Source organism: Pannonibacter sp. XCT-53 (assembly GCF_009915765.1).
GTDB classification, from domain to species: domain Bacteria; phylum Pseudomonadota; class Alphaproteobacteria; order Rhizobiales; family Stappiaceae; genus Pannonibacter; species Pannonibacter tanglangensis.
The window spans coordinates 1,757,341-1,815,011 of the sequence record NZ_JAABLQ010000001.1 but is presented as its reverse complement, the minus strand read 5'-3'; the positions used below and the strand labels follow the sequence as shown (position 1 = coordinate 1,815,011).

The 57,671-nt window shown below is 67.2% G+C and carries 47 protein-coding genes and 1 pseudogene (1 of these 48 running past the window's edge); 30 read left to right on the top strand and 18 right to left on the bottom strand.

The annotated features are described in order from the left end of the window. Positions 1–868 carry the 3' portion of an AMP-binding protein gene (locus GWI72_RS08120; protein WP_161708316.1) on the top strand. Its footprint begins 767 nt before the window's first position, so only the last 868 of its 1,635 coding nucleotides appear in the window; its start codon lies off the left edge, out of view; its stop codon occupies positions 866–868. A 253-nt stretch (positions 869–1,121) separates the two neighbouring features. On the opposite strand, the gene GWI72_RS08115 is transcribed toward GWI72_RS08120, so the two are convergent. Beyond that, entirely contained in the window at positions 1,122–2,024 is a 903-nt protein-coding gene (locus GWI72_RS08115; RefSeq protein ID WP_161708315.1) for a LysR family transcriptional regulator, read from the bottom strand. A gap of 165 nt (positions 2,025–2,189) precedes the next feature. Here GWI72_RS08115 and GWI72_RS08110 point away from each other — a divergent pair, with 165 nt between their 5' ends. From GWI72_RS08110 to GWI72_RS08020, 19 genes are all read left to right on the top strand, one after another. Continuing rightward, entirely contained in the window at positions 2,190–3,623 is a 1,434-nt protein-coding gene (locus GWI72_RS08110; RefSeq protein ID WP_161673630.1) for an NAD-dependent succinate-semialdehyde dehydrogenase, read from the top strand. Between the two features lie 62 nt (positions 3,624–3,685). After that, positions 3,686–4,642 (top strand): dihydrodipicolinate synthase family protein, encoded by a 957-nt coding sequence (locus tag GWI72_RS08105; protein WP_161708314.1) that lies wholly within the window; start codon positions 3,686–3,688, stop codon positions 4,640–4,642. Positions 4,643–4,667: 25 nt separating this feature from the next. Beyond that, entirely contained in the window at positions 4,668–5,210 is a 543-nt protein-coding gene (locus GWI72_RS08100; protein ID WP_161708313.1) for a 3-hydroxyanthranilate 3,4-dioxygenase, read from the top strand. A 129-nt stretch (positions 5,211–5,339) separates the two neighbouring features. Then, the gene (locus GWI72_RS08095) at positions 5,340–6,506 is read left to right on the top strand and encodes an ABC transporter substrate-binding protein (RefSeq protein ID WP_161708312.1); all 1,167 of its coding nucleotides are present in this window, start codon (positions 5,340–5,342) and stop codon (positions 6,504–6,506) included. A gap of 166 nt (positions 6,507–6,672) precedes the next feature. After that, positions 6,673–7,587: a branched-chain amino acid ABC transporter permease gene (locus GWI72_RS08090; protein ID WP_161673623.1), complete on the top strand. Its 915-nt coding sequence runs from the start codon at positions 6,673–6,675 to the stop codon at positions 7,585–7,587. Next, positions 7,587–8,570, top strand: a complete 984-nt coding sequence (locus GWI72_RS08085; protein WP_161673621.1) for a branched-chain amino acid ABC transporter permease — start codon at positions 7,587–7,589, stop codon at positions 8,568–8,570. The genes GWI72_RS08090 and GWI72_RS08085 overlap by 1 nt, the downstream gene beginning before the upstream one ends. Beyond that, entirely contained in the window at positions 8,567–9,322 is a 756-nt protein-coding gene (locus tag GWI72_RS08080) for an ABC transporter ATP-binding protein (protein ID WP_161708311.1), read from the top strand. The genes GWI72_RS08085 and GWI72_RS08080 overlap by 4 nt, the downstream gene beginning before the upstream one ends. Continuing rightward, positions 9,316–10,017 (top strand): ATP-binding cassette domain-containing protein, encoded by a 702-nt coding sequence (locus GWI72_RS08075; protein WP_161708310.1) that lies wholly within the window; start codon positions 9,316–9,318, stop codon positions 10,015–10,017. The genes GWI72_RS08080 and GWI72_RS08075 overlap by 7 nt, the downstream gene beginning before the upstream one ends. Next, complete coding sequence (locus GWI72_RS08070) at positions 10,004–10,822, top strand: aspartate dehydrogenase (protein WP_161708309.1); 819 nt, start codon at positions 10,004–10,006, stop codon at positions 10,820–10,822. The genes GWI72_RS08075 and GWI72_RS08070 overlap by 14 nt, the downstream gene beginning before the upstream one ends. A gap of 72 nt (positions 10,823–10,894) precedes the next feature. Then, the gene (locus tag GWI72_RS08065; RefSeq protein WP_161708308.1) at positions 10,895–11,773 is read left to right on the top strand and encodes an alpha/beta hydrolase; all 879 of its coding nucleotides are present in this window, start codon (positions 10,895–10,897) and stop codon (positions 11,771–11,773) included. A gap of 653 nt (positions 11,774–12,426) precedes the next feature. Next, complete coding sequence (gene phnC / locus GWI72_RS08060; protein ID WP_161673610.1) at positions 12,427–13,272, top strand: phosphonate ABC transporter ATP-binding protein; 846 nt, start codon at positions 12,427–12,429, stop codon at positions 13,270–13,272. Positions 13,273–13,324: 52 nt separating this feature from the next. After that, positions 13,325–14,239 (top strand): phosphonate ABC transporter substrate-binding protein, encoded by a 915-nt coding sequence (phnD, locus tag GWI72_RS08055; protein ID WP_161673609.1) that lies wholly within the window; start codon positions 13,325–13,327, stop codon positions 14,237–14,239. A 124-nt stretch (positions 14,240–14,363) separates the two neighbouring features. After that, the gene (gene phnE / locus GWI72_RS08050; protein ID WP_161708307.1) at positions 14,364–15,236 is read left to right on the top strand and encodes a phosphonate ABC transporter, permease protein PhnE; all 873 of its coding nucleotides are present in this window, start codon (positions 14,364–14,366) and stop codon (positions 15,234–15,236) included. A 10-nt stretch (positions 15,237–15,246) separates the two neighbouring features. Further along, positions 15,247–16,590: a phosphonate ABC transporter, permease protein PhnE gene (gene phnE / locus GWI72_RS08045; protein WP_161673605.1), complete on the top strand. Its 1,344-nt coding sequence runs from the start codon at positions 15,247–15,249 to the stop codon at positions 16,588–16,590. 418 nt (positions 16,591–17,008) lie between these two features. Continuing rightward, a complete protein-coding gene (locus tag GWI72_RS08040; protein WP_161673603.1) occupies positions 17,009–18,217 on the top strand; it encodes a lytic murein transglycosylase in 1,209 nt (402 codons plus the stop codon). Positions 18,218–18,289: 72 nt separating this feature from the next. Next, positions 18,290–18,943 (top strand): ParA family partition ATPase, encoded by a 654-nt coding sequence (gene parA, locus GWI72_RS08035; RefSeq protein ID WP_161673601.1) that lies wholly within the window; start codon positions 18,290–18,292, stop codon positions 18,941–18,943. A 239-nt stretch (positions 18,944–19,182) separates the two neighbouring features. Continuing rightward, positions 19,183–24,660 (top strand): alpha-2-macroglobulin family protein, encoded by a 5,478-nt coding sequence (locus GWI72_RS08030; RefSeq protein WP_161708306.1) that lies wholly within the window; start codon positions 19,183–19,185, stop codon positions 24,658–24,660. Further along, complete coding sequence (gene pbpC, locus GWI72_RS08025) at positions 24,657–26,816, top strand: penicillin-binding protein 1C (RefSeq protein ID WP_348272652.1); 2,160 nt, start codon at positions 24,657–24,659, stop codon at positions 26,814–26,816. Before GWI72_RS08030 ends, pbpC begins: the two co-directional genes overlap by 4 nt. Before the next feature lie 451 nt (positions 26,817–27,267). Then, positions 27,268–28,422, top strand: a complete 1,155-nt coding sequence (locus GWI72_RS08020; protein ID WP_161708305.1) for a porin — start codon at positions 27,268–27,270, stop codon at positions 28,420–28,422. Positions 28,423–28,676: 254 nt separating this feature from the next. Here GWI72_RS08020 and GWI72_RS08015 read toward each other — a convergent pair whose 3' ends face one another. After that, on the bottom strand, positions 28,677–29,597 hold the full coding sequence (locus GWI72_RS08015; RefSeq protein WP_161708304.1) for an alpha/beta fold hydrolase: 921 nt from the start codon (positions 29,595–29,597) through the stop codon (positions 28,677–28,679). Positions 29,598–29,844: 247 nt separating this feature from the next. On the opposite strand from GWI72_RS08015, the gene dapA reads away from it, so the two are divergent. Continuing rightward, positions 29,845–30,723 (top strand): 4-hydroxy-tetrahydrodipicolinate synthase, encoded by an 879-nt coding sequence (gene dapA, locus GWI72_RS08010; protein WP_161673593.1) that lies wholly within the window; start codon positions 29,845–29,847, stop codon positions 30,721–30,723. A gap of 59 nt (positions 30,724–30,782) precedes the next feature. After that, positions 30,783–31,259 carry an SsrA-binding protein SmpB gene (gene smpB / locus GWI72_RS08005; RefSeq protein WP_161708303.1) on the top strand — a complete coding sequence of 159 codons (477 nt, stop codon included), beginning with the start codon at positions 30,783–30,785 and terminating at the stop codon, positions 31,257–31,259. 220 nt (positions 31,260–31,479) lie between these two features. On the opposite strand, the gene GWI72_RS08000 is transcribed toward smpB, so the two are convergent. The 3 genes from GWI72_RS08000 to recO all read right to left on the bottom strand — a co-directional run bounded on the left by GWI72_RS08000 (position 31,480) and on the right by recO (position 35,141). Further along, positions 31,480–31,956 carry an acyl-CoA thioesterase gene (locus tag GWI72_RS08000; protein ID WP_161708302.1) on the bottom strand — a complete coding sequence of 159 codons (477 nt, stop codon included), beginning with the start codon at positions 31,954–31,956 and terminating at the stop codon, positions 31,480–31,482. 67 nt (positions 31,957–32,023) lie between these two features. Beyond that, complete coding sequence (gene parC, locus GWI72_RS07995; protein ID WP_161673587.1) at positions 32,024–34,273, bottom strand: DNA topoisomerase IV subunit A; 2,250 nt, start codon at positions 34,271–34,273, stop codon at positions 32,024–32,026. Positions 34,274–34,361: 88 nt separating this feature from the next. After that, a complete protein-coding gene (recO, locus tag GWI72_RS07990; RefSeq protein ID WP_161708301.1) occupies positions 34,362–35,141 on the bottom strand; it encodes a DNA repair protein RecO in 780 nt (259 codons plus the stop codon). 446 nt (positions 35,142–35,587) lie between these two features. On the opposite strand from recO, the gene GWI72_RS07985 reads away from it, so the two are divergent. Continuing rightward, entirely contained in the window at positions 35,588–37,834 is a 2,247-nt protein-coding gene (locus GWI72_RS07985; protein WP_161708300.1) for a spermidine synthase, read from the top strand. 67 nt (positions 37,835–37,901) lie between these two features. Here the strand turns inward: GWI72_RS07985 and era are convergent, their stop codons facing one another. The 8 genes from era to rpoZ all read right to left on the bottom strand — a co-directional run bounded on the left by era (position 37,902) and on the right by rpoZ (position 44,999). Next, positions 37,902–38,843, bottom strand: coding sequence for a GTPase Era (gene era, locus GWI72_RS07980; RefSeq protein WP_161674658.1), 942 nt, complete (start codon positions 38,841–38,843; stop codon positions 37,902–37,904). Between the two features lie 116 nt (positions 38,844–38,959). Beyond that, complete coding sequence (rnc, locus tag GWI72_RS07975) at positions 38,960–39,667, bottom strand: ribonuclease III (RefSeq protein ID WP_161673582.1); 708 nt, start codon at positions 39,665–39,667, stop codon at positions 38,960–38,962. 12 nt (positions 39,668–39,679) lie between these two features. Beyond that, positions 39,680–40,432, bottom strand: a complete 753-nt coding sequence (lepB, locus tag GWI72_RS07970; RefSeq protein ID WP_161673581.1) for a signal peptidase I — start codon at positions 40,430–40,432, stop codon at positions 39,680–39,682. Between the two features lie 153 nt (positions 40,433–40,585). Then, a complete protein-coding gene (gene acpS / locus GWI72_RS07965) occupies positions 40,586–41,035 on the bottom strand; it encodes a holo-ACP synthase (protein ID WP_161673579.1) in 450 nt (149 codons plus the stop codon). Positions 41,036–41,057: 22 nt separating this feature from the next. Then, positions 41,058–41,642: a DUF2062 domain-containing protein gene (locus tag GWI72_RS07960; RefSeq protein ID WP_161708299.1), complete on the bottom strand. Its 585-nt coding sequence runs from the start codon at positions 41,640–41,642 to the stop codon at positions 41,058–41,060. Between the two features lie 61 nt (positions 41,643–41,703). Beyond that, positions 41,704–42,285, bottom strand: coding sequence for an orotate phosphoribosyltransferase (gene pyrE / locus GWI72_RS07955; protein WP_161673576.1), 582 nt, complete (start codon positions 42,283–42,285; stop codon positions 41,704–41,706). 29 nt (positions 42,286–42,314) lie between these two features. Continuing rightward, on the bottom strand, positions 42,315–44,522 hold the full coding sequence (locus GWI72_RS07950) for a RelA/SpoT family protein (RefSeq protein ID WP_161673574.1): 2,208 nt from the start codon (positions 44,520–44,522) through the stop codon (positions 42,315–42,317). Positions 44,523–44,600: 78 nt separating this feature from the next. Further along, a complete protein-coding gene (rpoZ, locus tag GWI72_RS07945; protein ID WP_161673572.1) occupies positions 44,601–44,999 on the bottom strand; it encodes a DNA-directed RNA polymerase subunit omega in 399 nt (132 codons plus the stop codon). Positions 45,000–45,364: 365 nt separating this feature from the next. Here rpoZ and GWI72_RS07940 point away from each other — a divergent pair, with 365 nt between their 5' ends. Both GWI72_RS07940 and GWI72_RS07935 read left to right on the top strand, forming a co-directional pair. Further along, positions 45,365–45,952, top strand: a complete 588-nt coding sequence (locus GWI72_RS07940) for a LabA-like NYN domain-containing protein (RefSeq protein ID WP_161673570.1) — start codon at positions 45,365–45,367, stop codon at positions 45,950–45,952. After that, complete coding sequence (locus GWI72_RS07935) at positions 45,952–46,623, top strand: uracil-DNA glycosylase (RefSeq protein ID WP_209000072.1); 672 nt, start codon at positions 45,952–45,954, stop codon at positions 46,621–46,623. Before GWI72_RS07940 ends, GWI72_RS07935 begins: the two co-directional genes overlap by 1 nt. A gap of 6 nt (positions 46,624–46,629) precedes the next feature. Here GWI72_RS07935 and GWI72_RS07930 read toward each other — a convergent pair whose 3' ends face one another. The 5 genes from GWI72_RS07930 to hemB all read right to left on the bottom strand — a co-directional run bounded on the left by GWI72_RS07930 (position 46,630) and on the right by hemB (position 52,084). Continuing rightward, complete coding sequence (locus tag GWI72_RS07930; RefSeq protein ID WP_161708298.1) at positions 46,630–47,397, bottom strand: arginyltransferase; 768 nt, start codon at positions 47,395–47,397, stop codon at positions 46,630–46,632. 245 nt (positions 47,398–47,642) lie between these two features. After that, positions 47,643–48,134 carry an RDD family protein gene (locus GWI72_RS07925; RefSeq protein WP_161708297.1) on the bottom strand — a complete coding sequence of 164 codons (492 nt, stop codon included), beginning with the start codon at positions 48,132–48,134 and terminating at the stop codon, positions 47,643–47,645. Positions 48,135–48,403: 269 nt separating this feature from the next. Continuing rightward, positions 48,404–49,696, bottom strand: coding sequence for a DUF4214 domain-containing protein (locus GWI72_RS07920; RefSeq protein ID WP_161708296.1), 1,293 nt, complete (start codon positions 49,694–49,696; stop codon positions 48,404–48,406). Between the two features lie 94 nt (positions 49,697–49,790). After that, positions 49,791–51,020: a threonine ammonia-lyase gene (locus GWI72_RS07915; RefSeq protein ID WP_161708295.1), complete on the bottom strand. Its 1,230-nt coding sequence runs from the start codon at positions 51,018–51,020 to the stop codon at positions 49,791–49,793. 32 nt (positions 51,021–51,052) lie between these two features. Next, complete coding sequence (gene hemB, locus GWI72_RS07910) at positions 51,053–52,084, bottom strand: porphobilinogen synthase (RefSeq protein WP_161673561.1); 1,032 nt, start codon at positions 52,082–52,084, stop codon at positions 51,053–51,055. A 401-nt stretch (positions 52,085–52,485) separates the two neighbouring features. Between hemB and GWI72_RS07905 the strand changes: the two genes are divergently transcribed. The 5 genes and pseudogenes from GWI72_RS07905 (at position 52,486) to ldtR (ending at position 57,221) form a co-directional block, all read left to right on the top strand. After that, complete coding sequence (locus GWI72_RS07905; RefSeq protein WP_161708294.1) at positions 52,486–53,625, top strand: isobutyryl-CoA dehydrogenase; 1,140 nt, start codon at positions 52,486–52,488, stop codon at positions 53,623–53,625. A gap of 17 nt (positions 53,626–53,642) precedes the next feature. Beyond that, on the top strand, positions 53,643–54,689 hold the full coding sequence (locus GWI72_RS07900; RefSeq protein WP_161708293.1) for an enoyl-CoA hydratase/isomerase family protein: 1,047 nt from the start codon (positions 53,643–53,645) through the stop codon (positions 54,687–54,689). Positions 54,690–54,742: 53 nt separating this feature from the next. After that, positions 54,743–55,156 (top strand): DUF6163 family protein, encoded by a 414-nt coding sequence (locus GWI72_RS07895; RefSeq protein WP_161673555.1) that lies wholly within the window; start codon positions 54,743–54,745, stop codon positions 55,154–55,156. 61 nt (positions 55,157–55,217) lie between these two features. Next, positions 55,218–56,126, top strand: a pseudogene (gene mmsB, locus GWI72_RS07890) (3-hydroxyisobutyrate dehydrogenase); the annotation flags it as partial. A 582-nt stretch (positions 56,127–56,708) separates the two neighbouring features. Beyond that, on the top strand, positions 56,709–57,221 hold the full coding sequence (gene ldtR / locus GWI72_RS07885; RefSeq protein WP_161673551.1) for a transcriptional regulator LdtR: 513 nt from the start codon (positions 56,709–56,711) through the stop codon (positions 57,219–57,221). Positions 57,222–57,671 lie beyond the last annotated feature (450 nt).

Below are 57,671 nucleotides of genomic sequence, written 5' to 3'. Positions count from 1 at the left end.
CCTCGGCGGGCTTGCCGTCTTCCCGCTGCGCTTCGGCGCGGCTGCCGCGCTGCTGGAGACCGCCTCGCCGCCGAACCTGATCGAGATCATCCAGAAGTACCGCGCCACCGTCTGCTTCACCGCGCCGACCGCCTACCGCGTGATGCTAAAGGCGATGGAGGAGGGCGCGGACCTCTCCAGCCTCCGCGCTGCGGTGTCTGCCGGCGAGACGCTGCCCGCGCCCGTCTATGAGGAATGGATGGCCAAGACCGGCAAGCCGATGCTCGACGGCATCGGCGCGACGGAGATGCTGCACATCTTCATCTCCAACCGCTTCGGCGACAGCCATCCGGCCTGCACCGGCAAGCCGGTCACCGGCTACGAGGCCCGCATCGTCGACGAGAGCGGCACCGAGCTGAAGCGCGGCGAGGTCGGGCGCCTTGCGGTGCGCGGGCCGACCGGCTGCCGCTACCTCGCCGACCACCGCCAGGCCGGCTATGTCCAGAACGGCTGGAACATCACCGGCGATGCCTTCTGGCAGGACGAGGACGGCTATTTCCACTTCGCCGCCCGCAACGACGACATGATCGTCTCCGCCGGCTACAACATCGCCGGGCCGGAAGTGGAGGCCGCGCTGCTGTCGCATGACGATGTGCTTGAATGCGCGGTGATCGGCGCTGCCGACGAGGAGCGTGGCCAGATCGTCGAGGCGCATGTGGTGCTCGCCGCCGGGGTCGAGCCGGATGCGGCGACGGTCAAGCGGCTGCAGGATCACGTCAAGGCGGTGATCGCACCCTACAAGTACCCGCGCCGGATCCTCTTCACCGACGCCCTGCCCAAGACCCAGACCGGCAAGATCCAGCGTTTCCGCCTGCGCGAGACGAGCTGATCCGGTTGCCAGTCTGGCTGGCTCGCCTCTCCCCCCTCGAGGGGGAGAGGCCCCCGTCAGGAGGCAGCGGGGGGTAATCGGCGCAACAGGTCCCGTCTGGGCCGGTGGATGCTGATCCGCCGCACACCCCCCTCTCTCTGCTGGCGCAGACATCTCCCCCTCAAGGGGGAGAGGGCGCTGCGGTTGGCCGGATCGAAGCAGCACAAGGGTAGACGCACTGACGCAGCCCGCCCCAAGTCGTCCCAGGGGCCCCTTACTCCGCAGCCAGCCGGCGCAAGGCGCGGCTGAGATGTTCGATGAAGGCATTGGCGGCCGGCCCGGGTGGCCGGTCGCGGGATTTCAGCAGCATGACCTCGCGCGCGATCACCGGTTCGTCCAGCGGCACTGCGGCGAGGCTGTCCTGCCGGATTGCCGCCCTTGCGTAGGTCGGCAGCACCGCCACGCCCAGCCCGGCCTCGACCAGGGCCAGCGCGGTGGTCACCTGTGTCACCTCGAAGGCGATGCGCGGTGGTGTCTGCGCCGTCTCAAACCCCACCTCGACCAGCAGCCGGATCCCTGATTCGCGCGTCAGCGTGATCAGCGGCAGGTCCGCCAGCTCGCGCCACGCGACCCGGTCGCGGCCGGCCAGCGCACTCTGCGCCGGGCAAAACAGCATCAGGCTGTCACGGATCAGCGGCTGGCGTTCGATGTCATCATCGGCCGGCGGAAACGTGCCGATGCCGCAATCGGCCTTGGCCGTCCGGATGGCATCGAGGATCTGCTCCGTGCCCACATCCGAGAGCTGGACGACGATCCCCGGATAGGCGGCCTGAAACTCCGCGATCACCTTCGGCAGAACGTAGCTGGCCAGGAGGGGAGGGGCCGCGACCCTGAGCCTGCCACGCCGCCGTTCGGCCAGCATGTGCACCCCTTCCACCGCATGCTCCAGATCGTCCATGATCTTGGCGCCGGCAATATGGAACTCGCGTCCGGCATCCGTCAGTTCGACCCGGCGCGTCGTGCGGTCAAACAGGCGCACGCCCAGCTCGGCCTCCAGGTCCTTGATCGCCTGCGACAGGGCCGGCTGCGCCGTGTTGAGCCGCTTGGCGGCCATCGAAAAGCTGCCGGCCTCCGCAACGGCGAGGAACCCCTGGATCTGTTTCAGTGTCAGTTTCATCGCCGCCGCTCCGCTGCCGGCAAATTCATACGGAAAACGATATTAATTTATCCGATAAATCTGCCTTGTCGATAATTCATCTTTGACCGATCCTTTCCTCAACACAGCCCCCACGGCGCGGATCCGAAGGGCGGCGGACAGGTTTTGAGGAACAGAGGCCCGGACATGCACGATTACCCCGATCTCCAGCTCTACATCGGCGGCGCCTGGCGCAAGACGGCCGAGAGCCTGCCCGTGATCAATCCGGCCGATGAGACCGTGATCGGCAAGCTGCCCGTGGCCGCCACGTCCGATCTCGACGATGCGCTTGAAGCCGCCGCGCGCGGCTTCGAGATCTGGCGCCGGACCGCACCGATGCGCCGGGCCGAGATCATCCGCACGGCCGCCGGCCTGCTGCGCGCCCGCATCGACGAGATTGCCGCCGACATCACCCGCGAGCACGGCAAGCCCTTCCAGCAGGCCCGGCTCGAGGTCATCCGCGGCGCCGAGTTCTTTGAATGGGACGCGGGCGAGGCCGAGCGCATCTATGGTCGCGTGATCCCGAGCGAGCCCGGCATCCGCTACATCGTGCATCACCAGCCGATCGGCACGGTGGCGGCCTTCTCGCCCTGGAACTTCCCGCTCAGCCAGCCGGCCCGCAAGGTCGCCGGCGCGCTCGGGGCCGGATGCTCGATCATCCTGAAGGCGGCCGAGGAAACCCCCGCCGGCGCCTGGCACATCGCCCGCGCCTTCCATGACGCCGGCCTGCCGGCGGGCGTCCTGAACCTCGTCTTTGGCGTGCCGGCAACGATCTCGGATTACCTGATCCCGCAGCCGCAGGTCCGCCTCATCGCCTTCACCGGTTCGACCGTGGTCGGCAAGCACCTGACGGGTCTGGCCGCCCGCTATGCCAAGCCGGTGCTGATGGAACTCGGCGGCCACGCCCCGGTCATCGTCTGCGACGACGCCGACCCGGTGAAGGCCGGCGTCGCCTCCGCCATCCGCAAGGCGCGCAATGCCGGCCAGGTCTGCACCTCGCCGACCCGTTTCTTCGCGCATGAAAAGATCTTTGCCGCATACCGCGACGCCTTCGTCGAGCGTGCAAAGGCCGTGAAGATGGGCAACGGGCTTGATCCGGAGACCGAGATGGGCCCGACCGCCAACCACCGCCGCGTCGAGGCGATGGAGATGCTGGTGGCCGACGCGGTGGCCAAGGGCGCCAGGCTGCTGACTGGCGGTCAGCGCCCCAACACGCCCGGCTACTTCTATCCGGTCACCGTCCTGTCGGAAGTGCCGGACGATGCCCGGGTGATGCAGGAGGAGCCCTTCGGTCCGCTCGCCATCATCAATCCGGTGACGTCGCTGGACGAGGCGATCAGGCGCGCCAACAGCGTCCCCTATGGTCTGGCCGCCTACGCCTTCACCAATTCCGCCGCCAATGTCGACCGCATCACCGACGAGGTCGAGGCCGGCAACGTCTCGATCAACACGCTGGAAGCCTCGGTTGCCGCGACGCCCTTCGGCGGCGTCAAGGAAAGCGGCTTTGGCCGCGAAGGCGGGGCGGAAGGCATCCTGCATTACACGGTCGTCAAGACCGTCTCGCATCGCATGGAAATCTGACCGGCCGCGCTGGCTGCCCCGACCCCTTTCGACCGGCACCGGTCCCGCATGAGGTTGCTGACATGAAATACACCCGCAAGGACGCCAAGGCGCACGCATTCGCCACCATGCGCGGCATCTGGGCTGCGGCCCTGATGCCCTTCCGCGATGACCTCTCGATAGACGAGGAGGGCTTCCGCGCCAACATGAACCACTGGATCGACGATCTCGGCATCGACGGCTTCTTCATCGCCGGCAAGCAGGGCGAGTTCTTCTCCATGTCGCTCGACGAGCGCAAGCGCTGCTTTGACCTCGCCGTCGAGGCGGCCGGCGGCCGCGCCCAGACCATCATGTCCTGTTCCGACCAGAACATGGACGTGGTGATCGATCTTGCCCGCCATGCGCAGGCCTGCGGCGCCGACTACATCGTCGTGCATGCGCCGATCCTGCATTTCTTCAAGGCCCAGGACGAGACGCTGATCCGATACTACGAGACGATTGCCTCGAAGGTCGACATCGGCATCGCGCTGTGGTCGCATCCCGACAGCGGCTACCTGATGAGCCCGGAGCTGTGCAACCGCCTGGCCGACATCGAGAACGTCGTCGCGATCAAGTATTCCGTCCCGCGCGACATGTACAAGCGGCTGAGCGCGCTTGCCGGCGACCGCATCCTCGTCTCGACCGCCTCGGAAGAGGAGTGGCTGGACAACATCCTGGAGCTGAACTGGCAGCTGTATCTCTGCTCGTCGCCCCCGTATCTGATCCAGACCGCCGCCGACAAGCGCATGCGCGCCTATACGGATCTTGCCTTTGCCGGCAAGGCCGACGAGGCGCGCGCCATCAGTGCCTCGCTCGAGCCCGTCCGCCACGCGCTCAAGAGCACCCGCCCTGCCGAAAAGCCCCATTCGCACCAGAAGTACTGGCAGGACCTCCTGGGCCAGACCGGTGGCCGGGTCCGCCCGCCGCTGCTCGAGCTCACCGAAGAAGAAAAAGCCCGCACACGGGCCGCATTTGACGCTTGCGGGCTCAAGCTCGCGTGACCTTGCCTCGAAGAGGAGATCAGTGATGGCAAGACTTCAGGCCTTCAATTTCCAGAAGTGGATCGACGAGCACAAGCACCTGCTGAAGCCGCCCGTCGGCAACCAGATGGTGTTCAAGGATTCCGACCTGATGGTCACCGTTGTCGGCGGGCCGAACAAGCGGACCGACTACCACGACGATCCGGTGGAGGAGTTCTTCTACCAGCTCAAGGGCGACATGCTGCTGAAGCTCTACGACGGCAAGGAGTTCTACGACGTGCCGATCCGCGAGGGCGATGTGTTCCTGCTGCCGCCGCACGTGCGTCACTCGCCGCAGCGCCCGCAGGAAGGCTCCATCGGCCTTGTCATCGAGCCGGCGCGCCCGGACGGCGCCCTGGATGCGGTCGAATGGTACTGTTTCGAGTGCCAGGCTCTGGTGCACCGCGCCGAGGTCGACCTTGAGTCGATCGTCGATGACCTGCCGCCGATCTACAAGGCGTTCTACGCCGACGAAGCCAAGCGCACCTGCCCGAATTGCGGCACGATCCATCCGGGCAAGGAGCCGCCGGAGGGCTGGGTGAAGCTCTAATTGTTTTAGGCTTGAAATATTCAGCGACACTGTGCAAGCTGATGGCCGACAACAAGATCAAGACCGGGGCCGGCGCCAGACGCCGGTATCCGGCTGAATGCCGCAAGGCAAAAAACAGAGGGTGAAGACATGAGGAAGACACTGTTTCTGGCCGCAGCAGGCATTGCTGCGCTGATGAGCGGAACTGCCCTGGCGCAGGACCCGCTGAAGATCGGCATGATCACGACCCTGTCCGGCCCGGCCGGCTATCTCGGTCAGGACATCCGCGACGGCATGCTGCTTGCCATCGAGATGGAAGGCGGCAAGCTGGGCGGCGTGCCCGTCGAGCTGGTTGTCGAGGACGACGGCCTGAAGCCGGGCAACGGCCGCCAGATCGCCGAGAAGTTCATGAACGACGAGGGCATGAAGCTGCTGACCGGCATCGTGTTCTCCAACGTGGCCGGCGCGACCGTTCCCGACATCGTCAACAACGGCGGCATCTACATCTCGCCGAACGCCGGGCCGTCCAACCTGGCCGGTGCGGAGTGCCACGAGAACTATTTCGTCGTCTCCTGGCAGAACGACGCGCTGCATGAGGCCGCCGGTGCCGCTGCCAAGAAGCTCGGCTTCAAGAAGGCCTTCGTGCTGGCCCCGAACTACCAGGCCGGCAAGGACGCCATCAACGGCTTCAAGCGCACCTTCGGCGGCGAGATCGTCGGCGAGATCTACACCCAGCTCGACCAGACCGACTTTGCCTCGGAAATGGCCCAGATCCGCGCGGCCGATCCGGAAGTCGTGTTCCAGTTCCATCCGGGCGGCCTCGGCATCGCCTTCCTGAAGCAGTATGCCCAGGCCGGTCTCAACGGCCAGATCCCGATGGTCCTGTCCGAGCCCTCGACCGACGCGGTGGTGCTCAATGCCGTCGGCGATGCCGCCATCGGCATCTTCGCGACCGCCCACTGGAACCGCGACTTCGAGAACGACGCCAACCTCGAGTTCGTGCAGGCCTGGGACAAGAAGTACGGCCGTCCGATCACCTATTACGCCTCCCAGGGCTACGACACGGCCAAGCTGATCGCCTCGGCCCTCGCCAAGACCGGCGGCGTCGAGGACATCGACAAGTTCCGCGAGGCCGTCCGTGCGGCCGACTTCAAGAGCGTCCGCGGCGACTTCAAGTTCGGCAAGAACCAGCATCCGGTGCATGACTGGTATCTGCTCGACATCGTCGCCGGTGCGGATGGCAAGCCGACCGCAGTCACCAAGGACAAGCTCCTGGACGACTACGGCGACGCTTACGCCGACCAGTGCAAGATGTAAGCTGACAGACGCGGCGCGGCAGCCTCCTGCCGCGCCGCCGATGTCTCCGCAGCGCGCAAGCGTTTGCCGGAGGACGCATCCTGCGGCCGCCGGCGACCCTTGCCGTCCGGTTCATCATGGCCGGACGGTCCGCGCAGGCTTGGGCAGCTAGTCATCGGGCGGGCGAATGATCCTCGTTCTCGAACAAATCCTGAATGGCCTCCAGTACGGCGTGATGCTGTTCCTGCTGGCGGCCGGCTTGACCCTGATCTTCGGCATCATGGGTGTCATCAACCTGGCGCACGGGTCGCTCTACATGGTCGGCGCCTATGCCGGCACCTATGTCGCTGCCCAGACCGGCAGCTTCTGGCTGGGCTTGCCGGCCGCGCTCGCCGCCGCCGCCGTCACCGGCCTCGCGATCGAGGCGCTGGTGATCCGGAAACTCTACAATCGCGATCATCTGGACCAGGTTTTGGCGACCTTCGCCCTCATCCTGATGTTCAACCAGCTCATCGTGATGCTGTTCGGTCGCTCGCCGGTGTTCACCATGCTCCCGGCCGCCTTCGAGGGCTCGGTCGAGATCCTGCCCGGGCTGTTCTATCCGCCCTACCGCCTGCTGATCATCGGCTCCGGCCTGCTGGTCGCGGTCGGGCTCTATTTCCTGATCAACCGCACGCGGATCGGGATGCTGGTGCGCGCCGGCTCGACCAACCGCGACATGGTCCGGGCCCTCGGCGTCGACATCCGGCTGCTCTACACCGTGGTCTTCGGGCTCGGAGCGCTGCTGGCAGGGCTCGCCGGCTACATGGCCGGGCCGATCCTGGCCGTGCAGGTCGGCATGGGCGAGCAGATCCTGCTGGCCACCTTCGTCGTCGTCGTCATCGGCGGGGTCGGGTCGATCCGCGGTGCCTTCGTCGCCGGCATCGGGCTCGGTGTCATCGACACCTGCCTGCGCGCTTTCCTTCCGGGGCTCCTGCGCAATGTCATGGCAGGGCCGGAGGCTGACGCGCTCGGCGTGGGCATCTCGTCGATGGGCATCTATCTGCTGATGGCCATTGTCCTTCTCATCCGGCCCAAGGGCCTGTTTGCTGCGGGGTCGTGATGCGCAACAGGCTTCTTGCCCTTCTCCTGATCGTCGGCCTCGCTGCCCTGCCGACGCTGACTGCCGAATTCGGCCACGCCTCGCTGCTGGCGCTCGCCACCCGCATCCTGATCTACGGCATGGCGGCGGCAAGCCTCAACTTCGTGCTGGGCTACGGCGGCATGGTGAGCTTCGGCCACGCGGCCTTCTTCGGCATCGGCGCCTATGTGGTCGGCATCCTGGCCACGCACCATGCCAGCGGCGAGCCGCTGTTCGGCATCATCCCCGGCACCGACCAGATGCTGGTGACGCTGCCGCTCGCCGTGCTGGTGGCCGGCGCCTTCGCGGCCGCGATCGGTGCCCTGTCCCTGCGCACCGGCGGCGTCCAGTTCATCATGATCACGCTGGCCTTCGCCCAGATGCTGTTCTTCCTCTTCGTCTCGCTGAAGGCCTATGGCGGAGAGGACGGCATCATCATCAACCGCACCAATGCGCTGCCCGGCCTGAACATGCGCGACAAGGCGACCTTCTATTATGTCGTCCTCGTCATCACCGTGCTGTTCTTCTTCGGCCTGCGCCGGCTCACCCGGTCAAGCTTCGGCACGGTGATCTCCGGCATCCGGCAGAACGAGCGCCGCATGGCCGCGCTCGGCATCCCGGCCTATCGCTACAAGCTCTATGCCTTCATCCTGTCGGGCATGGGCGCGGGGCTGGCCGGCGCGCTGATGGCGAACTTCCTGCGCTTCGCCTCGCCGGACATGATGCACTGGACCAAGTCCGGCGAGCTGATGATCATGGTCATCCTCGGTGGCGTCGGCACGCTGTTCGGACCGTTCCTCGGGGCAGGGGCCTTCCTCATCCTCGAGACGTTCCTCGCCGAATGGTCCGAGCACTGGCCCTTTGCCCTCGGCCTGATCCTGCTCATCGTGGTGCTTGGCACCCGCGGCGGGCTGCAGGCCGCCATCCAGCGTGTCACCACACTTGTCCGGGGAGGGGCCAAATGAGCGTCATCCTGTCCATCGAGGGGCTGGTGAAGACCTTCGGCGGCCTCATCGCCACCGATCACGTCAGCCTCGAGGTGCGCGAGGGCGAGATCCACGCCCTGATCGGACCGAACGGGGCCGGCAAGTCGACCCTGATCAACCAGCTCTGCGGCGAGCTTGTCTCCGACGCCGGCACGATCCATCTGGCCGGCAAGGAGATCACCGGCCTGAAGGTGCCGGACCGGGTTGCCCTCGGCCTGGGCCGCACCTTCCAGATCACCAGCCTGCTCGACGAGATGACGGTGCTGGAGAATGTCGGCATGGCCATCCAGGTGCGCGAAGGTCACAACTTCCGCATCCTGGACCTGGTCAGCCGCCGCCGGACGATCTGGCAGGAGGCCGAGCAGCGGATCGCCGACAGCGGCCTGTCGACCCGCGCCGGCATCCGGGTGGCCGACCTCTCCCACGGCGAGAAGAAACAGCTGGAACTGCTTGTGGCGCTTGCCATGAAGCCGCGCCTCCTTCTCCTCGACGAGCCGATGGCCGGCCTCGGCCATGTCGAGAGCCAGGCCATGATCGGCATGCTGCGCGAGACCCGCAAGACCGCCGCCATGCTGCTGGTCGAGCATGACATGGAGGCCGTGTTCGCGCTCGCCGACCGCATCTCCGTGCTCGTCTACGGCCGTGTCATCGCAAGCGGCACCGTCGACGAGATCCGCAACAATCCGGCCGTGCGCGAGGCCTATCTCGGAGCGGAGGACGAACTGTGCTGAGCGTCTCCAACCTTCAGGCGGCCTATGGCAAGAGCCAGGTGCTGTTCGACGTCAATCTCGAGATCCGCGACGGCGAGGTCGTGACCCTCATGGGCCGCAACGGCATGGGCAAGACCACGACCGTGCGCTGCATCATGGGGCTGCTGGCCCCGCGGGGCGGGGCCATCCAGTTCGAGGGCGTGGCCACGGCCGGCCTTGCCCCCGAGCGGATCGCCCGCCTCGGGGCGGGGCTCGTGCCGGAGGGGCGGCAGATCTTCCCGACCCTCAAGGTGCGCGAGAACCTCATTGCCACGGCCGCCAACCGCCTCAAGCGCCCGGATCCCTGGACGCTGGAGCGGGTCTACACCCTGTTTCCGCGCCTCAAGGAACGCGCCGAGCAGGTGGCCGGCACCCTGTCGGGCGGCGAGCAGCAGATGCTGGCGGTCGGTCGCGCGCTGATGACCAATCCGCGCCTCCTCATCCTCGACGAGGCGACCGAAGGCCTTGCGCCGGTGATCCGCACGGAGATCTGGCACTGCATCGAGCATCTCAAGCAGCAGGGCCAGTCGATCCTCCTGATCGACAAGAACCTTTCCGTTCTCAAGCGGCTCGCCGACCGGCACTACATCGTGGAGAAGGGCAAGACCGTGTGGAGTGGAACCGGGGCCGACATGGAGCGGGACGCGGAGCGGGTGCAGACCTATGTCGGGCTCTGACCTCACCGTCGCGCTGGTCGGCTGGGGGGCGATTGCCCGCCGGGTCGGCGCCTTGCTGGCGGCACGCCGGGCACCCGTGCGTCTGGTGGCGGTGGCCACCCGCGAGGCGGCCGCGGAGCTTGACGGGCTGCCCGAGGGCTGCCGGCACATCTCGACGCCCGACGACCTGACGCGCGGGGCCGGGCTTCTGCCCCGCCTCGTGGTCGAGGCGGCCGGTCGCGAGAGCGTCGCGCCCTGGGGCGAGGCCGCGTTGCGGGCCGGCATGGATTTCGCCGTGTCCTCCACCTCGGCCTTTGCCAGCGGGCCGCTGCTCGATGCGTTTCTCGACCTTGCCCGCCAGCATGGCGGCCAGATCCTGATCCCGCCCGGCGCGCTCGGTGGGATTGACGCGCTCTCTGCGGCCTCCCGGCTCGGGCTTGCCCGGGTCCGGCACGAGATCATCAAGCCGCCGGCGGCCTGGCGCGGCACGCCGGCCGAGACGGCCTGCGACCTCGACGCGCTTGCGTCTGCCTTCGTCTTCTTCGCCGGAACCGCGCGGCAGGCCGCCGCTGCCTACCCGCAGAACGCCAACGTGGCCGTCATCTCCGCGCTGGCCGGGCTCGGTCTCGATCGCACCGAGGTCGCCCTCGTTGCCGATCCTGCGGCCACCGGCAACAGCCATCGCATCCTGGCCGAGGGCGACTTCGGCGAGATGGAGCTGAAGCTCACCAACCGCCCGCTCGCCACCAACCCGAAGTCGTCGGAGATGACCGCGCTGTCGCTGGTCCGGCTGATCGAGAACCGCGCCGGGCATCTGGTGCTGTGAGCCGGCCACGCGCGTCCGCCCACTCATCTGTCACCCCTCCGCCCGCCCCTCCGGCTGAAAGGAACCCTCTTCATGTCCGATGTGCCTGCCTCTGCCGCCTCCCTGATTGCCGAAGGGGCCTGGCCGCGCGACCGGCTGGACGTCGACTACACCGCCCGCAACTGTGTCGCGCCGGAGCGCTTCACCGAGATCATCGCCGCCTACCTGGCGCGCTCCGCCCCGGCGCGGGCAATGGCCGGCGCCCGGCTCGATCTGGTCTATGACGCAAGGAGCGGGGAGAAGCTCGACCTCTACGGCACGCGGGCAGGGGAGCTGCGCCCGCTGGTCCTGTTCATCCATGGCGGCTACTGGCGTGCCCTGTCCAAGGACCACTCGGCCTTCATGGCGCCCATGCTCGCCGACCTCGGCATTGCCTCGGCCGCGCCGGACTACACCCTCGCCCCTGGCGCAAGCCTCACGGAAATCACCCGGCAGATGCGGTCCGCGCTCGCCTTTCTCTGGCGCGAGGCCGACAGCCTCGGCATCGACCGCCGGCGGATCGTCGTTACCGGCAGCTCGGCCGGCGGACATCTTGCCGGCACGCTGATGATGACGGGCTGGCAGCAGGAGTTCGGCCTGCCCGGCCAGGTGCTGAAGGGCGCGCTGCCGCTCAGCGGCCTGTTCGAGCTTGCCCCCGTCGCCGGCAGCCATGTGCAGGACTGGATGCAGCTGACCCCGGCCGAGATCGAGAGCCTCAGCCCGCTGCGCCGCACGGCCGGGGCCCCGCAGGCGGTGATCGCGGTCGCCGAACACGAGACGGCGGGATTTCACCGTCAGACCCGGGCCTATGCCGAGGCGCTCGGCAGACCTGAGCTCCTCGTCCGGAACCGCAACCATTTCGACATTGTCTTCGATCTCTGCGACCCGGCGACGGATGTCGGTCGCGCCCTGCTGGCGCTGGTCAGCGCCTGAGGCCAAGGCCATGGGATGCCGACACATCGCGCCCTCGACTGGCTGATGCGCGGCAGCGCCTGACCACCGCGCAAGGCGTGAGCGGCATCTGCAGCCGGTACCGGGGCCGCGTCACGTGGCCCGGAATCACCTCCCCATCGCGAGCGCTCCGGGTCCGCCAGGATCCGGGGCGCTCGGCGTTTCAAGGTGCCGCGTCGCCGGCCGCGCCCGCCGTTCGCCCGTCTTTCGCCCGCCTTTCGCCCGCCCTTCGTCCGCCCTTGGTCCTTTTGGCACGCACTTCGCCCGCATCTGGCCCCCGTCGGACAGCCGCCGCGCGCTGCCGGGTGCCCCCGAGAACTGCACTGCGCGAAAAAAGTCAGGCGGCTCACATCCGGCATCCATAGACAGTGCCTCTGGATGCCATAGCTGCCGTGAATATGTCAGTTACATGACATCGTTTGGCTAGGTGCCGGCATCATCTCATGTTTTTCGGCGACAGACTGTAATCATTCTGTAACATTCGACGTCCTGGAAAAAGGTCCTTCCGCAGGATGCACTTGCACTGTCATCAAAACTTCATTTCAAATTTTCAACCGGCCAGTAACTCGTCATCCGATTGTTACAAAACCATGGCTCTTGTCGCCCCATAACGAGATCAACAAACGGGGCGTCCGGTGATCACCTTTGAAGGCGTAACCAAGCAGTTCGGCTCGCGCACGGCCGTCAACAACGTCACCTTTTCGATCGACAAGCCGCAGATGGTCGGCATCATCGGCCGCTCCGGCGCCGGGAAGTCGACGCTCCTGCGCATGATCAACCGGCTCACGCCGGCCACCTCGGGCCGCATCGTCATCGAGGGCCGCGACGTGCTTGCGCTGTCCGGTACGGCGCAGCGCCGCTGGCAGCGCGACTGCGCCATGATCTTCCAGCAGTTCAACCTGGTGCCGCGTCTTGATGTGCTCACCAACGTGCTGCTCGGCCGCCTCAACATGCACGGCACGCTGCCGTCCATGTTCAAGCTCTTCACCCGTGAGGAGCGGGCTCAGGCCCTCGTGAACCTTGACCGTCTGGGCATTGCCGAGACGGCGCTGCAGCGTGCGGAAAACCTGTCCGGTGGCCAGCAGCAGCGCGTGGCGATTGCCCGCGCCCTGACGCAGCAGCCGCGCATGCTGCTTGCCGACGAGCCGATTGCCTCGCTCGACCCGATGAACGCCCAGGTCGTCATGGATGCCCTGAAGCGCATCAATGTCGAGGACGGCCTCACCGTCATCTGCAACCTGCACACGCTCGACACCGCCCGCAACTACTGCGACCGCGTCATCGGCATGCGCGATGGCCGCATCGTGTTCGACGGCGGTCCGAACGAGCTGACCACGGCCGCTGCCCGCGAGATCTACGGGGCGGGCGAGAACTTCGACGAGGCCTCGACCTCGACCTCCCTGGCTGGCGGCCGCGTGGCTGCGCCGGAGATTGCCGCTTCCGCCGGTGCGATGACGCCGGTGGCGACGGCAGCGGTGTGATCCCGCTGCCCTTCAATTGTCATCCATCGTCTGCATCCTCGGAGTACAGGACATGACCTTTCTGTCGAAAATCGCTTCCGCTGCCGCGGTGAGCCTCGTTGCCCTGACCGCCACCCAGGCCGTCGCGGCCGAGCCGATCAAGGAATTCCGCATCGGCCTGCTCGGCGGCGAAAACGAAGCCGACCGCCTGCGCTCGAACGAGTGCCTCGTCAAGCGCTTTGAAAAGCTGCTCGGCGTGCCGGTCAAGCTGTTCCCGGCTGCTGACTACGCCGGCACCATGGAAGGCCTGAAGGGCGGCAACCTCGACTACGCCGAACTGGGCGCCTCCGCCTATGCCGGCATCCAGATCGACGCCCCGGGCACCGTCGAGCCGGTCGTGACGACCGAGCAGATCGACGGTTCCACCGGCTATGTCTCCGTCATGCTGGTCAAGGCCGACAGCCCCTACGAGAAGGTCGCCGACCTGAAGGGCAAGAAGCTCGGCTACGCTGACCCGAACTCGACCTCTGGCTACCTGGTTCCGGTCGTCGCCCTTGCCAAGGAAGGCTTCAAGGACACCGAGTTCTTCGGGTCCACCACCTTCGCTGGCGGCCATGAGCAGTCCGTTCTCGCCGTCGTCAACGGCGACGTCGACGCTGGCGTGACCTGGGCTTCGGGCGTTGGCAAGTGGGAAGAAGGCTACTCCAACGGCAACCTGCGCAAGATGGTCGACAAGGGCATGCTCGACATGTCGACCGTGCGTCAGGTCTGGCAGTCGCCGATCATCCCGAACGGCCCGATCGTGATGCGCTCGACCCTGCCGCAGGACGTGAAGGACAAGGTCAAGGCCTCGCTGCTGTCGTTCCACCAGGACGACAAGGACTGCCTCTACAAGGTGGCTGCTGGCGAGATCAACCGCTACGTCCCGGTCGAGCCGGCCTTCTATGACACCATCATCGAAGCCCGCAAGGCGACCATCAAGAAGTAATCCCTGAAAACGGGAAGGGCGCGGGCATGCTCGCGCCCTTCTTGTGTCTGCATGCCGGCGCCGGGCCGGCCCCGCACGGGGCCCCGACCGCCCCGCGCCCGTCCCCAGCCTTGGAGCCCTCGCCTTGTCCGCGCAAGCAACCCTGTCGCAAAATCCGCGCCTCCGGGAGATCGGCGACGCCTATGCCCGTCTGTCCCGCAACCGGAGCCTCTACACGCTGCTTCTGATCGTCGTCTGTGCGGTCATCATCGTCGGCGGGTTCATGGTGGCCGACGAGGCGAATTCCGGCAGCTTCTGGGGCGGCCTGTCGAACTTCTTCGACTATCCGGCCGACATCATCACCGGCACCTATGCCGCCGGCTGGGGCTGGTTCGCGATCGTCTGGGGCTACATGCCCTTCCTGGTCGAGACCATCAACATCGCCATCCTCTCGACGATCCTCGGCTTCGCCCTCGGCGCGCTGCTCAGCTTCGTTGCCAGCCGCAACCTGGTCCGCAACAGGGTGCTGGTCTTCTGCATGCGCCGGATCATGGACATCTGCCGCGCCTTTCCGGAGCTGGTGATCGCGCTGGTGCTGGTGCTGTCGCTCGGCCCGACCCCGCTGGCGGCCGTGATCGCCGTGGCCTTCCACACCATCGGGGCGCTGGCCAAGCTGTTTTCGGAAGTGAACGAGAACGCCGACATGAAGCCGGTCGACGGCCTCAAGTCGGTGGGGGCGACCTGGGGCCAGCAGATGCGCTTCGGTGTCCTGCCGCAGGTGCTGCCGAACTTCCTGTCCTACGGGCTGCTGCGCCTGGAGATCAATGTCCGCGCCTCCGCGATCCTCGGCTTCGTCGGTGCCGGCGGCCTCGGCGCAGAGCTGAAGAAGGTCGTCGACTGGAACTACGCCGCCGACATCTCCGCCATCATCGTCCTGCTCGTCGCCGCCGTCATCGGCATCGACTATCTGTCCGGCTGGGCGCGCCGTGCCCTCATCGGCAAGACCGGCACCATCTGAGGCCCGCGCCATGACCAAGATCCCGTCTTCCGACATCGACGCCCTTGCGGCCCGCCATCCCGGCGTCATCGACCGCCCGTTGCGCCAGCGCTTCGTGCCGATTGCCGTCGCCCTCGTGGTGCTGGCCTATGTGATCGGCAGCCTCGCGTCCTTTGACGTGCTGCGCGTTCTGGCCGGCACCCGCACCGATCTCGTCAACCTGTTCTTCCTCGACAGCTATGCCCACAAGATCCATGTGGTGCGCCAGCTCGACAAGCCGGACTTCGTGTTCTCGCTCGAAGGCAGCCGCTTCGCCATCTATGACGAGCAGCCTTCCTGGTTCGCCGTGACCGGCGAGGAGACCGACATCGACCTCGGGTCGGCCGGTCGCGTCCACATCAAGGGCGATGTGCTGGAGTATTACCCGCTGCACGAGGAGGCGGCCTACCGCATCAAGTTCGGCCCCGGCCTGGTGCCGCAGCTGATCGAGGGACAGGCGCCGGAGTGGATGCGGGCCAGCGACATCCAGATCGACATGCGCCCGAGCCTGTTTGCCCGCATCTGGATCACCAAGTCCAAGATCGAGATCCACCGCTACTTCATCGGCTGGGAGAACTTCTGGTTCGACTTCGAATCCCCGCTGAACGGCAAGACCTTCAGCGAGATCAGCGCGCTCGCCGTCTCCGCAGACCGCCTGGATCCCTCGATGGCAAACTGGCAGCTGATCCTGTCGGAGTTCTGGAACAATCAGGAATGGCAGCACGGCGAGGTCTATTACGCCCTGCTTCAGACCATCATCATGGCGCTGGTGGGCACGCTGGTTGCCGGCATCCTGGCCCTGCCGCTGGCCTTTGCCGCCGCCGCCAACATCAACCCGGTCGCGGCCGCCCGGTTCGGCATCCGCCGCATCTTCGACGTCCTGCGCGGCCTCGACACGCTGATCTGGTCGCTGATCTTCATCCGGGCCTTCGGGCTTGGGCCGCTCTCGGGCATCTTCGCGATCTTCACCACGGACACCGGCGCGCTCGGCAAGCTGTTCTCCGAGGCGATCGAGAACGCCGACCGCAAGCAGGCCGAGGGCATCCAGGCCACCGGAGCCTCGCCGGTGCAGAAGTACCGCTTCGGCGTGTTCCCGCAGATCCTGCCCGTGTTCATCTCGCAGTTGCTCTACTTCATGGAATCGAACACCCGCTCGGCCACCGTCATCGGTGCGCTCGGCGCCGGCGGCATCGGCCTGAAGCTGCTGGAGACCATGCGCACCCGTCAGGACTGGGAAAACACCGCCTACATCATCGCCCTGATCATCCTCGTGGTGATCGCCATGGACAACATGTCCGGCTGGCTGCGCCGCAAGCTGATCGAGGGCGCGAACTGACCCTGTCACTTGCGGATCGTCGTTCCAGAAGGCGCTGCCGGTTCCGGCAGCGCTGAGGTTGATGACAAACCCTCTGTCGTCATCCCGGCCCAGCTGAGCGTCAGCGAAGCGCCGAGCCGGGATCCAGACACCAGCCGCGCGAAGCGCGACATACCTGTCGGTCGCAAGTCGTATCGAGTTGACCTGGTTTTGCGCTCGCTTGCGCTCGCACAGACATGCTGGATTCCGGATCTGCGGTTCGCGAAACGCTCACCTTGTCCGGAATGACGGGAAACTCACGAAACTCCTAAGTTTGTCAGCAGTCTGGGCGCTGCCGGTTCCGGCAGCGCCTTTTTGCTTCAGTCCGGCAGGACGCTGATGCCGTTGGCCTCCCGGTGCCGTTTCGGCATAGTGGGCACGACACAGCGGAGGACAGGTGATGACGATTCGGTTCAGGTCAGGGCTGCAATACGCCGGATGGTGCGTCACCCTGGCGACCGTATTTCTCACAGGGACCAACGCTCCGGCCCTCGCCATCGAGGCCTGTGTGGCGCGATTGTCTCGCGAAGCGGAAGCGCAGGGCATCCGTCCGGACATTGTCGCCCGCATGCTGGCAACGGCAAAGGCCGACGAACGCGTGATCCGCTTCGCCACCAGCCAGCCTGAATACGAGACCCCGATCTGGGACTACATGGCCTTTCTCGTCGACGAGGCACGCATCCGGGACGGCGAGGCGCTGCTGAAGCAGCACGCCCGGACCCTGGCCGCCGTCGAGACCGCCTATGGCGTCGAGCGGCAGGTGGTTGTCGCCGTCTGGGGCATCGAAAGCGATTTCGGCAAGGCACGGGGCGACTTCTACACGCCGCATGCGCTCGCCAATCTCGCCTGCGCCGGCGGCCGCCGGGCCGACTATTTCCGCGACGAGCTGATGAAGACGCTGCTCATCGCCAGCCGCGGCGATGTGCCGGCCGACAAGTTCCAGGGGTCCTGGGCCGGCGCCTTCGGCCAGACCCAGTTCATGCCCACCACCTACCTCCGGCTGGCCGTCGACTTCGACCGCGACGGCCGCAAGGATCTGGTCGACACGACCGCCGACGCGCTCGCCTCGACCGCCAATTTCCTCAAGGACGCCGGCTGGGAGAAGGGCCGTCCGTGGGGCTACGAGGTGCGGCTGCCGAAGGGCTACAACGGGCCGGTCGGCCGCCGCGAGCGCGCGGCGCTCTCCACATGGGCAAAGCGCGGCCTTGTCCGGCTCGACGGCAAGCCGCTGTCGGGCGGGCTTGAGGCCGGCCTGATCCTGCCGGCCGGCGAGACCGGGCCGGCCTTCCTGGTGACGCGCAACTTCGATGCCCTGTTCTCCTACAATGCGTCCCAGTCCTATGGCCTCGCCATCGCGCTCCTGTCGCAGCTGATCTCGGGCGGCGAGCCCTTCAAGGCCGCCTGGCCGACCGAGGATCCGGGCCTGTCGCGCGCCCAGCGGCTCGATCTGCAGAAGCGCCTTGCCGACAAGGGCTTCTACGACGGCGAGGTCGACGGCCGTGTCGGGCCTGCAACCCGTGAGGCAATCCGGCGCGCCGAGGAAAACTATGGCTTGCAGCCGACGGGCCGTCCGGGCTACCGGATCTATCAGGCCCTTGGCGGCGGCTGAGACCAGCCTGCTCCGGGGAGGTTCACCCGGGCGTGGCGGGAGGGGGGGCCACGCCGCGCGCAGAGGCAGCACATGACCGGAACGATCCTCACGATTGCCCAGCAGAAGGGGGGCTCTGGCAAGACCACGGTCACGGCCCACATCGCTCTCGGTCTGTGCCACGCGACGCCGGGGTTGCGCATCGCGCTGCTGGATGTCGATCCGCAGGGCTCGCTCGGCACCTGGGTCGAGATGCGCGAGGCCCGGCTGGGCGAGAACGCCACCGGCCTGACCCTGCGCACGGCCAGCGGCTGGGGGGCCCGCCGGGAGGCACGCGCGCTGGCGCGCGACCATGACATCGTCCTCATCGACACCCCGCCCAAGACCGACATCGACGCCAGGCCCGCCATCGACGCCTCCAACCTGGTCATCGTTCCCGTCCAGCCGACGCTGGTCGACCTCTGGGCGACCGGCCAGACCTTCGAGATGGCCCGGCGCGAGGACAAGCCCGCCGTCCTGGTGCTGAACCGCGTCCCGCCGCGCGCCGCGCTGACCGGCGATGTCGGCGAGGCGATTGCAGCCTCCGGCTTTGCCCGGCTTCAGCCGGTGCTCGGCAACCGCACCGTCTTTGCCGCCTCGATGGGGCAGGGACTGACGGCGCTGGAAACCGAGCCGCGTGGCAAGGCGGCCGGCGAGGTTCTTGCCCTCGTTGCGGCCTTGCGCGCGCGCCTGTCCGCCCCGGCCTGACCTTGCGGCGGGCGGCAGGGCTCCGCCATCGCGCTTGACGGCGGCGCTGCCGCCCCGGCCTGACCTTGTGGCGGGCGGCAGGGCTCCGCCATCGCGCTTGACGGCGGCGCTGCCGCCCGCAATGCTCTCGTCATACTGTCATCGGCATTTGCCACAATTTCCCGTGGCGCACAGTCGCATTTCGTTTCTTGCCCGAGCAACTGGCGGCCCGCCCTGACGGCCGCCACCGGAGGTCGATCATGTTGCGGTTTCTCGCCCGCGCTGCCCGCGCGCCCCTTGCCATGGCCTTCCTCTCGCTCGCGCTGGCCGGACCGCTGGCTGCGGCCGACCGCAAGATCGTCACCATCCCGGACGCGGACTATTTCGGCGGCGACTACAGGACCGTCAAGGACGTGGACCTTCCCGCCTGCGAGGCGGCCTGCATCGGCGACAGCCAGTGCCAGGCCTTCACCTACAACACCTCCGCCCGCTGGTGCTTCCTGAAGAACACCCAGGGCGAGGTGCAGGCATTCCGCGGGGCAATCGCCGGCCGCATCGTCGCCGGCCAGACCCGGACCGTGAACGTGACGGCCGAGCGCAAGGCCGATCTCGCCTTCGTGCCGAAGTACATCCTCGACGAGGCGCAGCGCTATGCGCTTGCCCTGCCGCGCCTGACCGAAGCCCCGGCTGACAGCGCCGCCGTCCTGCGCAAGCGGGCCGGCGAGGCACTCGCCGCCGGGCTCGCCGAGGAGGCGGAACGCGATTACGCCGGCCTCGTCACCCTCGACGGCGCGGAATCCGCCGCCTGGGCGGGTCTGGCGGCGGCACAGCTGCAGCAGAACCCCGACGACTGGAACCGGCGCACGGAACTGCGCCAGAACGCGGTGTCCGCCGCGGTCAATGCCTATCTGACCTCGCAGAGCGAGGGGGGGCGGCTCAAGGCGCTCGAACTGCTTGCCGACGCGATGGCGGCCAACGAGAACTGGAAGCCGGTGATCAAGGCGCTCCGCCTCGCGCTCACGCTGAACGCGAGCCCGGCCCTGAAGGAGCGCTATGACCAGGTGATGGCCGAGCACGGCTTCCGGATCGTCAACCACCAGGTTGATGCCGATGCGGCCGAGCCGCGCATCTGCGTGGTCTTCTCCGAGGAGCTGCCGCGTGGCGAGGACCTGTCGCCGTTCGTCCGGGTGACCGGCGAGCCGGGCACGGCCGTTTCCTCCGACGGGTCTCAGCTCTGTGTCACCGGCGTGCGCCACGGGGCACGCTACGACGTGACCGTCCGCGCCGGCGTTCCGTCTGCCGAGGGGGAAAAGCTGGAGGCCTCCGCCGACCTCACCCTCTACGTCCGCGACCGCTCGCCCTCGGTGAACTTCCTCGGCCGGGCCTATGTCCTGCCGCGCGGCAAGGACGCCACGATCCCGATCGTCTCCGTCAACACGACCGAGGTTGCTGCCGAGATCTTCCGCGTCGGTGATCGCGGGCTGGTCGACGTGGTGCGCGACGAGCGCTTCCTGCGTCAGCTTGCACCCTACGAGAGCGACCAGCTCGCCGACGAGCTTGGCGAGAAGATCTGGTCGGGCGTGGTCACCACGGCAAGCCCGCTCAACACCGACGTCACCACCGCGATCCCGCTGGAGGACATCGGCCTCGACCTGAAGCCCGGCGTCTATGCCATGACCGCCCGCTCGAAACTTGACCGGCAGAACGAGTGGGGCGCCCGGGCGACCCAGTGGTTCATCGTCTCCGACATCGGCCTTGCCGCCTATTCGGGACCGGATGGTGTCGTCGCCTCGCTGCGCTCCCTGTCCACCGCCACCGCTCTTGAGGGCGTGCCCGTGCGGCTCGTGGCCGTGAACAACGAGATCCTGGGCGAGGCCGTTTCGGATGCCGGTGGTCTGGCAACCTTTGCCCCCGGCCTGACACGCGGGCGCGGCGGGCGCGCACCCGCGCTGGTGATTGCCGAGACCTCGGACGGGGATTATTCCTTCCTCGACCTGCGCAAGCCTGCCTTCGACCTTTCCGACCGGGGCGTCGAGGGCCGCGCGGCGCCCGGCCCGCTCGATGTCTTCGCCTGGACGGAAAAGGGGATCTACAAGTCCGGCGAGACGGTGCACGCGCAGGCCCTTCTGCGCAACGGCCGCGCCGACGCGCAGAGCGACCTGCCTCTCACCCTTGTCTACGAGCGTCCCGATGGCGTCGAACATCTGCGCCAGCTGGTCACCGATGCGGGTCTGGGCGGCTATGCCCATGATCTCGACCTGGCGCCGGGCGTGCAGCAGGGCGTCTGGACCCTGAAGGTCTATCTGGATCCCAAGGGCGAGCCTCTGGCCCAGAAGACCTTCCTCGTCGAGGACTACCAGCCGGAACGCGTCGATTACACGCTTGTCACCACCGACAAGGCGTTCCGGTTCGGGGCGCCGGCCGAGGTGTCGCTGGAAGGCCGCTTCCTGTATGGCGCGCCCGCATCGGGCCAGGTGCTCGAAGGTGACATCGCCGTCTCTCCGACCCGCTCGATGGAACCCTATCCCGGCTTCCGCTTCGGCTTGTCCGACGAAGCGCTCTATCCGACGCGTGACGCGCTGCCGGAGGGGCTGCGGACCGATGAGGAGGGCCGGCTGCGCTTTGCCGTCACCTTGCCGCAGGTCTCCGAAACGTCGGGCCTCTACACGGCCGAACTGGTGACCCGGCTTGTCGAGGCTGGCGGACGGTATGTCGAACGGCGGCTCGAGATGCCCGTTCTGCCCGGCAGTCCGCGCGTCGGCGTCAGGCCGCTGTTCAGCGATGGTGTCGACGAGGGCGGCCCTGCCGACTTCGAGATCATCGTCATTGATGGCACTGGTGCACGCCAGGCAGCCACCGGGCTTGCCTGGACCCTGTCGCGCATCGAGACCCGCTATCAGTGGTATCGCAGTGACGGCAACTGGGCCTACGAGCCGGTGACCACCTCGGAACGGGTCGCCACCGGCAAGCTGGACGTGACGGCTGATGCGGCCGCGCGTCTCTCCGTCCCCGTGAAGTGGGGTGAATACCGCCTCGAGGTCACGCTTGCCGGCCCGCAGCCTGCAGCCACCAGCGAGACCTTCACCGCCGGCTGGTATGTGGCCGATGCAGCCTCCGAAACGCCGGACGTGCTCGATGTCGGTCTCGACAAGACAAGCTACCGTCCGGGGGAAACCGCAATCCTGCGCCTGAAGCCGCAGTTCGACGGCATCGCCGTCGTCAATGTCTTCTCCGATCGCCTGCTGTCGAGCGCGGCCGTTCCGGTCAAGGCCGGCGAGGCCAGCGTCGATGTGGCCGTGTCGGAAGAGTGGGGGGCAGGGGCCTATATCACCGCGACGCTCTACCGGCCCATGGATCTCGAGGCGAAGCGGATGCCGGCACGGGCGCTCGGCCTGTCCTGGGCACAGGTGGAACCCGGCGACCGCAAGCTTGCGGTCGAGATCGAGGCGCCGGCCAGCATGCGGCCGCGCAGCACGCTCGAGACCACTGTCCGCATCGCCAATCTCCAGCCCGGCGACAAGGCCTATCTGACCCTTGCGGCCGTTGACGTCGGCATTCTCAACCTGACGGGATTCAAGACGCCGGATCCGGCGGCCTGGTACTTCGGCCAGCGGCGTCTTGGCGTCGAACTGCGCGATCTCTACGGCCAGCTGATCGACCGCACCGCCGGGACCCGTGGTCAGGTCCGCTCGGGTGGTGACGGCGGGTCGCTGCTGCAGGCTCCGCCGCCCGACGAGGAGCCCGTGGCCCTGTTCTCCGGCATCGTCGAGGTCGGGGCAGATGGCCGCGTGCCGCTGTCCTTCGAGGTGCCCGACTTCAACGGAACCCTCCGGCTGATGGCCGTGGCCTGGACCCGGACCGGTGTCGGCAGCACCGAACGCGACGTGGAGGTGCGCGATCCGGTCGTGCTCTCGGCCAGCCTGCCGCGCTTCCTGGCGCCTGGCGACACATCCCGCCTGCTCGTCGAGATCGACAATGTCGATGGCCAGACGGGCGAGTACCGGTTCGTCGCCAACATCGACGGGCCCGTATCCCTGACCGGCCCCGCCGAGCAGGCCGTCGCGCTGGAGCAGGGCAAGCGGATGGAGCTTCGCCTGCCGATCCAGGCCGGCGAGGGGACCGGGGATGCCGTGATCGAGCTGGCCATCACCGGTCCTGACGGCACCAGCGCGTCCAAGACGCTGGCGCTCGGGGTCCGCGACACGCAGCCCTATCTGACCAGCCGGGAGGTCTATGCGCTCGAACCGGGCAACTCGCTGACGGTCGGCGCCTCTGCGCTCCAGGGCCTGCGCCCGGGCACGGTCACCGTGGCGCTCGCCGCCGGTGGCGCGGCGGAGATCGACGTGCCGGGCCTGCTGGCCGCGCTCGACCGCTACCCCTATGGCTGCACCGAGCAGACCACCAGCCGCGCGCTGCCGCTCCTCTATCTCAACGACGTGGCCGAAAGCGTCGGTCTGGGATCTGACGACGCGCTGCGGGCCCGCGTGACCAAGGCGATCCAGGACGTTCTGGCCAACCAGAACTCCGGCGGCTCGTTCGGGCTCTGGAATGCCTATGGGGCGAGCGACACCTGGCTTGACGCCTATGTTGCCGATTTCCTCGTCCGCGCGCGTGAAAAGGGCTACGACGTGCCCGAGACGGCCTATGCGGCCGCGCTCGACAGCCTGCAGAACCGGATTGCCTACGCCTCCGACTTCACGGAAGGCGGCGAGGGCATTGCCTATGCGCTCTATGTGCTGGCGCGCACCGGACGGGCATCGATCGGCGATCTGCGCTACTACATGGACGTGAAGCTCGCCGACTTTGCCACGCCGCTGGCCAAGGCCCAGATCGCAGCCAGTCTTGCCCTCTATGGCGAGGGCGAGCGGGCAAGCAGCGGCTTCAAGGCCGCCATCGACGGGCTGCCGCTGGAGCGGGCCGGGCTGTTCCGCGAGGATTTCGGCTCGCCGCTGCGTGATGGAGCCGGCGTGCTGAGCTATCTGGCCGAAGCCCGGTCTCCGGTCCCGGCCGCCCCGGTGAGCGCCTTTGTCGCCCGGCAGCAGGCCTTCACGCCGGTGCCCTCGACGCAGGACATGGCCTGGTTGCTTCTGGCCGCCCGCGAGGCCAACGAGCAGGCGAAATCCGCAAGGCTCGCCCTCGACGGCGAGGTCCAGCCGGGCAGGCTCGGCTGGAGCTTCACCGGCGGGGAGATTGCCGCGCGGGACGTGACGCTCGCCAATCAGGGCAGCAGCCCGACCAGCGTCGTCCTGTCGGTGAGCGGCCAGCCGAGCGAGCCGCAGCCGGCCGGAGGCAACGGGTTCAACATCACCCGCAGCTTCTATGATCTCGATGGCAACGAGATCGACCCGGCAGCCGTGCCCTACAACACGCGGATGGCAGTGGTCATCGAGGTGGAACCGCTGACGGAGACCAACGGCCGCCTGCTGGTGGTCGACCGCCTGCCGGGCGGTGTGGTGATCGACAACCCGCGCCTCGTCCGGTCCGGAGACATCGGCGCGCTTGACTGGCTGACGACCATCGACCAGCCGGATCATGTCGAGTTCCGCACCGACCAGTTCGTGGTCTCGATCGACCAGCGCAACTTCGGCGATCCGGTCCTGACCTTCGCCTATCTCGCCCGTGCCGTGACGCCCGGGTCCTACGTGCTGCCGCCGGCCAGCGTGGAGGACATGTACCAGTCCGACCGCCGTGCCATCACCGACACCGGCCGGTTCGAGATCCTCGGGCCCACCCGGTGAGCCTGTTCGCCGAAAGACCGGGCCCTTCTTCCTCGGGGGAAGGCCCGGCGCCTGCAAGGCGGTCTACCCATCTCCTGCGCCGGATCGCCGGACTGGCGGCCGGCGTCGCACTTCTGGCGCTGGCGGCCGGCGGCGCCCTCTATCATCAGGTCGCCACCGCGCCGCTGCCGCCTCGGCTGGCCGACATCTCCGTTTCCCGCGTCGTTCTGGATCGCAACGGCGACCTGCTCCGCGCCTTCGCCACCCGTGACGAGCGCTGGCGCCTGCCGGTGCGCCTCGACGAGATCGATCCGCTCTACATCCGCATGCTGATGGCCTTCGAGGACCGGCGGTTCCGCGCCCATCACGGCGTCGATCCGCTGGCATTGGGCCGCGCCGCGCTGCAGACCCTGTCCCGCCAGCGCATCGTCTCCGGCGGTTCGACGCTGACGATGCAGGTGGTCCGGTTGCTCAACGAGGCTCCGACCCGCAGCCTCGCTGCCAAGTGGCAGCAGATGATCGGCGCGCTCGCGCTCGAGCAACGGCTCGGCAAGGACGACATCCTGTCCCTCTATGTCATGCGGGCCCCTTTTGGCGGCAACCTGGAAGGCGTGCGCGCCGCGAGCCTGGTCTGGTTCGGCAAGGAACCGCGACGCCTGACCCCGGCCGAGGCCGCGCTGCTGGTCGCCTTGCCGCAGGCCCCGGAGGCGCGAAGGCCGGACCGTTTTCCCGAGGCGGCACGCCGGGCACGCGACCGGGTGCTGGACCGGGCGGTCGAAGCCGGCGTCCTGTCGGTCGAGGACGCGCAGGCCGCCCGCCTCGATCCGGTGCCCGTCGTCCGCCGGGCCATGCCGATGATCGCGCCGCATCTCACGTCTCTGGTCGCCGCCGCCAATCCGGCCGCCGTGTCGCAGACGCTGACGCTCGACCGCGACCTGCAACGCGCCATGGAACAGCTGGTCGCCGCCAAGGCCCTGCAACTCGGGCCGCAGATGTCGGCCGCACTTCTCGTTGCCGACCATGGCACAGGCGAGATCCTGGCCAGCGTCGGGTCGCCGGGCCTCGCGGATGACGGCCGTCAGGGCTATGTGGACATGACGGGCGCGGTGCGGTCCCCCGGCTCGGCGCTGAAGCCGCTGATCTACGGTCTTGCCTTCGAGCAGGGCGTGGCGCACCCCGAGAGCTTCATCGAGGACCGGCCCGTCCGCATCGCCGGTTACGATCCGACCAATTTCGACCTGTCGTTCCAGGGGACCGTGACCGTCCGCGAGGCCTTGCAGCTCTCGCTCAACATTCCGGCCGTGAAGCTGCTGGAGGCCGTCGGCCCGGCCCAGCTGACCGCGCGGCTGCGCCGGACCGGGATCACGCCGGTCCTGCCGGAGGGGCTGACACCGGGGCTTGCGATCGGTCTGGGCGGGGTCGGGCTGACCCTTCGGGACCTCACCACGCTCTACGCGTCGATCGCCGCCGGAGGGCGGCCCCTGCGCCTCGTGCACATGGCGGGCGAATCGGCGCGCCTGACGCCGGCCCTGCCGGTCCTCGAGCCGGTTCCGGCCTGGTATGTCGCCGACATCCTCGCCCGCGCCCCGCGGCCAAGCACGGCAGCCGATGCCGGCATCGCCTTCAAGACAGGCACGGCCTACGGCTACCGCGATGCGGTGGCGGTCGGCTTCGACGGCCGGCATGTTGTCGGCGTCTGGACCGGCCGGGCCGACGGAACGCCCGTGCCCGGCATGACCGGCCTGACATCGGCGGCGCCGATCCTGTTTGAGGCCTTTGACCGGCTGGGTCCGTCCCGCGTCCCGCTGCCGGCCGCCCCCGGGGGCGTGCTTTCCCTGGCCACGGCCGGGTTGCCGCAGCCGCTGCGCCGGGCCCGTGTCCGGACCGAATCGCCGCTGTCGGGCGGAGTGACCGGCACCCTGCGGATCTCCCATCCCCCGTCCGGCGCGGAAGTGGATCTCGGCCTTGGCCTCTCCCGCGACACGTCCGCGTCCCCCCTTGTCGTCAAGCTGCAGGGCGGAACCGGGCCCTTCACATGGTTTGCCAATGGCGCGCCGGTGGCCAGCGGCGCCTTCCAGACCCAGCTGGTCTGGCGGCCCGACGGGCCTGGCCTGCAGACCATCATGGTGATCGACGGACGCGGCGCGACCGACCGCATCGAGGTAACCATTCGCTAAGGATATCCTTGGCTTTCCGGGGGTTTTTGCCGCAAGCGATCGGCAGTAGGACACCCGCGTGTCAGGCTCGGACCGTGCGCGCGGCGATTCCCCCGGGGCGGTTGCGCGAGGCTGATTCCACCGGCCTGGCCCCGTCGGACTGCCCCCGTCTCGCCCAATTCCTTGCGCCTTCCTTAAGATCGGCCGTGAACTCGTGGCTTTCGTGCAACACCGGGTTTTGAAAGCGGCCTGCGGACGGTCAGGGCGGACTGTTCAAGGTTGAACGAGCGACCGGGATGGGTATGGTCATTTTGCGAGCGGCCCACGGGTCGCACTGAATTGCCGTCCAAGGACGTCCAACCTCCGGCCGGTGGCAATGTCAGACCAATTCGCGGGGAAAGGTGGAGTGAGACAAGGCGCCTGCGCCAGTTTCGGGATCCACCATTAATTGACTGATTTGGAGGTCAGGATAATGAACCTTAAGAGCATTCTGCTCGGCGCGGCCGCTGCCGCTGCTGCTGTCACCGGCGCTCAGGCTGCCGATCTGCCGGTCGCTCCGGAGCCGGTTGACTACGTCCGCGTTTGCGACGCCTTCGGCGCCCGCTTCTTCTACATCCCGGGCACCGAGACCTGCCTGCGCGTTGGTGGCCGCGTCCGCGTTGACTTCTACTTCAACGACTTCGGCGACAAGGTCAACAGCTGGAACCGCGCTGCCAACGGCACCTCGACCCGCGCTCGTGGTAACCTCTACCTCGACGCCCGCACCAACACCGAATACGGTCTGGTCCGCGCCTACATCAACCTGCAGGCGACCCGTAACTCGGGTGGCGGCACCGACATGGATCTGGACAAGGCGTTCATCCAGTTCGGCAACTTCACCTTCGGTCGCGCTGGTTCGCAGTTCGACTTCTTCACCGGCAACACCTTCGGCGCTCCGGGCAACGTCGGCAAGAACTGGTCTGACTCGAACAGCTGGGTTGCTGCCTACACCGCTGCTTTCGGCAACGGCGTGTCCGCAATCGTGTCGCTCGAAGACGGCACCTATCGTCGTGGCGGCACCGCTGCCTACGCCGGTCACCGCTACCCGGATCTGGTTGCCGCTCTGAAGGTCGACCAGGGTTGGGGTTCTGCCAAGCTTTCGGTCGCTCTGCACGAAGCTCGCCTTGCTAACGCCGCTTCCAAGTCGAAGGTCGGCTATGGCATCGGCGCTGGCGTGACCATCAAGCTGCCGATGCTCGGCGCGAAGGACACCATCTCCTTCCAGGCTCAGTATGCTGACGGCGCCCTGTCCTACGCTGGCGTGACCGACACCGCTGACGTCGCGTTCAACGCTGTGACCCGTTCGACCCGTACCTCGAAGGCCTGGTCTGTGAGCGGTGGCTTCCAGCACTTCTGGACCGAGCAGGTCTCGTCCGCGATCGACGTGTCCTATGCTGACGTCGACGCTCCGTTCGCTGGCACCGACTACAACCGTTGGTCCGTGTCGGGCAACACCGTCTGGGAGCCGGTCTCCGGCCTGCAGTTCGGTGCTGAGCTCGGTTATGCTTCGACCGACTTCAACCGCGCTTCGCGCGTCCGCGACAAGGACACCATCACCGGCATGTTCCGCGTCCAGCGCACGTTCTAATCTGATCTAACGATCGGATAAGACAGACCCCGCAGCGAAAGCTGCGGGGTTTTTCGTTGTCGGCGGGGGATTGCATGGCGCGCGCGGCGGCCACAAGGGCCATTGGCCGGGAAGGGGCCGCGCCGCGACGGGCGTCACTGGCCTGCCGGAAGGAAGCTCCGCGATCCGGCCCGCTGGCTGCCGACAGCAAATAACGCAGGGCGCAAGTCGGAGCCGCACCGGTCGCCGAGGGTCTGGCGCGTCTGTGCGTCTGGCTAGACGTCGCAGAAATCGTTCAGGAAAACTTCGATGCGGTCCTGGCTCGCCTGATCCCACAGCAGGGGCGCGTGGCCTTCGTCATCAATGATCATCGACTGCAGCTGCGGATGCCGCTCGGCCATCAGCGCAAGTGTTTCCGCGGCCAGAAGATCTGACCGCGCGCCGCGGATCGCCAGCACCGGACGGTCGGCGAGCCCCATGAACAGGGGCCACTGATCCGGCCAGGGCGTGGCATCGTCGAGGGCGGCAAGGGTTAGCGCAAGTGCTGGATCATAGTCGAGCCGGACCGCTTCGTCCGTCTGGCGGCCCAGTTGCCGGGCGAGGCGCTGCCAGCCGTCGCGATCAAGCTTCGGGAACTGGTCTGCCATCTGGGACTTCAGCAGATCCGCCAGCGCCTCGAACGACGGATGCTGCATGTGGCGTCCCAGCGAAGCGGCAATCCGCAGGATCGAGCGCAACTCGATGCGGGGTCCGACGTCGTTCAGGATGACGCCACGCATCCGCTCAGCCGGGTAGCGATGGGCCATGGCCATGGCATGCAGGCCGCCGCGAGATGTGCCGAGCACGGCGAAGCGGTCGAGGCCCAGCCGCGCGATGCCGGCGTCAACGTCATGGGCTTCCACCGGAATGGCATAGTTGTGCCACTCTGCATCGTGGTCGCTGTCGCCCCGGCCACGGTAGTCGAGAGCCACGACCAGCCGGCCCCGGCCGGCAAGGACCCCAGCGATGTCGCGGAAGTCCCGCCAGTTGCGGCTGAGCCCCGGCAGGCAGAGGAGAGGGAGGCGCCCGGCATCCGGCCGGTCGGGGTGCCAGAGGCGGGCTGCAAGTCCAAGCCCGTCGGGACCGTGAAACCGGACGAGTTCGGCAGATCCGGACCCGGTCTGTGGCTGTGGTGCGGGAACGATGCGATCAGCCATGGCAAGCCGCCTCCCAACGGCTCCGGAACGATCAGGCGAGCTTACCAGCCTCACGGCAGCGCGCCATCCGTCCAACTGCGCAAGTCCCGGTTTGCCGTGATTTTCGGTCATCTGTCTCTTGGCGAATCGGGTCGCATAATCGACCCTGTTCGGGGAATACCCCGTTGCCCGATGCCGGTGGGACCAGTATTGTGCGCCGTCTCAGGGCATGGTTGCCCTGTCCAAGAAGTCCAAGAGGAAACCTGAAATGTTCAAGGGATCGATTCCAGCGCTGATCACTCCGTTCCGGAATGGCGCGGTGGATGAGAAACGCTTTCAGGACTTCGTGGACTGGCAGATCAAAGAGGGCAGCACCGGCCTTGTTCCGGTCGGAACGACCGGTGAAAGCCCGACCCTGACCCATGCCGAACACAAGCGCGTCGTCGAGCTGTGTGTCGAGGCGGCCGCCGGCCGTGTTCCCGTGATGGCTGGAGCCGGCTCGAACAACACGGCGGAGGCCATTGATCTTGCACGCCATGCCGAGCAGGCGGGTGCCGATGCCCTGCTGATCGTGACGCCTTACTACAACAAGCCGAACCAGGCTGGCCTGAAGGCGCATTATCGCTCCATCGATGCCGCCGTCAGCATCCCGATCTACATCTACAACATCCCCGGCCGGTCGGTGATCGACATGGCGCCGGAGACGATGGCCGAGCTGTTCCGGACCTGCCGCAACATCAAGGGCGTCAAGGATGCGACCGCCAACATGGCCCGCGCCACCCTGCAGCGTCATGCGTGCGGACCGGAGTTCGTGCAGCTGTCCGGCGAGGACATCACCGCGCTCGGCTTCAACGCCCACGGTGGCGTCGGCTGCATTTCGGTGACCGCCAATGTCGCCCCGCGCCTGTGTGCAGAGTTCCAGGCGGCGACGCTGCGGGGCGACTATGCGACGGCGCTGGCGATCCAGGACAAGCTTGGGCCGCTGCATCACGCGCTCTTCATCGAGCCGAACCCGACAGGCATCAAGTATGCCCTGTCGCTCCTCGGCAAGATCGAGAACGAGGTGCGTCAGCCGCTGGTCAGCGTGGCGCCGGAGACCGAAGCGCAGATCCGGTCGGCCATGGTTCACGCCGGCCTGATCAACTGACACAGGACACTGCCGGCAGGGTGGTCCCCATCCTGCCGCAGCCAGGGAAAAACTGAGACATGGCCCCGAAATCCGGCGCTCTGGCACGCACCGTTGTCGCGGACAACCGCAAGGCCCGCTTCAACTACGAGATCGAGCAGGTCTACGAGGCCGGGCTTGAGCTGCGCGGGACCGAGGTCAAGTCCCTGCGCGGAGGCAAGGCCAACATCCAGGAGTCCTATGCGGCCGAGAAGAACGGCGAGATCTGGCTCTACAATTCCTATCTTCCCGAGTATTTGCAGGCGAACCGGTTCAACCATGAGCCCCGGCGGCCGCGTCGCCTCCTGCTGCACAAGCGGGAGATCGCAAAGCTTGCCGCCGCGATCGCCAAGGAAGGCAAGACCCTCGTTCCGCTCAAGGTCTTCTTCAACGAGAAGGGCAGGGCGAAGATGGAAATTGCCCTGGCGCGCGGCAAGAAGCTGCATGACAAGCGCGAGACGGAGAAGGCTCGCGACTGGGCCCGCGAGAAGGGGCGCCTGCTGAAGTCCGGCGGTTGATGATCCGCAGTTGCCGCGCCTTGCAGGGACTGCGCCCAGCTGTCCGGCAGGCATGGCAGCGTCGCCGGATGGTCTGCCAGAAGCCGCGTGCCGGCTGCAACGAAGCCTGTGGTCAATCTGTCGAAAGCTTGTGGGCTGGGTGTCGACAACCTGTGGGTGAGGTGTGGACAGGCCTGTCTGCCAACCTCTGAAATGTCCGCAAATTCAGTGCGTTGCCTGCTCAGCCCTGCCTGTGGACAAGAATTCCCTGCAGTGCGTCGCGTCTCTCGCCGACGATCGGGACCGGCCGCCGGGTGCTGCGGTCCACCAGGACATGGACGAAGCGCCCCTGAGCCCTTGCCTCGGTGTCGCCGGTGCCGAACAGGGCAATCTCATAGCTCACTGACGACCGTCCGACCCGGGTGGCCCTGATACCGGCTTCGACGGTCTCGGGGAAGCGAAGTTCGCGGAAATAATGGCACCCGGTCTCGACCACCAGGAAGATCTCGCGGCCGGCCTGCGGATCGATCAGGCCCTTGTCGACATACCAGCCATTCACGGCGCTGTCGAAGAAGCTCAGGTAGACGACATTGTTGACGTGCCCGTAGATGTCCACGTCCATCCAGCGGGTCGGAAGGGGGCGGAAGAGCGCAAAGTCGCTCCGCTGCAACGGATCCGGGCGGGAAGAGGTCGGCTGGCCTGTCGGGGTGTCGGTCATTGCCGTCCGGGTCCTCTCCGCTCTGCTGCTCCGGCCCGCTGCGGTCCGGACGACGGGCCCGGGGCGATCAGAGCCCCGGAGCGCCGAACTTGTTCGTACGCGGGAACCCGGTTGGCGGCAGCCGTCCGGCCTGACCGCGATCGCCGCGCCAGTCCGCCAGGTCGTCCATGGAGCGCGTGAAGCTGCGTCCGGAGCTGTCGATCCAGGTAAGGCCAGTCGCGGAGGAAAAGACGACCGCATCCGCCACCCGTCCATCGCGGTACCGTTGCAGCCGCACGCCCCGGCCGCGCGACATTTCCGGCACCTGGGCCAGCGGGAACACCACCAGCTTGCGGTTCTGACCGATGACGGCGACCTGGTCGCCGTCTGCGGGCACGCACAGCACGGCCTCGTTCGGTGCGGTGACGTTCAGCACCTGCTTGCCCTTGCGCGTGTTGGCAATCACGTCAGCTTCCGGCACGACAAAGCCGCGGGCCTCGTCGCTGATCAGCAGCAGCTTGCGGTCCGGCTTGTGCATGAAGGCGGCCACGATGTCCTGTCCCTCTTCCATGTCGACCATCAGCCGGATCGGCTCGCCGTGGCCGCGTCCGCCCGGCAGGTTGGCTGCCGAGAGCGTGAAGAACTTGCCGGCGGTGGTGAGCAGCAGGATCTTGTCGGTGGTTTCGCCGAAGAACGAGAACTTCAGCTTGTCGCCCTGCTTGAAGGCGAGGCTGCCGAGGTCCTGCTGATGCCCCTTGAGCGCGCGGATCCAGCCCTTGTCCGAGATGATGACGGTGATCGGCTCCTTCTCGATCATCGCCTGCTGGATATCGCCGATGTCGTGCTCGGGCGCCTCGGCCACGTCCGTCCGGCGCTTGCCGAGCGCCGTCTCGGGACCATAGGCCTTTGCAATCTCTGCCGTTTCCTTGGACAACCGCGCCCATTGCAGCGCGTCGGAGGCCAGCAGCTGACGCAGGTCGTCGCGCTCGGCCGAGAGCTTTTCGTGCTCGGTCCGGATCTCCAGTTCCTCGAGCTTGCGCAAGGAACGCAGGCGCATGTTCAGGATGGCTTCCGCCTGCACGTCGGTGAGGCGGAAGGTCCGCATCAGCTCGGCCTTCGGTTCATCCTCCTCGCGGATGATCCGGATCACCTCGTCGAGGTTGAGATAGGCGATCAGATAGCCTTCGAGCACTTCGAGGCGGTGCTCGATCTGCGACAGGCGATGCTGCGAGCGGCGCTGCAGCACTTCGCGGCGATGGTCGAGCCACTCGCGCAGGACCTGCTTCAGCCCCATGACCATGGGCACGCGACCCATGGACAACACGTTCATGTTCAAAGGAAAACGGCTTTCAAGCTCGCTCAGCTTGAACAGCGATTCCATCAGCAGCGCCGGGTCGACGTTGCGTGAGCGCGGCACCAGAACGATCCGCACGTCCTCGGCGGACTCATCGCGGATGTCGTCGAGGAGCGGCAGCTTCTTGGCGGTCAGCAGTTCGGCGATCTTCTCGATCAGCCGCGACTTCTGCACCTGGTAGGGGATCTCGGTGACCACCACGACCCACTGGCCGCGGCCAAGGTCCTCGACCGACCAGCGCGCCCGGATGCGGAAGCTGCCGCGGCCGGTCTCATAGGCCTCGAGCAGGCCCTTCGGATCGTCGACGAGAATGCCGCCGGTGGGAAAGTCCGGGCCCTTGAGATAGGCGAGCAGGTCGCGGGTCTCGGCCTCCGGATGCTGGATCAGGTGCTGGGCCGCAAGGCACAGCTCATGCGCGTTGTGCGGCGGGATCGAGGTGGCCATGCCGACGGCGATGCCGGATGAGCCATTGCCGAGAAGGTTGGGAAAGCCGCCGGGCAGGACAATCGGCTCACGGTCTTCGCCGTCGTAAGTCTCTCTGAAATCGACGGAATCCTCGTCGAGACCATCGAGAAGCCGCTTGGCCGTGTCCGTCAGCCGGGCTTCCGTGTAGCGCATGGCCGCAGCGTTGTCGCCGTCGATGTTGCCGAAGTTGCCCTGGCCGTCGACCAGCGGGTAGCGCTGCGCGAAGTCCTGGGCAAGACGCACAAGCGCGTCGTAGACGGCCTGATCGCCATGCGGATGGTACTTGCCGATCACGTCGCCGACGACGCGCGCGCACTTCTTGAACCCCGCTCCCGGGTCCAGCTTCAGAAGGCGCATCGCATAGAGAAGGCGCCGGTGAACCGGCTTCAATCCATCGCGGACATCGGGCAGGGCCCGGTGCATGATGGTGGACAGCGCATAGGCGAGGTAACGCTCCTCGAGCGCCTCGCGCAGGTTGACGCCTTCGATGCCACTTGGCGGAATCAGCTCTTTTCCCATGCGTGAGACTTACTCCGGATGGCGGGGGCAGACAATTTCGACCGGCGAAAAACCGCAGAAACCAGCGGCTTTTCCCCGTGTTTGAGGCTCAGGCGAGCGGATCGGGCAGGCCTTCGAGACCGGCCTGGGCAAAGGCGCGGGCGAGGGCGCCTGTCAGCCCCTCGCGGGTCTGGTCGAGCGACAGGCCGCGCGGAGACAACACGTCCCTGTCGAGAAAGAACCGGGTCAGTTTCAGACCATTTGCGACATCGCGGAAATTGATCTCCGATCCGGGCTGCCGCTCGCCGGCCACGAGGAAGGACGGCAGCGGCAAGAGCCGCTCCCGGTAGGGGGCACCCGCATCCCGGCTGACGGCCCGGCCCGACTTCGGCGAGACATAGGCGAGGTCGTGGGTCTGGCCGGTGGCGGCACAGCGACCGAGGTCGAGGCCGAAGCCGAGCTCGGCCAGAAGCTCCAGCTCGAAGCGGACGATGAGGGGGGCGACGATGAGCGGCTCGCCCAGGTGGTCGAGCACGAGGGTCAGTGCCTCGTGCGCGCCGGCATGGGCGACGCGCTCGGGCAAGAGCCGGGCCAGGGCTGCCAGATGCTGCAGACCGTAAAGGCCGATCGGGTCGCCGAGCAGCAGGCCGGCGCGCAAGGTCAGCGCCTCGACCGTCATCACGCCGAGCTGGTCGGCAAGGCGGGCGCGCCAGGTGACCTGCAGCGAGTTGCCTGGCTGCAGCAGCGGCGCCAGACGGCGCGACCGGCCGCCGCGCACCAGGCCGAGATGCCGGCCGTGATCGCGGGTCATGACCTCGATGACCGCACTGCTCTCGCCTTGCGCCCGGGTCGAGAGGAGCACGCCCTCGTCGGTCCACTCAAGTCCCATCCCGTCCTCCGGCTGCCACCGTCCTGGCGCCCGCGGTCCCCGCCGCTGCTCCTGTCCTTGGCTCTTGCGGCGCGAATGTCAACGGGCGCGGGCGCAAACCTCCTGAACAACCCGCATCCTCCGGACCGGCGGCGCCACGGGCGGCCGCTGCCGGTGCCGGAGGGCGGTTCCGGAGGGCGGCTCCGGGAGGCAGGCGACGGGAGACAGGAGACAGGAGACGGGAGACGGGACACAGACGACCGGGGCGGGGAGGCGGAGCCGTGGCGGCCGGGCCCGCGCAGGGGCGATGGAGCATGATCCGTCGCGCCGGACGTTGCTGCCGCATGCCAGACGAGACGAACGCGGCGTCAGCTTAACGGTCTGTTGTCTCGGTCGTGTCAAATCTACGCATGTAATTCAGCAGGGAGACATGTCGGATGGACGCGCAGAACGTTGGGGAAGAGACGATGCGATACAGGGCATCCAGCTACGGAATGCGGCTGCTCCTGCCCTTTCTGGCGGCGATCTTCACGTCGGCCTTCCTGCTGTTCGCAATCCAGCCGATGTTTACCAAGATGGTGCTGCCGCAGCTCGGTGGCTCGCCGGCAGTGTGGTCGATCGCGATGGTCGTCTTCCAGTCGCTGCTGCTGGCCGGCTATGCCTATGCGCATGTGCTCACCACCCGCCTGACCCCGCGCACGGCGGCAGTCGTGCATGTGCTGCTCCTGGCCGTGACGCTGCTGGCCCTGCCGATTGCCGTCACAAGCCAGCTCGGGACGCCGCCGGCCGAGGGGCAGGCGGTGTGGCTGATCGGCGTCTTCCTGCTCTCCGTCGGCCTGCCGTTCTTTGCCGTTGCCGGCAATGGCCCCCTGCTGCAGGCGTGGTTCTCGCGCTCGGGCCACCCCCATGCGGCCGACCCCTACTTCCTCTATGGCGCGTCCAATCTCGGATCCTTTGCCGCGCTGCTGCTCTATCCGGTGGCGATCGAGCCGCTGCTCAGCGTCCGCGCCCAGGCGGAGAGCTGGTCGCTCGGCTTCGGCCTGCTGATCGTCCTGATCGTGGCGTCGGCGGCCGCGATCTGGGGCGCTCCGGCGGTGCGCGCTGCAGGCACAGCCCAGGCCAGCCGGGCGCTCTCGCCCCGGCCTGCCGCCACCCGGATCGCGGCCTGGGTCGCACTGGCCTTCATTCCGTCCGGCCTGATGGTGGCGGTGACCGCCCACATCTCGACCGATGTGGCGGCCGCGCCCTTCCTGTGGGTGATGCCGCTGGCCCTGTTCCTCCTGACCTTCGTGCTCCTCTTCCGCGACCGGCCGCTCATGCCGATGGCGCTGATCGAGCGGGTCCTGCCGATCTTCGCGGCGGCCCTTGTGGTCTTCTCCGTGGTCGGGGAGGGGCTCTTCGTCGTCATGCTGCTGGTGCACGTGACCTTCTTCTTCCTGGCGACGCTGGTCTGCCATCATCAGCTCTACCAGCTGAGGCCGGCTGCGGACCGGCTGACGGACTTCTATCTCTGGATGAGTGTCGGCGGGGTGCTGGGCGGGCTGTTCTGCGGCCTGGTCGCGCCACAGGTCTTCGACCGGGTGCTGGAGTATCCCGTTCTCGTCGTCGTCGCGGTTCTGGCGCTGCCGGAGGTCTGGAAGGCCGGCCGCAAGCTCCTGCTGCTGCAGGCCGGTCCCGTTCTGGCCCTCGGTGCCCTTGCCATCGGCGCGCTGCTTGTTGCCACGGACGGCGGGGCGCGGGAACCGGCTGACTGGGTCTATGGCGGCTTCCTCGGCGCGGCCTGCGCCACCCTGCTGCTCTATCGCCGTCCGATCATGGTGGCGGCGGCCCTGGTCGTGCTGTTCGGGATGCTCGACACGCTGCAGCGGATCCGCGGCGGCCAGACCTTCGAGCGGTCGTTCTTCGGCGTGCACAAGATCGAGACCATGGAAGAGGGGCAGTTCCGCATCCTGAGCCATGGCACGACCATTCACGGGGCCATGCGGATCGCCGCGCCGGACGGCTCGCCGGTGACCGGCCAGCCGATGCCCCTGACCTATTACCATCCGCAAGGACCGATTGCCGAAAGCCTGCGCGCGGTGCCGGTCCGGGATGGCGGGCGGCGGGTCGGCGTGGTCGGGCTCGGCACCGGCGCCCATGCCTGCAACGGCGAGACCGGTGACCAGTGGTCGTTCTTCGAGATCGATCCGACCGTGATCGGCATCGCCACCGATCCGTCGAGGTTCCGCTTCCTGTCCGAATGTGCGCCGGCGGCCCGGCTCGTGCTCGGTGACGCGCGGCTGACCCTTGCCGACGAAGCCCCGTCGAGCCTCGACTATCTGCTGGTCGACGCCTTCTCCTCCGACTCGATCCCGGTGCATCTGATGACCCGGCAGGCGCTGGCGCTCTACATGGAGCGGCTTGCCCCCGGCGGCATCGTGGCGCTGCACGTGTCGAACCGGCACATGGAACTGGAAAGCGTCCTGGCGACGCTGGCCCGCGAGCTTGGCCTGGCGGCCCGCATCAAGCACTTCCGTCCGACACTCGAGGAAAGCGGACTGGCCAAGCCGTTCCCGACCAACGTCGTGGTGCTGGCCCGCAAGGCCGAAGACCTCGGCCCGCTCGATGCCGCCGCCGGCTGGCGTGCGCTGACCGACCGCAACACGGACGCCTGGACGGATGACTTCTCCAACATCGTGACGGCGATCTGGCGCCGCTACACCGCCGAACCCTGATCCCGGACCACGCGGACGGCCGGGCGCCACGGGCCCGGTCGTCCGGCCTCCCGGGGGAGGCCGTGTCTCAGCGGGGGAACTCGAGCCCCATCTCGCGGTACCGTTCCGGATCGTCCGACCAGTTCTCGCGCACCTTGACGAAGAGGAACAGGTGCACCGGGCGCTCGACAATTTCGGTCAGCTCGGTCCGGGCGGCCTGGGAGATCACCTTGATGGTCTGGCCCTTCTTGCCGAGCACGATGGCCTTCTGGCTGTCGCGTTCGACGTAAATGGTCTGTTCCAGCCGGACCGACCCGTCCTTGCGCTCCTCCCACAGCTCGGTCTCGACAGTGGAGACATAGGGGATTTCCTCGTGCAGCCGCTCGAAGAGCTTCTCCCGGGTGATCTCGGCCGCCAGCATGCGCATCGGCGCGTCGGAGACCTGATCTTCCGGATAGAGCCAGGGACCGGGCCGGACCTTGTCGGCGAAATAGGAAAGAATGTCGGCAACACCGTCGCCGGTGAGGGCCGACACCATGAAGGTCTTCTCGAACGTGACCTTCTCGTTCGCCGCCACCGCAAGCTTGAGCAGCTTCTCCCGGTTTGCGACGTCGGTCTTGTTGAGGATCAGGACCTTGAGACCCTTCTCGCCGGCGAGACGGTCGAGAATGGCCTCGACCTCCTCGGTGAGGCCCTTGCGCGCGTCGATCAGCAGCGCCGTCACATCCGCATCCCGCGAGCCGCCCCAGGCGGTGTCGACCATGGCGCGGTCGAGCCGGCGCTTCGGCTTGAAGATGCCCGGGGTGTCCACGAAGATGATCTGCGCCGGACCGTGCATGGCAATGCCGCGCACCAGGGCGCGGGTGGTCTGGACCTTGTGGGTGACGATCGAGACCTTGGTGCCGACGAGCTGGTTGATCAGGGTCGACTTGCCCGCATTGGGGGCCCCGATGAGGGCCACGAAGCCCGCCCGCGTGGTGGTTGGCGTCAGCGCCGCCGGATCGTGCGAACCCGGGGCGGCGTCATCCATCTGCTCCGGCTGGTCATTCTCGATGTCGTTCAATACGTTGGTCCTGTCTGTGGACGTTGCCTGCACGGATCAGCCGTGCAGGGCCCTGTCTGTCCGGGGTGCCGGAGATCCGGCTGTCAGTCGTTCCAGACGCCCTCGCGCCGGAGCATGGCCTCGGCGGCGGCCTGTTCGGCGATGCGCTTGGACCCGCCGCGCCCTTCGGCCGGCCGCGCGCCCTCGACCTTGACCCCGACGACGAAAACGGGTGCGTGATCCGGGCCGCTGCGGTCGATGACGCTGTAGGTGGGGGCGGGCAGGCTGCGGGCCTGCGCCCATTCCTGCAGCGTCGTCTTGGCATCGCGCAGCGGACCACTGAAGGTCAGCATACGCGGTTCCCATTGCCGGCGCACGAAGTCTTCTGCGGTGGCCATGCCGGCATCGAGATAGATGGCGGCGATGACGGCCTCGCAGATGTCGGCCAGCAGCGCGGTCTTGGTGCGTCCGCCCGTCTGGGCCTCGCTCTGGCTGATGCGCATGGCATCGCCGAGCTTCAGGTCCTGCGCGATCTCGGCGCAGGTCTCGCGCTTGACCATGTGGTTCAGGCGACGCGCCAGCTCGCCCTCGTCGGCGCGCGGATAATGCCGGTGCAGCATGCTGGCAACGGCAAGACCGAGCACCCGGTCGCCGAGGAACTCAAGACGCTGGTAGCTGCCGCCCGTGTCGCCGCTGGCGAGGGCGCTGGCGTGGGTCAGAGCCTGTTCCAGCAGTCGCCGGTCCTGAAAACGGTGGCCGATCCGGTCTTCCACCCGGCCGAGCGGATCACCGGCGGTGAGGCGTGTGGTCATGCCCGTACCGGCTCAGATCGCACGGAACATGCGGTCCCAGCGCACGCTCCACGGCCACTGCCAGAAGGCCCAGGCGGGCTGGCCATCGGCCACGGAGAAGAAGATGACTTCGGCGCGGCCGACGAAATTCTCCAGCGGCACGAAGCCGACGCTCGATTCCACGCGGCTGTCGGAGGAATTGTCGCGGTTGTCGCCCATCATGAAGTAATGGCCGGCCGGAACCTTGAACACCTTGGTGTTGTCGCCGAAGCCGCGCGGGTTGAGATCGAGCGTGTCGTAGCTCACGCCGTTGGGCAGTGTCTCGCGGAAGCGCGCGGTGCGCTGCTCGACGCCGAAGGCATCCCGCTCGACGAAATCGGCGATGCGCTCGCGCTGCACCGGCGTGCCGTTGATGTGCAGCACGCCCTCGATCATCTGGATCTCGTCGCCCGGCAGGCCGACGACGCGCTTGATGTAGTCGGTCGAATTGTCGCTCGGCAGCTTGAACACGGCGACGTCGCCGCGCTGCGGTTCGGCCGACCAGATGCGGCCCGGGATCGGTGCCAGGCCGTAGGGGAACGAATAGCGCGAATAGCCGTAGCTGAACTTGGAGACGAACAGATAATCGCCGATCAGCAGCGTGTTCATCATCGACCCGGACGGGATGTTGAACGGCTGGAACAGGAAGGTGCGCACGACGAGCGCCAGCACCAGCGCCTGCAGGATCACCTTGATGGTCTCGGAGAGACTGCCGTCCTTGGCCTTCTTGTTGTCCGTCACGCTCATGGTGTCCTTCATTGCTGCGGCCGCCCGCGAGGGCGAAATCTGGCGACTTGTACCGGTTCGGCGCTGCACTGGCAACGGACGACAGGATTACAGCTTCGCAATGTGGGCAGGGCGCCGTGCCTGTGATCGTCAGGGCTTCCGGGCCTGTCCCGGTCAGGCCTCGCTGGGATCGTCCTTCAGCGGCGGGGAGGGCGGCTCGGGCCAGTCGGCGGGCCAGGCGGAGATGACGACGAAGGCCTGGGCAAGCGGATAGTCGTCGGTGATGGTGAGATCGATGCGGGCGCGGAAGCCCGCAGGCGTCAGGGCGGCAAGGCGGTCGGCGGCGCTGCCGGTCAAGTGCAGCGTGGGGCGGCCGGAGGGCAGGTTGACGACGCCCATCTCGCGCCAGGCAACGCCCATGCGGATGCCGGTGCCGAGTGCCTTGGAACAGGCTTCCTTGGCGGCAAAGCGCTTGGCGTAGGAGGCGGCGCGCTCGGCCCGGCGGTCCGACTTCGCCCGCTCGATGTCAGTGAAGACCCGCGCGGCAAAGCGCTCGCCGAACCGCGCGAGCGTCTGCTCGATGCGGCGGATGTCGCAGAGGTCGCTGCCGATGCCGAGAATCATGACGAAGGAGCCTCTTGCTGGATCAGTCTGCCGGGTGGTCGGTGGCGGCCGCGGCGTCGTGGCGCAAGGCCAGACGCTGCCGCTTGCGCTCCTGATAGGCCCGGACGCTGGCATGGACCGGAGCATAGCAGAGAAGACCGCAGAGCAGGCCGAGCGGAATGCCGCCGACCACCATGGGCTCAAGGATCGGCAGCAGCGTGTCGAGCGACTGGGCCAGCAGATCGGCATGCGCGAGCCCGTGCGCCGCATCGGCCGAGGTGGTCAGCGTTCCGGTGCCCATGAGCACATGGCCGAGCTTGTAGGTCGCCGCCCAGATGAAGGGAAAGGTCAGCGGATTGCCGACCACCGTGCCAAGGGCGGAGGCGATCACGTTGCCGCGCACGACCAGCGCCGCGGCGGCCGCGATCAGGAAGTGAAAGCCGATGAACGGCGTGAAGGAGGCAAAGGCGCCGCAGGCAAAGCCGAGCGCGACCGCATGCGGGGAGGCGGTCAGCCGCAGCACCCGCTTGCCATAGTAGCGGAAGGAGCGCGCCCAGCTCGCCCTCGGCCAGACAGCAACGCGCAGCTTCTCGTATCGGCTTGGCGGGGTGCGGCGCTGGAAGAGCATCGGGCGCTTTGGCCTCCGGCGTTGGGCGTTTTCCGTGTCCGCGTCCGGATCCGGAGCCTGTTCAGGCCAGGTTCCGGCTGCCCGGCTTCACCGGCGGGATCGCGGCAAGTTCAGGAGGCAGATTGGCGGGATCGTATGAAGGAACCTTATACTCGGTGAGCGCCACCAGCGGCACACCCACATCGGCCTCGCCGCCCGACCGGTCGATCAGGCAGGCAACGCCGACCACATCCGCACCGATGGCCTTGAGCGCATCGACGGTCTCGCGGCTGGACAGGCCGGTCGTGACGATGTCCTCGACGATGATGACGCGGGCGCCCGGCTCCAGATCGAAGCGGCGCAGGCGGAACTGGCCGCCCTCGCGCTCCACCCACATGGCCGGGACGCCGAGATGGCGGGCGGTCTCGTAGCCGGGGATCAGGCCGCCAAGGGCGGGCGAGACGATGACGTCGATGCGTCCGAGGCCGGCGGCGCGGATCTTGCCGGCCAGCGCCTTGCACAGCGCCTCGGTCTTGTCGGGATGCATGAACACCCGCGCCTTCTGCAGGAACACCGGGCTGCGCAGGCCGGAGGAAAGAATGAAGTGGCCTTCGAGGATGGCGCCCGCTTCGCGGAACAGCGCCAGGACTTCGTCCTGCGTCATGTCGGCTTCCCGTGGTTCTTGCGGCCCCGTCAGCCGTTGACGCGTGTCACGCTGGACACGTTCGGCTTGGTGCGGAGCTGGTTGATGATGCGGTTGAGATGCTTCAGGTCCCAGACTTCCAGATCGATGATCATCTGGTGGAAGTCCGCCACCTTGCGGACCATCTTGAGATTGTCGATGTTGCCGCCGTTCTCGCCGATGACCTGGGCAATGGCGGCAAGCGATCCGGGCTCGTTGAGCGCGGCGACGCTGATGCGGGCGGGGAACCGCTCCGGATTGTCGATGTCGATGTCCCAGCGCACGTCGACCCAGCGGTCGGACTGGTCGTCGAACTCCTTCAGCGCCGGCGACTGGATCGGGTAGATGGTCAGGCCTTCCGAAGGGGTCAGGATGCCGACGATCCGGTCGCCGGGGACCGCGCCGCCGTTCGGCGCGAAATTGACCGGAATGTCGCCCGTCAGGCCCCGGATCGGCAGCGCGTCGCCGTCGCCGGCCTCGCTGGAGGGCAGGCGGAACTTGAGGCCGTGTCCCTTCTCCAGATCGAACCAGCCTTCCCCCGGTTCCGGGCGGATGATGCCGACGCGCTCGTCCTGGTAATCCGGATGCACCGCCTTGACCACCTGCTGCGCGCTGATCTCGCCGCGGCCGACGCAGGCCAGAAGATCGGCGACCGAATCCTGCGCGAGCAGGCCGAGCACGCCCTCCAGCAGCCCCTCCGAATAGGGTTTCGCCGCCCGGGTGAAGGCGCGCTGCAGGATGTGCTCGCCGAGCGCGCCATACTGCTTGCGCACGGACTCGCGCGTTGCCCGGCGGATCGCGGCCTTGGCCTTGCCGGTGACGGCAATGGATTCCCAGGCCGGCGGCGGCGTCTGCGCCTGCGAGCGGATGATCTCCACCTCGTCGCCGTTCCGCAGTTCGGTGACCAGCGGCATGATCTTGCCGTTCAGCTTGCAGCCGACGCAGGTGTTGCCGATGCTGGTGTGCACCGCATAGGCGAAGTCGATGGGCGTCGCGCCGCGCGGCAGGGCAATCAGGCGGCCCTTGGGCGTGAAGCAGAAGACCTGGTCGTGGAACAGCTCGAGCTTGGTGTTCTCGAGGAACTCCTCCGGCGTGTCGCCCTGCGACAGGAGGTCGATGGTCCGCCGCAGCCAGTCATAGGCGCGGCTTTCCTCCGTGTGCCGGGCAATGTTGCGCCCACCCGTCTCGCCGTCCTTGTAGAGCGCATGGGCGGCAATGCCGTACTCGGCCACCCGGTCCATGGCATGGGTGCGGATCTGCAGCTCGACACGCTGCCGGCGCGGCCCGACAATGGTGGTGTGGATCGAGCGGTAGTCGTTCTGCTTCGGCGTCGAGATATAGTCCTTGAACCGCCCCGGCACGGTGGCCCAGGTGGTGTGGATGACCCCGAGGACCCGGTAGCAGGCTTCGGTCGTGCCGACGATCACCCGGAAGCCGTAGATGTCGGAGAGCTGCTCGAAGCCGAGCGACTTCTGCTGCATCTTGCGGAAGATCGAGTAGGGGCGCTTCTCGCGGCCCTTGACCCGGGCGGCGATGCCGCGTTCCGCGATGCGGGCGGTCAGCATCTCCTCGATGTCGGAAATCAGCCCGTCATTGCGGGCCCTGAGGTCCGACAGCCGGTCGGACAGGGTGGCATAGGCCTCGGGGTTGAGGGTGCGGAAGGCAAGGTCTTCCAGCTCCTCGCGCATGTCCTGCATGCCCATGCGCCCGGCCAGCGGCGCATAGATCTCCATCGTCTCCTCGGCAATGCGCGCCCGCTTGTGCTCGGGCATGTGCTCGAGGGTGCGCATGTTGTGGAGACGGTCGGCCAGCTTGACCAGCAGCACCCGCACGTCGTCGACGATGGCGAGCAGCAGCTTGCGGAAATTCTCCGCCTGCTTCGCCTTCTGGGTCTGCAGGTCGAGGCGCTTGATCTTGGTCAGACCCTCGACGAGCTTGCCGATCTCCTCGCCGAAGATCGTGTCGATCTCCGCGCGGGTGGCATCGGTGTCCTCGATGGTGTCGTGCAGCAGGGCAACGGCGATGGTGGCATCGTCGAGGCGCAGATCGGTCAGGATCGCGGCGACTTCGAGCGGATGCGAGAAATAGGGGTCCCCCGAGGCACGGGTCTGCGACCCGTGCTTGCGCATGGCATAGACATAGGCCTTGTTGAGCAAGGCCTCGTCGGCATTCGGATTGTAACGGGTGACCCGTTCGACGAGTTCGTATTGGCGCATCATGGCCGTGGCCGCATCAAGCCGACAAAACACACGATGGCATGGCGCGCCAATTCAGGACGGACGAGCCTGCCACCGATCTCAAATGTCGTCCGAACGCTCCGGCGGGACAAGGCCTTCCAGCCCGCGCAGGAGATCTTCTTCCGACATGCGGTCGAACTCGACGTTGGAATCGTCGACGGCGTTGATCTGGGTGCCGCCGGAATGGCTGGAGGGCACCAGCGGCACGGCTTCCGGCTCCGGCTCGTCCACTTCGACATACTTCTGCAGCGAGTGGATGAGGTCTTCCTTGAGATCCTCCGGGCTGATCGTCTCGTCGGCGATCTCGCGCAGGGCGACGACAGGGTTCTTGTCGTTGTCACGGTCGACGGTGAGGGGCGAGCCGCTCGAGATCATGCGGGCGCGGTGCGCTGCCAGCAGCACCAGCTCGAACCGGTTGTCGACCTTGTCGATGCAATCCTCGACGGTGACGCGCGCCATAGGATATCTCCATAGTTTTCAGGACTTGAGTCACCAGCGTATAGGACCAACCGCAGCGTCGCGCAAGCCTTCGCATCGCAACACGGGTTGTCCCCTGACTTTCTCGTGAAGAAACTTGCCGCATTGCTGCCGTTCCACAATGTTTACGATTGCGGCACCGGTGATGCGTGTAGTACGCAAGCGTTGGGCCATGAAAATTGGGGCATTTTCATGGTCGAGCCGGTCAAGTCGCAAAAGTAGGCGTAGAAAAGCGTCGCAACCGATAGTAGAGTGACGTTGCGCGCAATTCTGTTTTTTTCAGTGGCCTGGCAGTCTCGAGCGGCCTCCGCACCCGAAAACAACGCCAAACAAGGGCAGGGTTCCTGATGTTCGATTCTCGTGAAAAAATTGCTTTGTTTATTGATGGTGCAAATTTGTATTCGACTGCCAAGGCCATTGGGTTTGACATCGATTACAAGATGCTCCTCAAGGAATTTCAGGGTAAGGGCTACCTTCTGCGCGCTTACTACTACACGGCGATCATCGAGGATCAGGAGTATTCCTCGATCCGGCCGCTGATCGACTGGCTTGATTACAACGGATACAAGGTTGTTACCAAGCCTGTAAAAGAATTCGTCGACAGCACCGGCCGCCGCAAGGTCAAGGGCAACATGGACATCGAACTCGCCGTCGATGCCATGCAGCTGGTCGACCATGTCGACCACATCGTGCTCTTCTCCGGCGACGGCGACTTCCGATCCCTGGTCGAGGCGCTGCAGCGCAAGGGCCGCAAGGTGTCGGTCGTCTCCACGCTGCAGACCCAGCCGCCGATGATCGCCGACGACCTGCGCCGCCAGGCCGACCACTTCATCGACCTTGCCCATCTTGCCTCCCGCGTCGGCCGTGATCCGTCCGAGCGCCCGTCCCGTGCCGCCGAACGCGAGCGCGAGGTCGAAGAGGACGACGACTACTGATGAACGGTCGAGGCTGCCCGACGGGCCGCATGCCGCTGGATCCGGGCAGGGACTGCCCGGATTGCCCGCGTCTGGTCGCTTTCCGGGAGGAGCACCGGGCACGCTTCCCCGACTGGTTCAATGCGCCCGTCCCGAGCTTCACCTCGACCGCACCGGACCTGATGGTGCTGGGCCTTGCCCCCGGACTGCGCGGGGCCAACCGCACGGGCCGCCCCTTCACCGGGGACTATGCCGGCGATCTTCTCTACGAGACACTGGTGGATTTCGGCTTCGCCCGGGGGCGCTACGAGGCGCGGCCCGATGACGGGCTGACGCTGACGGGCGCGATGATCACCAATGCGGTGCGCTGCGTGCCGCCGGAAAACAAGCCCACGGGCCCGGAAATCAACGCCTGCCGGCCCTATCTGGTGGCCACGCTTGACGCGGCAAGGGAGGTGCGCGCAGTGCTCGCACTCGGCCGCATCGCCCATGACACCTTCCTGACGGCGCTGAAGCTGCCGCGCAGCCGCCATCCGTTCGCCCATGGCGCCCGCCACGACCTGATCCACCGCGAGCGACCGCTGATGCTCTTCGACAGCTATCACTGCTCGCGCTACAACACGAACACGGGCCGCCTGACGCGCGAGATGTTCCGGGATGTGTTCGCCGCGATGCGCGCCGCGCTCGGCTGATCGCCCCTAGGGCTTGAGGCGGGCGGTGTCGGTCGAGAGCGACCAGCCGTCCGGGCCAAGATGCTCCTGCGGCTGGAACCGGGCCTTGTAGGCCATCTTCTCCGAGCCTTCGACCCAGTACCCGAGATAGACATAGGGCAGCCCGAGCTTGCGGGCCCGCTCGATGTGGTCGAGGATCATGAAGGTGCCGATGCTGACCGTGCGCCAGTCCGGGTCATAGAAGGAATAGACCATCGACAGGCCATCGGCCATGCGGTCGGTCAGGGCGACGGCAACCAGCGGCCCCGTGCCGCGGCGGGTGATGAAGCTGTCCGGCCCGCGGCGGCGGTATTCGACAACCATGGTGTCGACATGGGTGTCCTCGACCATCATCGCGTAGTCGAGTACGGTCATTTCCGACATGCCGCCGTTCTCGTGCCGCGCCTGGAGATAGGAGCGGAACAAGTCATACTGTTCGGACGAGGGGGAAGGCGGCAGTTCGGCACCGATCAGCTCGCCGGCGTCCTTCCAGGTGCGCCTGAACGAGCGCGTCCATTCAAAGTCGGCCACGCGAACCCGGACGGACACGCAGGCCCGGCAGCTTTCGCAGGCCGGACGGTAGGCGATGTTCTGGCTGCGACGGAAGCCACCCTGGGTGAGCACGTCGTTGAGCGCGGAGGCCTGATGACCGACGAGATGCGTGAAGACCTTCCGCTCCTGGCGACCTGGCAGGTAAGGGCAGGGCGCCGGAGCCGTCAGATAAAACTGCGGATGGTCTATCGGGTGACGGGTCACGACCGGGCAGCGGCTCCACGGATATCCTTTTGCACACCTCCATTACGTGGCCCTCGCAAGGACGACGTCAACCGAAGAATGCGGCCGTCACGACCTTATGACGGCAAAGTTGGGGAGCACCCGGAAGCAACCCGGGCGGAGGTCCGCCCGGACGGGTCGCAAGCGGCAGGATCCGGGGCGCACCCGGGCCGGCGCCGCGCTGTGGCGCAGCACTTCAGGAGGAGCTGTGCAGAGGGGCGCTGTCGTCAGGCGCGCGGCAGGGCGTGGGCGTTGACGACGACCGTGCCGAGCACGATGTCATGCAGCAGGCGCTTGCGGTCGCTGAACAGGCTGACCAGCACGACGAGCGGCGTCAGCAGGGTCACCGACACCCAGAACAGCAGCACATGCATCGCGGCCAGCAGCGCATAGGGCCGGGCGCCGTACCAGAGCCGCATCTCGAGGCCCATCATCCGCATGCCCGGCGTCGCCGCCCGGGGCCCGCCGAGGGTCACGGCCGTGTAGACGAGCGCGACGCCCTGCCAGAGGAAGGCGTAGAGAAACACGCCAAGGCCCAGCGTGAAGACGCCGAGAAAGAACACGAGCACCGCCGCCAGGAACGAGAAGAACGCGACGAACAGCACATCGATCAGGAACGCGAAGACGCGCTTCCCCCGGATCCCGTCGAACAGGGCCGGATTGGCCATGGGGTCGAACGCGTCCCGCTTCGGCTCGGCATAAGTGGCATCGTAACTCATCGCAGTCTCCTTCTGGTCCTGATGTGGGAGACCCGGGGCCGCAATGCAAGCAGCCCGTCCGTAGCTGTGGCCGGTCAGGAGCCCCCGGTGCGAGCGGGGGGGCGATGCCGGCCTGAAGGCTGGCCTGAGGGTTGGCCAGACGGCTGGCCTGGGGGTTGGCCTGAGGGTGGTCTGAGCGTGGTCTGAGCGTGGTCGGGCGGATGGCCCCGATGATGGCCCCGATGATGGCCCCGATGACGTCCTTGCTGCCGGACGGCAGGCCCAATCCGTCATCCCACGATCGCGCCCTCGCTGCCGAGCCAGATGCCGTTGGCAATGACCACGCCGACGAGGGCCTTGTTCTCCGCGCTTTCGGAAAAGCCGATCAGCACCGACGCCCGGTCCCAGGACCCGTCGGCGAGGCGCTGTTGCCAGCCCGCAAGGCCGCCGGCATCGGCGTCGCGGCCGAGCACGTTGCGGTAGAGGGCGTTGATGTAGACGCCGTCGGCGACGGTCTCGCCGTAGCGCTGCCGAAACTCCTGCGAGCCGATGAAGGCGCTCGACATGGTCTTGAGCGCCATGCCGGCATCGACCAGCTTGAGATTGTGGGCAAGGCCGGCCGTGTCCGGCGTCCGGGCAAAGGCGGCCTGATAGAGGCGGTAGACCTGTCCGGCATTGCCGTCGAGATCCAGCGCCAGCACGCCGTCGGTGAAGGCGAGGCGCTCGATCTCCTGCGTCTGCCATTGCTCGAAGGGGCTGCGCACGGTGCTGCCGGTCACGGTGAACTGGTCCCGCGGGGCAAACATCGCCAGCGTGTCGCGGCCCGCGCCGCCGGTCAGCGTGCCGCCCTCGGCCGGGCGCAGCAGGAGGTCGTTCCCCCGGGTGGGCATGCCGATGTCCGACAGGATGGCGAAGTTGATCGCGCTCACCGTGTAGGCGATGCCGTCCCCGGCGGCAGGGGCCATGAGGTCGTCGGAGCCCTGGTTGATGTGCGGCCCGGACTCCAGCACCAGCGGGCCGCCGTTCAGCGCCACGGTATTGGGGCCGGTGAAGACGCCCTGGCCGTTCACCTTGCCGATGAAGCGGTCGAAGCTCGACAGGGCCGTGACGCCGGTGAGGTCGTAGCTGGCGGCCGCCCAGCCGTTGAAGCCGAGCCCGTGGCCGATCTCGTGCATGGCGACGGAGAGATAGTCGATCTTGCCGCCCGGGACCGCGGGACTGGTCCCGTTCGACGGATCGAAATGGAAGACATCGGCGCGGATGTCGTCGAGATCCACGTTGATCAGGATGTCCGCCGTGGTACCGTTCGGATCCTTGCCTGTCAGGATCTCGGCGATGGTGCCGTCGAGGAACAGGTTGCGGCCGTTCAGCTCGGTGACGAAGATGCCGGTGGCTGCGGCGGCGTTCGCAAGTGCGGCCCCGAGACCCGGCTGCAGCGTGACCGAGATGTCGATCGTGGCGGTGCCGGCAAGCTGCGTCGCCCAGCGGCCGAAGGCGGCCTGGGTGTTGGCGACGATCTGCGCGGCAAGTGTCGCCGAGACGACCCCCGGATTGGTGATCGTGGTGGTGGATGTAACGGCCATGCGGTCCCCCCGGCTGCACTGCAGGACGACAGGCTAGCACAGCCTGCCGGCCGTGCCGCCGATTCTGTCGGCCCCCATCCGACGGTGCAGACGCTCAGGCCATCACCTCGGCCACGTTCATCGGCCGCACGGGGAAGCCACGCGCTTCGAGGGCCGAGATGATCTTCTGGCCATGGGCGGCGTCGAAGGTCTCGAAGGTGACGTCCAGCGTCGCGCCCTTGGCCGGCACGTTGAGGAACAGGCGGTGATGCGAGACATCGACCACATTCCCCTGCAGGCGGCCGATGAGGGTGGTGATCTCGCCCAGCACGCCCGGCCGGTCGGGCGTGTCGATGCGGATGGCGAGCAGGCGGCCGTCGCGGGCCAGTTCCCGCACCACGATGGACGAGACGAGGCGCGGGTCGATGTTGCCGCCGCACAGGACAAGCCCGACCCTCCGGCCAGCAAAGCGGGCCGGGTCGGTGAGCAGGGCCGCAAGGCCGGCGGCCCCGGCGCCCTCGGCCAGCGTCTTCTGCTGCGTCAGGAACAGGTTGATCGCCCGCTCGATGGCGCTTTCCTCGGCCAGGATGATGTCCTCGACCAGCTCGGCCACCACCGTCCGGGTGAGGTCGCCCACGTCGCGCACGGCAATGCCTTCGGCGATGGTCGGGCCGCCGCAGGTCACGCTCTCCTGCTTGATCGCCCCCCACATCGCCGGATAGAGCCGGGTCTCGACGCCGATGACGGAGATCGACGGCTTCAGCCCCTTGGCTGCCACCGCCATCCCGGAAATCAGTCCGCCGCCGCCCACCGGCACGACGAGACAGTCGAGGTCCGGGTCCTCGGCCAGCATCTCCAGCGCGATGGTGCCCTGGCCGCGCATCACATGCGGATCGTCAAACGGGTGCACCCAGACGAAGCCATGCTCTTCCGACAGGCGTTGCGCCTCGGCCTTGGCCTCGACCAGCGTGTCGCCCGACAGGACCACGGTGGCGCCATAGCCGCGCGTGGCGGTGATCTTCACGAAGGGCGTCGGCTCCGGCATGACGATGGTCGCCGGGATGCCGAGACGCCCGGCATGGTAGGCGACGGCCTGGGCATGGTTGCCGGCCGACATGGCGATGACGCCGCGCGCCCGTTCCTCGGCCGTCAGCGACAGGAGCTTCACCAGCGCGCCGCGCTCCTTGAAGGCGCCTGTCACCTGGAGGTTGTCGTACTTGACGCTGACGGTGGCCCCCGTCAGCGCCGACAGCTTCGGCGCCGGCAGGAAGGGCGTGCGCAGGACGGCGCCGTCGATGAGGCGGGCGGCATCCTGGACATCGGCAAGCGTGATCGGCAGGGGCATCGGGATCCTTGACCTGAACGGAAACGGGAGGCTCAGCGGGCGCGGCGCAGGATTTCGGCGACCTTCGGGGCGAAATAGGTGAGCACGCCGTCGGCCCCGGCGCGGCGGAAGGCCAGCAGGCTTTCCAGCATGGCCCGCTCGCCGTCGATCCAGCCGTTCTGTGCCGCCGCCACGATCATCGCGTACTCGCCCGACACCTGATAGGCATAGGTCGGAACGCTGAACGTGTCCTTCACCCGGCGGATGATGTCGAGATAGGGCATGCCGGGCTTGACCATCACCATGTCCGCCCCTTCCGCCAGGTCCAGCTCGACCTCGCGCAGGGCCTCGTCGGTGTTGGCCGGGTCCATCTGGTAGGTGCGCTTGTCGCCGACCAGCGTCTTGGAGGTGCCGACCGCGTCGCGGAACGGGCCGTAGAAGGCCGAGGCATATTTGGCCGAATAGGCCATGATCTGGGTGTCGCGGTGACCGGCCTCGTCCAGCGCCCGGCGGATCGCGCCGATGCGGCCGTCCATCATGTCGGACGGAGCGATGACGTCGGCGCCGGCTTCCACCTGCACCAGCGCCTGGCGGCAGAGCTGGTCCACGGTCTCGTCGTTGAGGATGCGCTCCCCGGCCATCAGGCCGTCGTGACCGTGGCTGGTGTAGGGGTCGAGCGCCACGTCGGTGATGAGGCCGATGTCGAGCCCGGCCTGCTTGATCGCCCGGCAGGCGCGGCAGATGAGGTTCTCGGCATTGAGCGCCTCCGTGCCGGCCTCGTCGCGCAGGGCGGGATCCGTGTAGGGAAACAGCGCCAGCGCCGGGATGCCGAGACTTGCGGCATACTCGGCCTCGCGCACGGCCTCGTCCACCGACAGGCGCTCCACGCCGGGCATGGAGGCGACCGGCTGGCGCACGCCGTGGCCGTCGACCAGGAAGATCGGCCAGATCAGGTCATTGATGGAGAGCGAGGTCTCCTGCACCAGCCGCCGCGCCCAGTCCGCCCGGCGGTTGCGCCGCAGGCGGCGGCCGCCGAGGATGTCGTCGATGTGTTCGGAGGTGACGCGGGGCGAATGGGAGGACATCGGGTTTCCTGAGGCTGGTCCGGCGCGGATGCGGATCCGGGGTCTGGCGCGGGGTCTGGCGCGGGGACTGCGCGGGACGGGGCAGGGGGCTGCCACGGGTCCGGACAGGTCCGAGCACGCAACTCTAGCAACAGGACCCCTGCTTCGCCAGCCTGTGGCTGACCTGCCGGCCCGGCGATTTGGAGGAGGGAGGGCTGCTGCACGCAACCCTCTCAGCCAAATGGCCGATCGGCCGGCAAATTGACGTTAACGTCAAAAAACGCTACCCCGGATTGCACGCAAAGGAAGCCCGGCCGGATGCATCCTTTTGCCCTCCTGCCTTGCGCCGTGACCGGTGCCATGATGCGGTCAGGCGGAGCGGCGCGGCCGGCGCGAGGGCCTGCGAGCAACGGGAGGTGGCCATGGATTTTTCCCTGACAGAGGACCAGCGCGCGTTCCAGGAGCTGGCCGCAGGCTTTGCCCGCGACGAGATGGAGCCACACGCCCGGGACTGGGACGAGAAATCGATCTTCCCCGTCGACACGCTGCGCAAGGCTGCCGAGCTGGGGTTTGCCGGGGTCTATGTGCGCGAGGACGTGGGCGGATCGGGCCTGACCCGGCTTGATGCCGCGCTCATTTTCGAGGAACTGGCCAAGGGCTGCACCTCGACCACGGCCTACATCACCATCCACAACATGGTCGGCTGGATGATCGACCAGTTCGGGTCCGAGACGCTGCGCCAGCGTCATGTTCCCGACCTCTGCGCCATGCGCCGCTTCGGCAGCTACTGCCTGACCGAGCCGGGCTCGGGCTCGGATGCGGCGAGCCTCAGGACCCGGGCGGTGCGCGACGGCGACAGCTATGTGCTGAACGGGTCCAAGGCCTTCATTTCCGGCGGCGGCGCGGCCGATGTCTATATCGTCATGGCCCGCACCGGCGGCGAGGGCGCGCGGGGCATCTCCTGCTTCGTGGTCGAGAAGGGCACGCCCGGCCTCAGCTTCGGCGCACAGGAGGTCAAGCTCGGCTGGAAGAGCCAGCCGACCGCCCAGGTCAACTTCACCGACTGCCGCATCCCGGCCGAGAACCGCATCGGCGAGGAGGGCGAAGGGTTCAAGTTCGCCATGGCCGGCCTCGACGGCGGCCGCCTCAACATCGGCGCCTGTTCGCTGGGCGCTGCCCAGACCTGTCTCGACCGGGCCATTGCCTATCTGAAGGAGCGCCAGCAGTTCGGCCGGCCCCTGGTCGAGTTCCAGGCGCTGCAGTTCCGCCTGGCCGACATGGCAACCGAGCTGGAGGCGGCGCGGCTGCTCCTGCACAAGGCGGCCGTGGCGGTCAACGACAAGGCCCCCGGCGCGACCCGTCTCGCGGCCATGGCCAAGCGGCTTGCCACCGACACGGGCTTTGCCGTCGTCAACGAGGCGTTGCAGATGCATGGCGGCTACGGCTACCTGCGTGACTATCCGATCGAACGCTACCTGCGCGACGTGCGGGTGCATCAGATCCTGGAGGGAACCAACGAGATCATGCGGCTGATCATCGCCCGCGATCTGGTCGGCCGCTGAGCCCGGGGAGGCGTGGAATGACCGAGGATGTCCTGTTCGAGCAGCGCGGCAAGGCCGGGCTCATCACCCTCAACCGTCCGCAGGCGCTGAATGCCCTGACGCTGGAGATGGTGCGCGCCATCGCCGCACAGCTCGACGTCTGGGACCGCGACCCGGCCGTGACGCGCATCCTCCTGCGTGGGGCCGGCGGCAAGGCCTTCTGCGCCGGCGGCGACATCCGCAAGGTCTACGAGAGCGGCGAGACGCGCGGCCGCACCGGCGATGCCGAGCAGACCCGGTTCTTTGCCGAGGAATACACCCTCAATGCCCGGATCAAGGCGTCCCCCCGGCCCTGGATCTCGCTGATCGACGGCATCGTCATGGGCGGCGGCGTCGGCCTCTCCGTCCACGGCAGCCACCGCATCGGCACGGAAAAGACCCTGTTCGCCATGCCGGAAACGGGCATCGGCTTCTTCCCGGACGTGGGCGGCTCCTATTTCCTGCCGCGTCTGCCGGGCGGCATCGGCCTTTACTGCGCGCTCTCGGCCGCGCGGCTGAAGCAGGCCGATGCGCTTCATGCCGGCGTGCTGACCCATGCGGTGGCCTCCGACGCGCTGCCGGCGCTGGGCGAGGCGCTGGTGACGGCCGAGGACATCGAGGCAACCATCGCCGCCCATGCGATGGAGCCGGGCGAGGCGCCGCTCGCGGCCGTGGCCGGCGAGATTGCCCGCATCTTCACCCAGCCGACGCTGGCTGCGGTGCTGGCAGCCCTAAACGCAGCCGAAGGCGCCTTTGCCGACAGCACCCGTCAGGCGATCGCCAGCAAGTCGCCGACCAGCCTTGCCCTGACATTCGAGCAGCTCCAGCGTGGCGCGGGGCTCGACTTCAATGCCTGCATGCGCATGGAGTTCCGCATCGTGTCGGAGATCCTGAAACACGGCGACTTCTACGAGGGGGTCCGCGCCGTGCTGATCGACAAGGATAACGCGCCGCGCTGGTCGCCGGAGCGGCTCGACCAGGTGGACAGTGCCGCGCTCGGGGCGTATTTCGGAGAGCCAGCCGGCGGCGACCTGCCGCTGGCCTGAGCACGTCCGACTTACCCTTGCGGCCCTCCGGGGCCGCCGAACCGGGGCCGCCCATGATCGTCACCTTCCAGGATCTTCTGAAGAACCGGCCGCCCTGGTCGACGGTCCTGCTCTGGTATCTGCGGATCATGGCGCTGCTGCTCATCGCCGGCGGCATCATCCACTGGGCGCGCATCGTGGGCTTTGCCCCCTGGCGCGGCGTCTGGTTCTGGGACATGCCGGTGGAATGGCAGACGGCCACGGTTTTCTTTGCCGTGCTCGATCTCGTGGCCGGCATAGGCCTGTGGCTGACAGTGTCCTGGGGCACGGTCATGTGGCTGTTCCGGGCGCTCAGCCAGATCGTGATGCACACGGCCTTTGCCGACATCTTCGGCCGCAGGCCATATGAAATATCTTTCTACATGCTTACCATCGCAGCCTATCTTTTGCTGCTCTACTTAATGGAGCAGGAACAGAGGAAGAAGTAGAAAGGTAAGCCGCCAGGCCGCACCAGACGGGAACCGGACGGCATCCAGATGTGAGCGACACACTCGGGGGGACTTCAGCATGATGACAGTCGGATTTATCGGCCTTGGCAACATGGGCGGGCCGATGGCAGCCAACCTCGCCAAGGCGGGCTACCGCGTGTTCGGATATGACCTGCACTGGGATGCACAGGAGCGGCTGACCGAAGCCGGGGGCGTTGCCGCCGCAACGGTGGCAGAAGCCGTGCGCGATGCCGAGGTCGTCGTCTCGATGCTGCCGGCCGGCAAGCATGTGCGTGGCGTCTACACCGGCGCCGACGGTGTCATTGCCAATGCGCCGAAGGGGGCGCTGCTGATCGACAGTTCGACCATTGATGTGGACAGCGCCCGCGCCGTCGCCGAAGCCGCCAGGGCGGCCGGCCTGCTGATGGTCGATGCCCCCGTCTCCGGCGGCGTTGGCGGTGCCACGGCCGGCACGCTGACCTTCATGGTCGGCGGCGAGCAGGAGGCCTTCGACCGGGCCAAGCCCGTGCTGTCGGCGATGGGCAAGAACATCATCCACGCAGGCGGCGCCGGCACCGGCCAGGCCGCCAAGATCTGCAACAACATGATCCTCGGCATCTCGATGGTGGCCGTCAGCGAGGCCTTCGTGCTGGCCGAGCGGCTCGGTCTTGACGCGCAGAAGCTCTTCGACATCGCCTCGACCTCCTCGGGCCAGTGCTGGTCGCTGACCAGCTACTGTCCGGTGCCGGGTCCGGTGGCGACCTCGCCGGCGAACCGCGACTATCAGCCGGGCTTTGCCGCCCAGATGATGCTGAAGGACCTGAAACTGGCCCAGGAAGCGGCCCAGTCGGCCGGTGCCGCCACCCCGCTGGGGGCGCAGGCGGCCGCACTCTACGCGCTGTTCTGCAACGCCGGCCACGCCGACATGGATTTCTCCGGCATCGTCAAGTACCTGCGCGGCGACGCCTGAGGCCTCAGGTCGGCTTCGGGCCGGCGCCAGGCAGGCGTCAGGCCCGCGTCAGGCCGGCCTGCAGCAGTCCTGCACCGGACCTGCGTGGGGCCCGGCACCGGGTCTGCAGGGGGTCCTGACCGGGCAGACAGGACTTTCTGTCCCCCATGGCAATGGCCGGGCCTGTCCCGGCCATTCTGCATCTCCGGCGCCCCTCTCTGGCGCGCAGGTCCAGTGATCCAGTCCTGGGCGGGGAGGGGACGTGCCGCGGCCGGAGCCGTCGCCGATGCGACCGGGCAGGCAAGGGGCGGGCCCTTACCGCGCCCTTGCGATTTTTGCAGAAACATTTCGGAAAAAAATCAGGCACGCCGGCCCGGGGCTGCGGAGGGGGGCCAGCGGGCGGATGCGGCGCGATCCGTCAAAGCACAAGCATTCCTGCGGCTTAGCCGGCTCGGGCTGTGGCAGCTGCCTAAAAGTCTCGCGACTGCCTTAACTGACGATTCAGTGTGTCCCTTAAGCGGATTTTAGAAGCGACCGGCTATATTGGCCTCAAGGTGGGAAAAATATCCACCGGACGACAGGTAGATATAGAGGCGCAAACAAATGATCTCAGCAACCAGGGCTGTAGACGCCGCTGTGCAAGCTGAAAAGGACACGGACATCAAGCCGTTGTACCTTGAAGCACTGACACTCGTCGAGAGGCTGCACCGGCGTCTGCTTGACGTCATCAAGGACGAATTCGACCGCATGGGTCGCTCGGACGTGAACAGCGTCCAGGCCCTGCTGCTCTTCAACATCGGCGACAGCGAACTGACGGCCGGCGAGCTGCGGACCCGCGGCTACTACCTCGGTTCCAACGTCTCCTACAATCTGAAGAAGCTTGTCGAGACCGGCTACATTCACCACCAGCGCTCGCGCATGGACCGCCGCTCGGTCCGCGTCAGCCTGACGGCGAAGGGGCAGGAAGTCGCCCGGATCGTCAATGACCTCTACGCCCGGCACATCCTGTCGGTCGAGCAGGTTGGCGAGATCAATTCCGACGATTTCACGCAGCTCAACAAGTCGCTCCGCCGCCTCGAGCGGTTCTGGACCGACCAGATCCTGTACCGGCTCTGAGCCCACCTGACGACCGCAGCTCAATCCCCCGCGAGCCATGCGTCTGCCGCAACGCCGCCCTGTCCGGGGCGGCGTTCGCTTTTGCGCTGCGGCATGACATGTTTCAGCCACAAAATCCTGACTATGTCAGGCTGTGGTCATGCGGGTGACAGCCGCCTGCAGGAGCCCCCTTGCGGCTTGGCCGCCTCGCCATTGCGGCAGCCCCGAGGCTGCCGGAGAGAGCGCGGGCCGATGCGGCGCGGAGAGCCCTGCATGACGTCCTGTCCGGCTTCCGGCAATAAGCGGCTTGTTAAAGCTGTCTCCCGTAGACTGATGTCCCGGAGCGGTGTTCCGGTGTGGTCATGTGGCCCGGTCATGTGGCTTTTCCGGGCCGACCGTCGTGGTCAGGGTCCGTGGGGTGGCCCGTTGAGGCGCTCTTGGGGCGCTCTTGGGGCTCGGGTCCTGCGCGTC

Coding starts and splice junctions, on each gene's coding strand:
- GWI72_RS07950 (WP_161673574.1), bottom strand. CDS start 44,522: ATGATGCGCCAATACGAACTCGTCGAACGGGTCACCCGTTACAATCCG.
- pyrE (WP_161673576.1), bottom strand. CDS start 42,285: ATGACGCAGGACGAAGTCCTGGCGCTGTTCCGCGAAGCGGGCGCCATC.
- dapA (WP_161673593.1), top strand. CDS start 29,845: ATGTTCAAGGGATCGATTCCAGCGCTGATCACTCCGTTCCGGAATGGC.
- GWI72_RS07925 (WP_161708297.1), bottom strand. CDS start 48,134: ATGAGTTACGATGCCACTTATGCCGAGCCGAAGCGGGACGCGTTCGAC.
- GWI72_RS07960 (WP_161708299.1), bottom strand. CDS start 41,642: ATGCTCTTCCAGCGCCGCACCCCGCCAAGCCGATACGAGAAGCTGCGC.
- GWI72_RS08080 (WP_161708311.1), top strand. CDS start 8,567: ATGAGCGTCATCCTGTCCATCGAGGGGCTGGTGAAGACCTTCGGCGGC.
- GWI72_RS08095 (WP_161708312.1), top strand. CDS start 5,340: ATGAGGAAGACACTGTTTCTGGCCGCAGCAGGCATTGCTGCGCTGATG.
- GWI72_RS08065 (WP_161708308.1), top strand. CDS start 10,895: ATGTCCGATGTGCCTGCCTCTGCCGCCTCCCTGATTGCCGAAGGGGCC.
- GWI72_RS08040 (WP_161673603.1), top strand. CDS start 17,009: ATGACGATTCGGTTCAGGTCAGGGCTGCAATACGCCGGATGGTGCGTC.
- GWI72_RS08070 (WP_161708309.1), top strand. CDS start 10,004: ATGTCGGGCTCTGACCTCACCGTCGCGCTGGTCGGCTGGGGGGCGATT.
- GWI72_RS07895 (WP_161673555.1), top strand. CDS start 54,743: ATGATCGTCACCTTCCAGGATCTTCTGAAGAACCGGCCGCCCTGGTCG.
- smpB (WP_161708303.1), top strand. CDS start 30,783: ATGGCCCCGAAATCCGGCGCTCTGGCACGCACCGTTGTCGCGGACAAC.
- acpS (WP_161673579.1), bottom strand. CDS start 41,035: ATGATTCTCGGCATCGGCAGCGACCTCTGCGACATCCGCCGCATCGAG.
- GWI72_RS07900 (WP_161708293.1), top strand. CDS start 53,643: ATGACCGAGGATGTCCTGTTCGAGCAGCGCGGCAAGGCCGGGCTCATC.
- parA (WP_161673601.1), top strand. CDS start 18,290: ATGACCGGAACGATCCTCACGATTGCCCAGCAGAAGGGGGGCTCTGGC.
- GWI72_RS07915 (WP_161708295.1), bottom strand. CDS start 51,020: ATGCCCCTGCCGATCACGCTTGCCGATGTCCAGGATGCCGCCCGCCTC.
- rpoZ (WP_161673572.1), bottom strand. CDS start 44,999: ATGGCGCGCGTCACCGTCGAGGATTGCATCGACAAGGTCGACAACCGG.
- GWI72_RS08100 (WP_161708313.1), top strand. CDS start 4,668: ATGGCAAGACTTCAGGCCTTCAATTTCCAGAAGTGGATCGACGAGCAC.
- GWI72_RS07940 (WP_161673570.1), top strand. CDS start 45,365: ATGTTCGATTCTCGTGAAAAAATTGCTTTGTTTATTGATGGTGCAAAT.
- GWI72_RS08090 (WP_161673623.1), top strand. CDS start 6,673: ATGATCCTCGTTCTCGAACAAATCCTGAATGGCCTCCAGTACGGCGTG.
- GWI72_RS07985 (WP_161708300.1), top strand. CDS start 35,588: ATGCGATACAGGGCATCCAGCTACGGAATGCGGCTGCTCCTGCCCTTT.
- hemB (WP_161673561.1), bottom strand. CDS start 52,084: ATGTCCTCCCATTCGCCCCGCGTCACCTCCGAACACATCGACGACATC.
- GWI72_RS07905 (WP_161708294.1), top strand. CDS start 52,486: ATGGATTTTTCCCTGACAGAGGACCAGCGCGCGTTCCAGGAGCTGGCC.
- rnc (WP_161673582.1), bottom strand. CDS start 39,667: ATGACCACACGCCTCACCGCCGGTGATCCGCTCGGCCGGGTGGAAGAC.
- phnE (WP_161673605.1), top strand. CDS start 15,247: ATGACCAAGATCCCGTCTTCCGACATCGACGCCCTTGCGGCCCGCCAT.
- recO (WP_161708301.1), bottom strand. CDS start 35,141: ATGGGACTTGAGTGGACCGACGAGGGCGTGCTCCTCTCGACCCGGGCG.
- era (WP_161674658.1), bottom strand. CDS start 38,843: ATGGATGACGCCGCCCCGGGTTCGCACGATCCGGCGGCGCTGACGCCA.
- GWI72_RS08015 (WP_161708304.1), bottom strand. CDS start 29,597: ATGGCTGATCGCATCGTTCCCGCACCACAGCCACAGACCGGGTCCGGA.
- GWI72_RS08020 (WP_161708305.1), top strand. CDS start 27,268: ATGAACCTTAAGAGCATTCTGCTCGGCGCGGCCGCTGCCGCTGCTGCT.
- GWI72_RS08110 (WP_161673630.1), top strand. CDS start 2,190: ATGCACGATTACCCCGATCTCCAGCTCTACATCGGCGGCGCCTGGCGC.
- GWI72_RS08030 (WP_161708306.1), top strand. CDS start 19,183: ATGTTGCGGTTTCTCGCCCGCGCTGCCCGCGCGCCCCTTGCCATGGCC.
- parC (WP_161673587.1), bottom strand. CDS start 34,273: ATGGGAAAAGAGCTGATTCCGCCAAGTGGCATCGAAGGCGTCAACCTG.
- GWI72_RS08115 (WP_161708315.1), bottom strand. CDS start 2,024: ATGAAACTGACACTGAAACAGATCCAGGGGTTCCTCGCCGTTGCGGAG.
- GWI72_RS07935 (WP_209000072.1), top strand. CDS start 45,952: ATGAACGGTCGAGGCTGCCCGACGGGCCGCATGCCGCTGGATCCGGGC.
- lepB (WP_161673581.1), bottom strand. CDS start 40,432: ATGAGCGTGACGGACAACAAGAAGGCCAAGGACGGCAGTCTCTCCGAG.
- GWI72_RS08105 (WP_161708314.1), top strand. CDS start 3,686: ATGAAATACACCCGCAAGGACGCCAAGGCGCACGCATTCGCCACCATG.
- GWI72_RS08085 (WP_161673621.1), top strand. CDS start 7,587: ATGCGCAACAGGCTTCTTGCCCTTCTCCTGATCGTCGGCCTCGCTGCC.
- GWI72_RS07920 (WP_161708296.1), bottom strand. CDS start 49,696: ATGGCCGTTACATCCACCACCACGATCACCAATCCGGGGGTCGTCTCG.
- ldtR (WP_161673551.1), top strand. CDS start 56,709: ATGATCTCAGCAACCAGGGCTGTAGACGCCGCTGTGCAAGCTGAAAAG.
- GWI72_RS08000 (WP_161708302.1), bottom strand. CDS start 31,956: ATGACCGACACCCCGACAGGCCAGCCGACCTCTTCCCGCCCGGATCCG.
- phnD (WP_161673609.1), top strand. CDS start 13,325: ATGACCTTTCTGTCGAAAATCGCTTCCGCTGCCGCGGTGAGCCTCGTT.